We start from the raw sequence: 57,671 nt of genomic DNA on the forward strand, positions 1-57,671 counted from the left end.
TGGTACTGCACCCGGGAGGGTGTGGGAGAGTAGGACACCGCCGGACAACCATTAACAAGGGGGAGCCCCGACCACGACGGTCGGGGCTCCCCCCATTTAACACCCCAACAGCTCAGGTACTGTCGTGGGATGAATCTCACCCGGAACATCCCCTTTGACGCCGCCCACACCGCGGACGGGCGCGGGCCATTGACCTTGCGCCCGTTGGAGTTCCAGGATGCCGGCCCTTTGGCCGCTGCCTACACGCGGAACCGTGAGCACTTGGCCCCATGGGACCCCCAACGGAGCGAGGAGTTCTTCAGCGAAGTTGGTCAGGCCAGGGACGTGGAAGCCAAACTGAACCTGTTCGCTGCCGGCAGCGAGGTGCCCTGGGTCATTACCGCGGGCCAGCGGGTCATCGGCCGAATCACGCTCTCCGGCCTCGTCCGCGGACCGTTTCTCAGCGCGAACATGGGGTATTGGATTGACCAGGAGTTCACGGGCAGAGGCCTGGCATCTGCCTCCGTGGGTCATGTCCTGACCATGGCTGCGGATGAGTTGGGACTCCATCGCGTGCAAGCCGCGACCCTGGTCCACAACCTGGCCTCGCAGGCGGTACTCAAGCGCTCCGGGTTCGAGCGGATCGGGATGGCGCCAGAGTATCTTCAGATCGCCGGTAAGTGGCAGGATCACGTCCTCTTCCAACGCATCCTGTTCTGACAGGACCGGACGACGGCTCCCTGCCGACGGCGAAGGGTACGCCAAGGGCGTAAAGCGGTCCCAAAAACCCCTAAATTGCGGTGATTTTGGTCAAAAAGGCGCGGAAACACGCGGAATTTGCTGGCCATGGCTGCCCAAGCTGGTAAGTTTTCGAACAGTGGCTTGCTCGCATTCCGCTTGAAAGCTCAAAAACGTATGAGTCCAGGAGGACGTAAATGGCTAAGAACCGTAGTGAACTCGTTGCAGAGGTAGCAGGCAAGGCTGGCACCAGCCAGGCAGCAGTCAACTCCGTGCTCGATGCACTGTTCGAGGTTTTCGAGACTTCTGTCGCCGCTGGCGAAAAGATCACCATCCCGGGCTGGCTCGCAGTTGAGCGCACCGACCGTGCAGCTCGCACCGGCCGCAACCCGCAGACCGGCGAAACCATCCAGATCGCAGCCGGCCACAGCGTCAAGCTGACCGCTGGCTCCAAGCTGAAGGCAGCTGTCGCCAAGAAGAAGTAATTACTCTTCGGCGAACGCCTTGAAGGGACGGCAACCTGATGGTTGCCGTCCCTTTTGCTGTTAGTTAATGCACATAGCGCCCCTTACGATTCGCAGCCCGGGAGCGGGTAGCGGACAATGGATAGGTGCCGTCAGCAAGAAGCTCCGCAACTGCCCCTTCGCCCGTTCCCAAGCCGGGAACGCGTGGAGGTGACTCCGTCGCGGGAATTTCCATTCCATGGCAGCTGGCCGGCTTGGCGGTCTTGTTCCTGGTTCTGGCCGGGGCACTGATCTTCTCCGGAGCTGCCGCAGCCCGGCAGGTCTCCGATCCCGGCGCTCTGGTCCGATGGGGTCTTCCCATTGCAAAAGCCGTACACAACATTTCTGTGGCCACCGTCGTGGGTGGGCTGATCTTCGCCGTCGGCATCCTGCCCAGGAACCTCGGCGGCTCCCGATCACGGGAGAAGGACCTGGACGCTCCGGAGCATCCGGCGTTTACCCGGGCCCTTGGAGTTGCTGCGGCCGCCGGTGCCGCCTGGACGTTGTCGGCCGTAGCGGTTCTCGTTCTGACGTACGCGGATGTCGCTGGCCAGGGACTCTCCGGTGACGCCGAGTTCACTCGGGCGTTGGTGTATTTCATGACCGACATCGACACCGGTAAGGCGTGGCTCGCGGTCACCATTATCGCCGCAGTGGTCACCACGGCACTGTTCGGCGTCAGGTCATTGACGGGCCTGGCTTTCACTCTTCTTTTGGCCCTTATTGGTCTCGTTCCTACTGCCCTCATTGGGCACTCTTCAAGCTCCAGCGACCATGAAGGTGCCATCAACTCCCTGGGCCTTCACCTGGTGGGAGTCTCAACATGGGTGGGTGGCATCATCATGCTCGCCGTCCTGTCAGGACTCCTCACGGGTTCACGAAGCCAAGGGCGCCCGGACATCACGGAGCAAACCCTCCGGCGCTTCTCCGCCCTGGCAGGCTTCGCGTTCGTTCTTGTGTTCGCCTCGGGTGTCATCAACGCAGCCATCCGGGTCACCAACCCGGCGGACCTTTTCGGTTCGCCTTACGGCCAGCTGATCGTCGCCAAGGCGCTGGCCACCCTGGTCTTGGGCGGCATTGGTTTCATGCACCGTCAGTGGGTTATCCCCCAGCTCGGCAAGGGCGGTTCCATGTCCGCGCGCCGCGTGCTGTGGCAGTTGGTGCTGGTTGAACTGCTCGTGATGGGTGCGACGTCGGGCCTCGCCGTTGCGCTTGGGCGCTCGGCACCACCGCAGCCCACCACCTACGCGCCGGACGCGTCGCCGTCGTTCATCCTCTCCGGCTACGAGTTGCCACCCGAACTGACGCCCGAGCGGTGGCTCACTGAGTGGCGTTTCGACTGGCTGTGGGTAGGTGTAGCGCTCTTTGGCGCAGTCACGTACGTCATGGGCGTCGTGAAGGTCCGCAAGCGTGGAGACAAGTGGTCCTGGTTCCGGGCTGCGAACTGGACGATCGGCTTGGTGGTACTCACGTACATCACGTCAGGTCCGCCCGCTGTCTACGGCAGGGTGCTGTTCTCCGCGCACATGGTGGACCACATGGCCCTCACCATGGTGGCGCCGATCTTCCTGGTCCTCGGGGCGCCGGTAACCCTCGCCTTGCGCGCCCTCCCGGCCAGGGGCGAAGGAGCCCAGGGCTCCCGGGGACTGCGCGAGTGGTTGCTGTTGTTTGTCCACTCCAGGTTCTCGCAGATCGTTACCCACCCGCTGTTCGCCGCAGCGAACTTCGCAGGGTCGATCGTTTTGTTCTATTACTCGGATCTCTTCGGCCTGGCGATGCGCGAGCACGTTGGCCACGAGCTGATGAATGTCCACTTCCTGCTAACGGGCTACATTTTTGTGCTCAGCATGATCGGCAGCGATCCCCTGCCACGCCGTGCCCCTTATCCAATGCGCCTGCTTCTGCTGCTGGCCACGATGGGCTTCCACGCCTTCTTCGGCGTGGCCATCATGGGTGGTACGGGCCTGCTCGCCGCGGACTACTTCGGAAACCTCGGCCGTGCGTGGGGCCCGTCGGCCTTGGGAGACCAACAACTGGGTGGAGCCGTGGCCTGGGGCATCGGCGAGATACCCACGCTGCTGGTGGCGATCGGGGTGGCTGTCATGTGGTCCCGTTCCGATGAGCGCGAGACCCGCAGGGTGGACCGGGCGGCCGACAGGAATAACGACGCCGATCTCAGTGCTTACAACGATATGTTTGCCCGCCTGGCTGATCGTGACGCCAAGATGGCGGGCCGGAGCACGCAACCTGCCCGGACGGACCCCACCACGGACCCCGCCGGGCAGACTGAACCACAAACCAAGCTGGAAGGACGCTGATGAGCGAAACCGTACGCACCCAACTCCGGGTCCGGGCCTCCGAACTGGAGGGCCGCGGCTGGCTCAACACGGGCGGCAAGTCACTGGATCTCGAATCCCTGCGGGGAAAGATCGTGCTGCTCGACTTCTGGACGTTCTGCTGCATCAATTGCCTGCACGTCCTGGATGAGCTCCGCCCGCTCGAGGAAAAGTACTCGGACGTCCTGGTGACGGTAGGCGTGCACTCGCCCAAGTTCGAACATGAGGCCGATCCGGTGGCCCTGGCATCAGCCGTTGAACGCTACGAAATCCACCACCCGGTCCTTGACGACCCTGAGCTTGCCACCTGGAAGGCCTACACGGCCCGCGCGTGGCCAACGCTCGTCGTGGTCGATCCGGAGGGCTACATTGTTGCCCACCTGTCGGGCGAGGGCCACGCAGGCGGCCTTGCCGTGCTCCTGGAGGAGCTCGTAGCCGAGCACGAAGCCAAGGGAACCCTCCACCGCGGCAACGGTCCGTACGTGGCTCCAGAGCCGACGTCGGGCACGTTGCGCTTCCCCGGGAAGGCCACCCAACTGGCCAATGGCAACTACCTCGTGGTGGACTCCGGTCACCACCGGCTGGTGGAGCTCCGCCCGGACCTTGAGACCGTGGAGCGCGTTATTGGCTCGGGGACCAAAGGCTACTTGGACGGACAAGCTGAGATCGTTCAGTTCAACGAGCCGCAGGGCGTAGCTTTGCTCCCGTCTGAGCTCGCATGGAAGCTCGGATACGACGCCGTGGTGGCCGATACGGTCAACCACCGGCTGCGCGGAGTGACGCTCAGTTCCGGCTATGTGCAAACCGTTGCGGGCAACGGAGTGCAGCGCCTGCTGGACGCCGGTCCCGCCCGGGTCACCGACTCGGGTGCGGGTACGTGGTCCGAACACCACGACGACGGTCCGGCCGACTTTGCGGCGGACTCCGTGGACGTCGGAGCACTGGGACTTGGCACTGAAGTTTCCCTGTCCTCGCCCTGGGATGTGGTCTGGAGCCAGAAGCTGCAGAAGGTCGTCATTGCGATGGCCGGAACCCACCAGATTTTCGCTTTCGACCCCCTGACCAACGAGGTTTCGATCCTTGCCGGTTCCGGGCTTGAAGGCCTGTTGGACGGCAAAGCCGAGGAAGCCTGGTTCGCCCAGTCGTCCGGCCTTGCGATCGACGCGGACGACAACATCTGGGTTGCCGATTCTGAGACGTCCTCCCTGCGCCGCCTGGTTCTCAGCGACTCCGGCGTGACCGTCGAGACCGCCGTAGGCAAGGGCCTGTTCGACTTCGGGTTCCGGGACGGTGACTTCGCAGAGGCCCGTCTCCAGCACCCCTTGGGCGTCACGGTCCTCCCTGACGGTTCAGTGGCCATTGCCGATACATACAACGGCGCCGTTCGCCGGTACGACCCCGCCGCCAAGTCTGTCTCCACGTTGGCGAGGGGCCTCGCCGAGCCGAGCGACGTCGTCGTGGTTCAAGTGGAAGGCAGCGAGCCGTTGCTTGTCGTGGTGGAGTCGAACAAGCACCAGCTGGTCCTGGTTCCCATCCCGAAGGAAGCCCAGCAGGTGGACGAGGGTGCGTCGCAAACGCATCGCCCCAAGAGCCCTGTCACGCCGGGAAACCTTGAGCTTGCCGTGCGATTCAAGGCCCCCACAGGCCAGAAGCTTGACGATCGCTGGGGTGACCCGACGCAGTTGAAGATCTCCTCCACACCCCCTGAGCTGTTGGTTTCAGGTGGAGGGACGTCGGTGGGCTTGCTCCGTACCCTTGAACTGTCGGCCGACGTTCCCGAGGGCATCCTGCACATCACGGCACGTGCTGCCGCGTGTGATGGACCCGAGACCGAAGACGGCGAAATCCCGGACCACGCTGCATGCCACCTCTATCAGCAGGATTGGGGCATTCCCGTGGTCCTGCAGGCCGATGGCGAGTCCGAGTTGGTGCTGGACCTCCGCGGCATGGACTAAGAACCCACGGACAGGCCTCAGAACGTCAGCATGGGCGTCACCGTCACGGTGTCGCCGCTGACGTCCAACTGGGTGGTGAAGCTGAAGTCGTGCTCAACGCTGAGGTCTTTGCCTGCGCCCGTGAAGAGGTCGATTTCGCGGGCGGTCAGCGTTGCCTTGCCATTCAAGGGCGCTACGACCCACTTGCCGCCAAAGGGCTCAATGGTGACCTTGGGGTATTCCGTGATGGCCCATTTGATGGTTCCGTCCACTACCCGGGCATTGCTGACGTGGTAGAAGGGGCAGTCCGGCTGGAGGCGTTGCTGTTCCGTCGCCTGGACCGCGCACGTGTCCAGGAACTCCTTGACTTTGCCCGCGACGGCGTCATTCATGGCCTTCGTGGACCTCGTCAAGAGGTTCAGGGGGGCTGTTCCGCCGTCGCGCGTAGAAACGAGCGCCGACGCAGGAGGAGCCTCGAAATAGGTGCCGTTCAGGCTTGCTTCGTATTTGCCGGGGAAAAAGACGGCGAAGGTGTTGTGGCCGTTGGGCATGTTGACGGGGACACCGTTGAGCGTCGCTTCGCTGGCATTGACTACCGTGACGTCAATGGTGGGCAAGGTGGTGGGCACGAAGGCCCATTTGGTGAAGAACAGCCACTGGGTTCCGGTGCGCTCCATCAGGAATTCGGTGTGGAGGCGGTTGCCGTCCAGGGTGTATTCCACGGGCACGGCCATCCGGTTGCTGCCACGGGATTCGGGGTTCCCCACCTTGACGTCTGACATCTTGGAGGCGGCGGTTTGTAACGCGGTTCCGTCGAGCATTGCGGCGTTGGCGCTGGGAACTTTGGCCCTTAGCAGCCCCAGTGCTTGTGCGCCGTCACCCTTTTGCAGGGCTTGGAGGTATTCCTTGACGGGCTGTTGGGGACTGGCCACCGAGGAGCTCACCAGGTTGATGCATACTATGGCTCCGGCGGCAGCAAGCATCAGACCGAGCAGCCACCCGGCTGCGGTCCTGACCATCGCTTGACTCAACTGCACGCCCTTTACGTTACCTGCCGCAGCCGAAATCACTGTGCACGAAGGCGTCGGAGCGACTTATGTCCACCGTGTGGAGAAGGCACGACGGCGGGCGGCAGCTTATGGTGCCGCCGCCCGGGCCCGGCAAAGAGGGTTAGCGACGCCGGCGCGAGGAGGTGCCGAAGACACCCCGCATGAGGTCACGGCCAAGCTGGGTGCCCATGGACCGGACCATGCTCTTGAGGCCACCGCCCAACGCACCTCCCAAGGCGCCGGCGATGTCACCAAACATTCCGTCCTGTGGGTTGGGTGCCGGGGCAGGCGCGGGAGGGGCCGGCATGGGCGGGGCCGGGTAGGACTCGGGGGTGGAAGGCCGGGAGCTTGGACGGCCGAGGATTTCCTCCTCGATACGGCGGGCTTCGGCGTCGATGTCTGCCTGCGATGTTCCCGTGGAGGAAGCCGGCGCGGGCGGCAGGCCCGGTGCGGGATCGCCTGTGGAGGCGGCAACCTGGCCGTTCAGCTTCTCGTACGCGGAGACGTTGTCCACGGCGGTACCGTACTTCGACAACAGCGCGGACGCAGCCACCGTGCTCCGGATGAGCTCGTCAGTGCTGGGTCCCATGACGGACTCGGGCGCCCGGAGCCGGGTCAGGGCAACAGGCGTGGGAGCTCCTTTTTCGTTCATGACGGTGATGACAGCTTCGCCGATGCCGGCGGAAGTCAGTGTTTTCTCCAGGTCGTAGTCGCTGACCGGGAACGTGGACACCGTGGCTTTGAGCGCCTTGGCGTCCTCGGGGGTGAAGGCCCGCAGGGCGTGCTGCACCCTGTTGGCCAGCTGGCCCAGGATGTCGGCGGGAACGTCCTTGGGAGTTTGGGTGACGAAGAAGATGCCCACGCCTTTGGACCGGATGAGCCGGACCGTGGTGGTGATGGCTTCAAGGAACGCCTTGGAAGCGTCGTTGAAGAGCAGGTGGGCCTCGTCCAGGAAGAAGACCAGCTTGGGCTTGTCCAGGTCGCCGGCTTCGGGCAGGTCTTCGAAGAGGTCGGCGAGGAGCCACATCAGGAAGGTTGAAAACAGCAGGGGCTTGGTCTGCAGCGTCGGGAGTTCCAGGCAGCTGACCACTCCGCGGCCGTCCGGTGCTGTGCGGAGCAACTCGGCGGTATCGAACTCCGGTTCGCCGAAGAATTTCTCCATGCCCTGTGCTTCCAATCCCACCAGTTCGCGCAGGATCACGCCGGCCGTGGCTTTGGAGAGGCCGCCCAGGTTTTCGAGCTCCGCTTTGCCCTCGTCGGAGGTGAGGAACTGGATGACGGCACGGAGGTCCTTGAGGTCGATCAGTTCAAGGTTTTTCTGGTCTGCGAAGTGGAAGATCAGCTGGAGGCTGGACTCCTGGGTGTCGTTGAGGTCCATGATGCGCGAGAGCAGGATGGGCCCGAAAGAGGTAATGGTGGCGCGGACCGGGATGCCGTTGCCATCGCCACCGAGCGACAGGAACTCAACGGGGAAGTTCTTCGCGGACCAGTCCTGGCCCAGCGCAGAGGTACGGGCTGTCAGTTTCTCGCTCCCGGTTGCGGGCGTCGCCAGCCCGGACAGGTCGCCTTTGATGTCGGCGAGGAAAACCGGGACACCCGCCGTCGAAAGCTGTTCGGCGATCATGTGCAGCGTGACTGTCTTGCCGGTACCTGTGGCTCCGGCCACCAGACCGTGCCGGTTCATCATGGCCAGCGGGAGGCGGACCTGCGCCTCCTTGTGGACTTCGCCGTCCACGATCGCTGCACCAAGCTCAATGGTGGCACCTTCCAGGGTGTAGCCCTGCTGGATGGTGGCTAGTTTTTCGGCAGTGCTTTTGTTGGCCATGCGCATAGCTTAGCTGTGCGCGGCAAGATCCTTGCTGAAAGCCAAATGCTTGATTTCTTCGGGGTCTGCGGCGAGGTCGAACAGCGCCGTATACCCTGTGGCCAGGTACAGGTTTTTGGCCTCCGGCTGCCGGGGACCCGTGGTCAGGTAGAGCTTGGAGTAGCCGCGGCGCAGGGCCTCGGCTTCGAGCTCAAGGAGCACCCGCCGTGCCAGGCCGCGACGGCGATGCGCTGAGTGCGTCCAAATCCTCTTGAGTTCGGCGGTGTCCTGGTCATAACGGCGGAAGGCGCCGCCGGCCACTGATTCGCCGTTCTCCTGGAGGATGATGAGCGCACCGTGCGGAGCCGCGAACTCTTCGGCAGGGTAACGGTTGAGTTCCTCGGCCGCGCCCTCACTGCTGAACAGATTCCCGTAGCGCGTCTCATATTCGACGGCGAGCTCGTCCAGGAGCGGGCGGACGCGAGGATCGTCCATTGGCAGGCTCAGGACGGTGATGTCCGACGTCGAGAGGGTCGGCGAAGTGGTCATGTCATGCCTTTCGTGAACGGATACCAACCAGGTCACAGCTGCGAACTAGTTGGGTTGGAGCGCGGGGACGGCGGCAACCGCGGACAGGATCCTCCGCGCCAGGGCGTCATTTTCCCGGAACGGAGCTGCGTTGGTGTTGGGACGGGCAAAGGCGCCCGCGCCCCAACCGGAGGTCCATGGTCCCACCGCAAACAAGCCCTTCTGTGGAATACCAACAGGGGACAATACTTCGTGATTCCCGGAAACCAGGAGTTTCCCCGTTGAGTGGGTTCCTTCGGAGGTGAGCAGCCGCTGTTCGGTTCCCCATCCGGCGTCGTGCAGGTGCAGCAGGGCAGGGTTGGCGGACCGCTCCACCGACGCCGAGGGCAACCGCGCCTCGATATATGCGGACGAGTCAACCACCACGGGGGACTGGAAGGAGCCCGCGACGAACCGGCCAAGGGATTCATCAGCGCGAACCCACATGCCCGGGCCCAGGAATTTCAGGAGCCCGGCCCTGTGCAGTGCCAGCATTTCGCGGAGGCGGTGGGAAGGGGGCCCGGAGTCAACGAAGCTGAAGAAGCCGTGCCACCAGCCGTGGATAGCCTGCTGCGAGCGGGCGTTGAGCCGCTCCTGCGGGACAAGCCGGCCCAGATCCATGTACACAAACAACAACGCGGTGAACAGTGCGAGGGTTTCGGAGTGGTCGCTGCTGGTGCGGAGGTTGAGGTCGTTCTGGATGTACGCGGCCACCGAACGCTGCACGGCGTCATGGTCGGCGAAAGCGCAGCCGCTCAACGGGTGGTCGAGCTTCTCCAGATCCAGCCGGAGGGCCGGATCCGGCACGGATACGGCCACCAGCTCTTCCCGTGCCGAGCTGTACCACTGGACGGCGTCAAAGTGCGCTTCGAAGCTCTCCCACGTTCCCAACACCCGTGACGGGTACCCGGTGAACAGTTCCCGGTAGTAGGCGTAGCCGGCATCCTTCGCGATCAGGGGCCACAGTTGGGTGCGGAAATCGAGCTCCTGATGCTCGGCCAACAACGACTGGACAGCCTCTGCAGTGAAATACCGGGGGCGGGCAATCGGCTCGCCGCGCAGCTCCGAGGAGATCTTGGAGTGATACGGCACCCCGCGCCGCGACCCTGCCCAGACCCGGGGTTCGGCGCCGGATGGCACGTAGTCGAGTTCGCCGTCGGGCCTTTCCTCGAACCTTCCGCCGCGACCTTCGAACAACAACACCAGCAGGTCAACGAACGCGAGCCCCATTCCGGAGACAATCACGTCCTGGCCTGCTTCCACGGCGGAGTAGTCCACATCAGTGGTGTACGACGGCGGCGCATGGAACCCGCCGTGGGTGGCAGCGAAATCGCTGAGGCGGGCGGACTCGGGGTCCAGCAAGGAATCGGTGTGGCCGAGCGCGTAGACCACGACGTCGGCGGCCACCCCGGCACCGGAAGCCAGCTTCACGTGGTGGGAACCGTCGTCGGAAGCGCGTTCGACGGCGGTTGCCGTGTCCTGATGGACCGTGACCGTCACTTCTGTGCCGAGCGAAGAGACAGCCCGACGGAAGAACCATTCAAGGTACTTGCTCTGGAGTTGCCTGGTGGGAAAGGACGACGGCGTCAGCGAGCGGAGCTGTGCGAGCAGGTGCGGCTCCAGCGCTGGAACGTCGCGGATGGTGCCATCCAGTACCCCCGCGGCCCAGGTTGCGAGGCCCGGCCCATCGACGGAGGGTCCATCGCACGCCACCGACGCGTCAGTGAACATGGTGACGTCCGCTGCCGTTGAGTTGAGCAGGAGACCGGGGTCCTGGTCGTAGCGCCAGATCCTGCCCGAGCCCGGCTGATGCGGCTCGATGACGTGGATGTCCAGGGGGCCGTCGAACAACGCGGGGCGGTTGGCTGCCAGCCGTTCCAGGACGCCGGCCGTGCGCGGACCGCCGCCAATGAAGGCGAGGGCGGGAACTCGTGACGGCATGGGATCTCCTGGCAAACAGTGGTTGGTGCAGTCCAATCTAGGGACCTCGGAGCATGCCGGTCGAGGAGCGGGTAACGGCCGTTCACCACGCGTAACACCGCGTTAAGGCACGCAAAATCCCGACGCATATGGCGCTTGATGACGGTGATTGTGACGCCGTGCGAAGCCTTGCGAAGCCCCGCGAAGTCCAGTGAAGAAGTGCAAATTCCCGCCTTGCTGGCGGCTTCGGCGCGCCCATAGATTGGCAGCCATCCACTAGACAACAACCGATCTGAAATGAGGTGGCGCATGAGTGCAATAGCACCGCCTGCCACGGCGGACACCGCACCGCCCACCCCGGACTACTCCGAATACAAGCTGGTCCCGGCCCGTCACCCCTGGCGTTGGGTGGGCACCGTCCTGGTTGCCGCCGGAGTAGCCGCCATCGCCTGGTCGCTGGTGACCAACCCCCGTTGGGAGTGGGGCGTGGTGGCCCAATGGTTCACCGCGCAGTCCGTTGTCAACGGTTTGGTGGAGACCCTCAAGCTCACGGCCATCTCCGGTGTCCTGGGCTTTGTGCTCGGGTTCATCCTTGCCCTCATGCGCTTGTCTGCCTCGCCGTTGCTGGTTTCAGTGTCCTGGACGTTCTCCTGGATCTTCCGCTCCACACCGCTGCTGGTCCAACTCCTCCTTTGGTACAACCTGGGCTACCTGTACGAGAAGATCAGCCTGGGCATCCCCTTCACGGACGTCCGGTTCTTCGAGGCCCAGACCACCACGCTCATCAGCCAGTTCGCCGCTGCTGTGCTTGGCCTCACCCTGAACCAGGCGGCCTACTCCGCGGAGATCATCCGCGGCGGCATTCTCTCCGTGGACCAGGGCCAGTTGGAAGCAGCATCGGCTTTGGGCATCCCGGCGTGGAAGCGTTCCACCCGGATCGTGCTGCCGCAGGCCATGCGCGCCATCCTGCCCAACGCCTTCAACGAAATCATCGGCCTGGTTAAGGGCACCTCGATCGTTTACGTCCTGGCCTACTCCGAGCTCTTCTACACCGTCCAGGTCATCTACAACCGGACCCAGCAGGTGCTCCCGCTGCTCCTGGTTGCCACCCTCTGGTACGTGGTGATCACCTCCGTGCTGAGCGTCTTCCAGTACTACATTGAGCGCCACTTCTCCAAGGGCGCCCTCCGGACCTTGCCGCTCACGCCGCTGCAGAAGGCCCGGAAGTTTTTCGCCACCCACGTTGCCTCTTCCCCCACGAAGGACGCCCGATGAGCATCATCGCCGCACGCAAGCAGAAAACGACGGCGGCACAGGCTGCCGCTGAAACCGCAGCCGGGGAGGCTGCCGGCGAATCCCGCGAAACCGTGGGCGCTACCGGGTCAGCCCAGGCAGCCAACGACTCAGCCCAGGCCAAGGCCGGCACCCGCGGCCAGGTCGACATCGCCAACGTCCGGAAGTCCTTCGGCGCCACCGAGGTCCTCAAGGGAGTTTCCCTCACCGTGCAGCCTGGTGGCGTGGCTGTGATCGTCGGACCGTCCGGGTCCGGCAAATCCACGCTTCTGCGGACCATCAACCACCTCGAAAAAGTCGACGGCGGATACATCACCATCGACGGCGAACTGGTGGGCTACGAGGTGCGCGGCAACAAGCTCCACGAACTGCGCGAGAAGGACATCCTCAAGCAGCGCACCAACATTGGCATGGTGTTCCAGAGCTTCAACCTGTTCCCGCACCTCACAGCCCTGGAGAACGTCGTTGAGGCGCCGATCGTGGCGCAGAAACGCTCCAAGGCCGAAGCCCGGAAACGCGGGTTGGAACTCCTGGACCGGGTGGGCTTGAAGGACCGTGCCGACGCCTACCCCCGGCAGCTCTCCGGTGGCCAGCAGCAGCGCGTCGCCATTGCCCGTGCGCTGGCTTTGGACCCCAAAATCCTGCTGTTCGACGAGCCCACCTCCGCACTGGACCCTGAGCTGGTCAATGAGGTCCTGGACGTCATCCGGGAACTGGCCAAGTCCGGGACCACGCTGATCATTGTGACCCATGAGATGGGCTTTGCCCGGGACGTGGCAGACACCGTGGTCTTCATGGACGACGGGTTGATCATCGAATCCGGTTCACCCCAGGAGATCTTCGCCAACCCGCGCGAGGAACGCACCCGGAGCTTCTTCTCCAAAGTCATCGAACCAGCTTTCAACATCTAGGACACTCCATGCTTCGCACTACCTCCGCCGTCGCCGCGCATGAAACCAAGCTGCGCCCCACCAAACGCAGCCTTCTGGCACTCGCTGTACTTCCGGCCGTCGTGCTTCCCGTGCTGGCCGGTTGCTCCGATCCCGGAGCGTCGGCAGCCAAGCCGGAATCGGCGGCCGCCAAGAACGGCATTGTGTACAACACCTCTGTTGACCAGAACCGGGTCCGCGATGACAAGGACGCCGCATCGGCCGCCAAGGTACCTGCCGCCATCGCCAAGGACGGGAAGCTGACCGTGGCCACCACGGCGGGCTCCATCCCGCTGTCCTTCCACGCCACGGATGACAAGACCCCCATCGGCGTGGAGGTGGACATCGCCCAGCTCGTGGCCGACAAGCTCGGGCTGGAACTGGACCTCCAGGTGACCTCGTGGGAGAACTGGCCGCTGAAGACCCAGTCAGGCGACTTCGAGGCTGTGTTCTCCAACGTGGGCATCAACGCCGCCCGCGTGAAGCTGTTCGACTTCTCCACGTACCGCGCCGCCTACATGGGGTTTGAAGCGAAGAAGAGCTCCAGCTACGACATCAAGGGCTCGGACGACATTTCCGGGTTGAAGGTCTCCGTAGGGTCCGGCACCAACCAGGAGAAGATCCTGCTGGCGTGGAACAAGGAGCTTGAAGCGAAGGGCAAGGCGCCGGCCACGCTGCAGTACTACTCCTCCGACGCCGACACCATCCTGGCGCTGTCCTCCGGCCGTACCGACCTGAACCTGGCCCCGTACCCGTCTGTCACGTACCGCGAAAACACGCGCGACGACCTCAAGGTAGTGGGGAAGGTCAACGCCGGCTGGCCCGCTGAAACACTGGTTGCCGCCACCACGCTCAAGGGCAACGGACTGGCCCCGGCCATCACCGACGCATTGAACTCCACCATCAAGGACGGCTCCTATGCCAAGGTCCTGGAACGCTGGGGCCTCTCCGAAGAAGCCGTGACGGAATCGAAGACCGTCACAGAAGCGACGTTCGGTACCGGCAAATGAAGTTCCAGGTCCTTGACATCATTCCGCACCTGAAGAATCCGGTGACGGGGGACATCGTCTCCACTGCTGATCGGCTCAACCAGGTAGTGCAGACGGCCCGCCGGGCAGAGGAGCTCGGCTTCGACAGCTTCTCCGTGGGGGAACGCCACGCCGGCGAGTTCGTCTCGTCATCCCCGACGACGGTCCTCGCCGCGATCGCCGCCGTCACCAGCCGCATCCGCCTCCAGACCGGTGTCACAGTGCTCTCCGTGCTGGATCCCGTGCGGGTGGCCGAGGACTACGCCACGATCGACCAGCTGAGCCGTGGACGCCTGGAACTGGTGATTGGCAAGGGCAACGAGGTGCTGCAGTACCCGCTATTCGGCCTAAACCTGGACGACCAATGGGACCTGCTCGCCGAAAAGTATGCGCTGCTGCGCACGTTATGGCGCAAGGAAAGTGTCACTTGGTCCGGCCGCTTCAGGCCCGCACTCACCGAACCAACGACGACGACGCCACGCCCCTTCGCCGGATCACCCCGGATTTGGCACGGCTCGGCTACAACCCTGACGTCCGCCGCGCTCGCGGCCAAGTGGGGCGACCCGTTGTTCACGGCCAACGCCATCCAACCGCGGGAAAACTACAAGGTCCTGATCGACCACTACCGCGAAGAGTACGAACGCCACGGCCACGATCCACGGCACCAGTACCTTGGTTCGGGCAGCGGCGCAGGTGGAGTGTTCATCGCGGACACCACCCAGGAAGCCATCCGCCAGTACGGCCCTGTCTATGAGGGGCTGACTGCCGGACGGAACGTTCCGGGCAACAACTCGCCTTTCCGGGACATCCAGCACGCAGTCGCCGAGGGCCCGGCATTGGTGGGCAGCCCGGAGCAGGTGATCGACAAGGTCCTCAGCTACCACTCCTTGTACAGCCACGATCTCCAGTCAATTTCCTTGCCAACCACCCTGCCTTTCGAACAGCAGCTCGAGATCCTGGAACGCTTTGCCTCTGAGGTCGTCCCGGCCGTCCGGGCTGCGGCCCCCACCACGCTGTGGGAAGCAGGGGATCCTTTTGGTGGCCGCCCGGAGTTCGCCGGGGCCACCGAACCGGATGCCGCAGCAGCAGTCACCTCCGACCACGCATTGAACAGGAGCGACACCGCAAATGTCTACGCACACTGAAACTGCCCGTGAAACCTTTGAACAGGACTGGCAGGACTGGCACGACGCCCACGAACGACACCGCGCCCACCCGCACGGGTTCCTTGCCGTCACCCACCTGCACTGGCTCAGCAGCGAGGCGACCCGGCTGGAAGGTGCGCCTGGCATCTGGAGTGCGGAGGACGACGTCGTAAGTGTCGTCCTGGAACCGGGCGAAAGCCTGGAGCAGGACGGTGTCGCGCTCAGTGGCCGCATCGCCTTGGGACCCATCGCCGAACGCGGCGGGATCAACCTGGTCTCCGGCGATACCGTGATCGAGGTAGCCAAGCGTGGTGGCGAGTACATTGTGCGGCCGCGCAACCCGGAAAATGCCCTTCTGCAGCAGTATCAGGGCACGCCCACGTACACTCCCAATGCAGCTTTCGCGGTGGAGGGCACGTTTGTTCCCTTTGACCAGCCGCACGCCACCACTGTGGGCGCAGCGGTGGAAGGTATCCAGCATGTCTATGAAGCGCCGGGTCAGATCCGCTTCAAGCTTGCCGGCGAGGAGTTGGCGCTGACTGCGTTCAACGGCTACGCGCCGGGCTCCCTGTCCGTGCTGTTCACCGATCAGACTTCGGGTAAGACCACGTATGCCGCCAACCGCTCGCTGTCTGTCACCCCGGCAGCCGACGGAACCGTCCAGCTGGACTTCAACCGCGCAGTGAACCTTCCGTGCGCCTACACCGACCTCGCGACCTGCCCACTGCCGCCGGCCGAAAACCGGCTTCCGGTGGCCATCGAAGCCGGCGAAAAGATCCCCTACGAACGTCAGGACCAGAAGTGAGCAGCAACAACAACCAAGCCGGTTTCCTGGCCATTGAACTGGACGGGGCGGGCTACGCAAACCTGGCAGGTGCCGTGCTCGCCGCAGAATCAGCCGGGTTCCACGTGGCAACATTCAAGGACGCACCGGCGGCCGGCCGGGTCAACGCACTCCAGCGCGCAGCTTTCGCCGGGCCCATCACGCGCACCATCGCCGTCGTGCCGGAAGTGGACACCGTCTACACGGAGCCGTTCCACATCGCCACCCAGCTCGCGAGCCTGGACTACGTCTCCGGTGGCCGTGCCGGGTGGATCGCTACCGCCGCGGAATCACCCGAGTCAGCTGCCGCCGTCGGACGCGCCTTTGTTGAAGGTGCAGCCCTGACGCAGGAAGCTGCCGCCTCCATCGAGGTCGGCCGCCGCTTGTGGGATTCCTGGGAGGACGACGCCGTGATCCGCGACGTCGCCACCGGGCGCTACATCGACGTCGACAAGCTGCACTACGTCGACTTTGAAACTCCCGCGGACTTTGCCGGGACACCATATTCGGTGAAGGGTCCGTCCATCATCCCGAGGCCGCTGCAAGGACAGCTGCCTGTGCTCGCCGCCGCGTCGTTGGTGGGGGAGGGCCTGGTGCCGGCGGATGTCGTCGACGCAGTGCTCGTCTCAGCGCCAACCGCGGAGCTGCTGGCTGCCGAGATCCGGGACGTGCGGGCCCGGCTTGGTGCCGCTGTTGCGGTCGTTGCGGAGCTCGACGTCGTCCTGGACTCGCGCGGGCAGGACGCCGGCGCGCGTTTGGTGGCCTCCACTGACAGCGGACGGGCGCGGTTTGCCGGCTCCGCGGCCGGGCTGACCGAACTTCTGGACTCACTCCTGCGGGAGGCCGACGGCGTTCGCGTCCACCCCGCCGAGGTGGACGTGGACCTGGAGGAATTGGCACGTCTGGTCCTTCCGGAACTCAGGCGCCGTGGTTCGCTGCGGGCGCCCATCCAGGACGGAACGTTCCGGGATGTGCTGGGGCTGGGGCCCGCGCAGAACCGCTACTCGACATCTGCCGCGGCCGTCGCCGCCGGAAAGTAAGGGACCACCATGACTCGAGACATTTTCCAGCCGAGCGGCCAGATCCAGTTCGGCATCTTCTTCCAAGGCGTCAACTCTGGCACCATCTGGAAAGCGGAAGAATCGGGCTCACAAACGGACTTTGAGTCTTTCCGCCACATCGTCCAGACCGCCGAACGCGGAAAGTTTGCTGCCTTCTTCCTCGGCGAAGGACTGCGGCTGCGCGAGCACCTGGGGCGCCCCCATGCGCTGGACGTGGTGGGCCGGCCCGATGCGCAGACCATGCTCGCAGCGCTCGCCGCCGTGACCCGGAACATCGGCCTCGTTGCCACCCAAAACACCACGTACAACGATCCCGCCGATCTGGCCCACCGCTTGTCGTCGCTGGACCTGATCTCCGGGGGCCGGGCCGCGTGGAACGTGGTGACCACGGACAACGCCTGGACCGGGGCCAACTTCCGCCGGGGTGGGTACCTTGACCATGCCGACCGCTACAAGCACGCGGAAGCCTTTGTTGAAACGGCCAAGCGGATCTGGGACTCGTGGGAATCAGCCACTGGTCCCGCCCGTCACGTCAGGCACGAGGGCCAGCACTACACCGTGGACGTCACACCGCGTTTGCCGCGCAGCGCCCAGTACCGGCCGGTGCTCTTCCAAGCGGGCGACTCCCCGGAAGGCCGCGATTTCGCCGCCCGCCAAGCCGACGTGATCTTCTCGGCACACCCCAAGTTCGACGACGCCGTGGAGTTCCGTCGCGACATCGTGAGCCGCTCCGTCGCTGCCGGACGGGGTGCCAACGCCGTGCAGATCATGCCTGCCAGCGAGTTCATCCTCGCCGCGACCGATCAGGAAGCGCAGGAGAAAAAGGCCTGGGTCCGCAGCCTGCAGATCGGTCCGCAACAGGCCATCGCGTACCTGGAACAGTTCTGGGGGCGCGAGCTCTCCTCCTACGATCCTGACGGTCCCCTCCCGGAGATCGATCCCGTGGTCGAGGAAACGTCAGAGACCCGCGGCAGCGGTTTCCACGGCGCCAAGGCTCGGCAACTCGCCGATCAGTGGAGGGCCGAGGCCAAGGACAAGGGCCTGTCCATCCGCGGTTTCGTTACGTCCAAGACGGCGCGCATCGACTCAACGTTCACAGGTTCGTACTCAGCAGTGGCAGACCACCTTGCCGAGTACGCACGGGTGGGTGCCGTGGACGGGTTCAACATCTCGCCGTGGCTCATCCCCACAGGCCTGGACGACATCGTGAACCACCTGGTGCCCGAGCTGCAGGAACGCGGCGTGTACCCGACGGAATACCGCGGGACCACACTCCGGGAAAACCTGGGGCTTGAGACGCCGGTGCGGTCCGAAGAGTCGGTACGGGTCTCGTGAAAACGGGCCTCTTGCTGCAGCTTTGCCGTCGCTGGTTCGGTTTCACGCCGGACCAGCACGGCGCAGCGCCCGACGGCGGCGAAGCGGCTGCCGCCGTCGTCGACCCTTCGCGTGGGACCATCAGCCTGCAGTTGACGGTGCTGGGGCAGCCGCTCTAAAGCAGCTCCTTGAAGACGTTCCAGCCTCGGCCGATGGGCCCATACGGGCCGTACAACGCTCCGGTTGACGCGCCTGTGGTGTAGCCGAGAAGGTTGCCGTCGGCGTCAACGGCAGAGATCTCGTTGTATTTGGAGTGGCCGGAACTGCCCAGTCCGGCCACGACGGTGAACGACTCCCATCCGACGCCGACCTGCGAAGGCTGCTCCCAGCCGCCTTCGCCGTCGGAAGGATACTGGTACAACTGGCCATATTGATCGAGGCCGAAAACATCCACCGCACCGTCGGCGTTCATATCACCGCCTGTGATGATCTTGTTCATGATCTGCCAACCCCACCCCACCTGCTCGGGCGCAAGCCAGCCACCTTCGCCGTCGCCAGGGTAAAGGAACAGGCCGCCGCCGGTATCGCGTGCCAGCACATCGTTGGTGCCATCGCCGTTGAAGTCACCCGGTCCCACGATGGTATTGAAGACGCCCCAGCCCTGGCCCACCTGGCGGCGGGGCAACCAACCGCCCTCGCCGTCACCCGGGTAGAGGAAGAGCTTGCCCGCGGCGTCCCGGCCCAGAAGATCGTTGAAGCCGTCGCCGTCGAAGTCGCCCGGGGAGAACACGATGTCAAAGACGTTCCAACCCTGCCCCACCTGCTGGGGTTCGTCCCAGGAACCCCTGTACGCAGGGCATGGGCCTTCACACATGCCCTTGTAGTACGTGTAGGTCCGTGGGTAAAGGACGAGTCTGCCGTCGGTGGTCCGGGCCAAGGGCTCGAAATTGCCGCGCCCCGTCCATCCCATCGCCCGGCTGGAGGCTTTGACGGGCAGCGTTTCCGCGCTCAATTGCGTGCCTGTGGGACAACCGGCCTGGCCTGGGGTAAGCGGGTGCACCCGCAGCGATATCCGCCCGTCCCTGTCCTCCGGGAGGATTTTCAGGACGTCGCCCTGACGCTCCTGGGGAAGGGGAACACCGTCCCGCAACCATTCAAGCGTGATCCCGTCGCCGGATCCGTCAGGGTTCCGGCAACCGCTGTAGCTGTAGTCGTACTGACGGCGCATCTCGGCGCCCACGTACGGTACGCCGTCGATTGACGGTGTTGGCTGGGACGCTGCTTCGGAAAGGCCAGTGCCCAACAATCCCGCCGCCAACCCCAAGACCGCCGCCGATGCAAACCTGACAGTGCGCGCTCGAATAATCCCCATTGTTTCCCCCCGGAAGCCGGCATCGATGGTGCGTAGGTTTGTGCTGAGGCTACCGCACCGGGGGCGCTCCAGTCAGGGGGTTGCGGTAGAGACCATGAAAACGTCGATGGGATCCTCGGACTCCAGCACGAAGCCATGGCGTTCATAGAGTCGCCGCGCAGGGCTGCCCTGCAGGACGTCCAGCCGGAACGGCCGGTGGTCCGCCGAACCTTCCATGACGTGACGGAGCACGGAACCGCCCAGTCCTTTGCCCTGATGGGCCGGAGCCACGTAGAAGTGTTCGATCCACAGCGCATCCGCTTCCGGTCGGACCGCGATCACCCCGGCATCCACCCCATCGGAATGGATCACCGAAGTATGTTCCGGCTGGAATCCCTTCAGGAAACGCTCGCGGACCCGCACCGGATCGAATCTTCCAAGGCGCTCCAGGTCCGGGCGCATCACCACCGCACGAAGCTCGGCGATCCACGCCGCGTCGGAGGCTACGCAGGGACGAAGAATGAAATCAGCCATGCGAACCAGCCTATGCGCTCGCTGCCCGTGGCAGCGCCGTCACCTTGGCGACCTTAGGATGAAACGGACGAAAGGTGCCTCCCACATGGTCACACGCGAAGAAGTCGAAGCCGCATATTCCCGGACGTCAGGCTGGGTCCGCCACACACCTGTGGCCGAAAGCGGGAGCGCCGAGCCTTACCACCTGTGGTTCAAATGCGAATACATGCAACACACAGGCTCCTTCAAGGCCCGCGGTGCGTTCAACCGGCTGCTGACGGCGAAGGAAAACGGCGAACTGGATCCGGACGTTGGGATCGTGGTTGCCTCAGGAGGTAACGCCGGGCTGGCCAACGCCTACGCCGCAGCCAAGCTGGGCGTGCCAGCAACGGTGTTCGTCCCCGAATCCGCGCCGGCCAACAAGGTGCACAAGCTGTATGCCATCGGCGCCACCGTGGTCCAGGGTGGCGCGGAGTACGCGGAAGCCTACGCGGCGGCCGTTCGTTTCGCGGAAGAGAAGGGCGCCGTCTATTGCCACGCCTACGACCAGCCCGAGATTGTGGCCGGCGCCGGCGGTGTGGGGCTTGAGCTGCTGGACGAACTGCCCGACGTCGACACCATCCTGGTCGCTGTGGGCGGCGGTGGGTTGATAGGCGGGATCGCCGCCGCCACCGAGGGCAGGGCACGCGTGGTTGGTGTGGAACCGGAGACGGTCCCCACCCTGCACACAGCGCTCGCACAAGGCCAACCCGTGGACGTGCCGGTTTCCGGAATCGCCGCTGATTCCTTGGGCGCCCGGCGCATCGGGGAGATCGGCTTCGGGGTTGCCCGGCGGACCGGCGTGCACAGCGTGCTTGTCAGTGACGAGGACATCATCCAGGCCCGGCGCAGCCTGTGGGAGAACCACAGGATCGTCGTGGAGCACGGTGCCGCCGCGGCTTACGCGGCGCTGCTCTCCGGAGCATATAAACCGCACGACGGCGAAACGGTGGCGGTCATTCTCTGCGGCGCCAACACTGATCCCGCGCACTTCTGACAAGGGCAGCCCTGCCAGGGCCAGCGCGCAAGAATCCCCGCCGGTTGGTGTCCGGCGGGGATTCGGCGTCGGCAGGTCTGCCCTGCCACAGCTGGCGTCCTACTTCTTGGGCAGACCCGCCGGGTTCAGTTCGGATGCCGGGATAGCCTCGGATGACAGCCCCCAACGGTCCAGGATCTTGCCGTAATCGCCGTCCTTGATGAGGGTGTTCAGCGCAGCCTGGGCCGCGACCGCCAAGCCGTTGCCCTTCTGGGTGGTGAACGCGATCTCGGCCTTCAACGGCCAGCCGCCTTCCAAGGTGCCTACTTGCTTGGTCTTTCCGTCCTTGGCTGCCTTGTATGCTGCCGAAGCATTGGGGCCAAACGTCAGGTCCGCGCGGCCGGACTGAAGGGCGAGCTGGGAGGCGGAGTCGTCGTCGTAATACTGGAAGGCGACCGGCTGCAGGCCGTTCTTCTTGTTCTCCTCGTCCCAACGCACCAGGATGGCCTCCTGGTTGGTGCCCGAGCCGACGATGATGCGCTTCCCGGCAACGTCCTTGGCTTCCTTGATCTCGCCGATGTCCGAGTCGCTCTTGGCGTAGAAGCCCAGGAGGTCGTTGCGGTACGTGGCGAAGTCGAACTTTTCCTTGCGGGCCTCAGTGACGGTGACGTTGGAGAGAACGGCCTCATACTTGCCGGATTCAACGCCCAACGGCCAGTCCGCCCACGCAACGGGCAGGACTTCGACCTGAAGGCCCAGGGTCTCACCCACGGCGTATGCGATATCCACCTCGCTGCCGATGAGCGTCTTGTTGTCCGTGGCGAACGTGCTCAGGGGCGGGGTGCCTCCCGTGGTCACCACCGTCAACTTGCCATCGGCCTTGATGGCATCGGGGACCAGGGCGGCGGCAGCCGAGTCGACGGCGACTTTGATGCGGTCCTGCTGCGGCGTCAGGTTGAACTCTTTGGTCGTGGAGCCGGACGAAGCGTTCGACGACGGGGCAGTTGCGTTGGTGGCCGCCGTCGCGCCCGGGTCCGAGCAGGCCGCGAGCCCTAACAGGGCGGTAGCGGCCAGCGCCGCAGTGACGCCGGTCTTGACTGCAAAACGTGCCATGGTTACTCCTCGTGTTCCCTCATTGGGAGGTCTGATGCGTGCTGTTGGCTGCAACTATCCGGTAGCTGCGAGAGCCGGGTCAAAGCGCTCTGAAACGCAGGGATACAGGCGTTCATGGCGCTTAATCGGGCGTCGAACGGGGTCACAAAACAGGCCAAGCAAGGCGGAAAAAAGGGGCGCGACGCAACTCACAGAAATAAGGCGGCCATTGTGGTGGTTGTCGCTAGAGTGCCGGCAATCAACCGTGCCGGCACCGCGAAACGTACCGAAAGGCTTTTCTTGTGACTGTTCCTCTTTCCATCCTCGACCTGGCGACCATCGGGAAGGGCCAGACGGTGGCGGAAAGCCTCGCGGGCAGTGTTGCCATGGCGCAGAAAGCCGAAGAACTCGGCTACCGCCGTGTTTGGTACGCCGAGCACCACAACATGTCGGCCATTGCTTCCTCCGCTACGAGCGTGTTGATCGCACACGTCGCAGCGCACACCAACACCATCCGCCTCGGTGCCGGCGGCGTCATGCTGCCGAACCACTCGCCGCTGACCATAGCCGAGCAGTTTGGAACCTTGGAGACCCTCCACCCGGGCCGGATCGACCTCGGTCTGGGACGCGCCCCCGGCAGCGACCAGAACACCATGCGGGCCCTCCGCCGGGATCACACGTCCTCGGACAGGTTCCCGCAGGACGTCCTGGAACTGCAGGGCTACCTGACAGGACCCACCCGGATCCAAGGCGTGGAAGCCACCCCGGGCAAGGGCACCAACGTTCCCCTGTACATCCTTGGGTCATCCCTTTTTGGTGCCCAGTTGGCGGCCCAGCTCGGCCTGCCCTACGCGTTCGCCTCGCACTTTGCGCCTGCCGCCTTGCAGGACGCCGTAGCCATTTACCGGCGCGAGTTTAAGCCGTCGGAGCAGTTGTCCGAGCCACATGTGATCGCCGGCGTGAACGTCACTGCTGCGGACAGCAACGCCGAAGCGCAGGCCATCCATCTCGCAGTTAAGCGTGCCCGCGTTTCGCTGTTCTTTGGCGGCGGCCGAGAGTTCACGGACGACGAAGCGGACATGGTCCTCGACTCCCCACAGGGGCAGCACATTGCCCAAATGATGAAGTTCTCCGCCGTGGGCACCCCTGACGTGGTGCACGACTACCTTGACGAGTTCGCGGCGTTCGCCGATGCCGATGAACTGATCGTGGCGCACCAGAGCATCGGTACCGAGGAACGCCTTCGCTCGGTTGAACTGGTGGCCGAGGTTGCAGGGCTCATTCCCGCCTAGGCTTTCAGGGCTGTTGGCCCCTCCGCTACGTTGAAAGCCCGGCCAACTCAGGCGCCATGGGGTGGCGATCAGCCCAGGGAAGCACGGATTCCACGGCCGCCCCGACGTTGAACACCGTTGCATCCTCGAAGGGATGCCCCACGATCTGCACTCCTGTGGGGATGCCGCAGTCCGCCATGCCACTGGGCACAGCCAGGACCGGGCACCGGTTGGCGATGTTGAACGGCGCGGTCATATGCGCCTGCCAGTAATGGCTGAAATGTTGGCCGCGGGCGTCGATTCCGTCCAGGTAATCGCCGTCCGCCTCCAAGGCCGGGACGGCCGACGCCGGGCACAGCAAGGCGCTGAACCCGGTCATGGCCTCTGCGAGCTGTGCTTGCAGGAGGGTCTCGGCCCGAAGTCCGTCGATGTATCGGTTAGCCCGTGCTGCTGCGCGGGCGTCAGCCATGAAGCGCCTTGTGTACGTGGCAAGCTGAGCCTCGCTGCCAGCCGTTTCGTCCTCCATTGCCGGGCCCAACAGATACCCGAAGTGCGTGAACATGGTTTGGCTGATCTCCTCGACGGTCCAAGGCAGGGTGATCTCCTCGACCACCGCGCCAGCCGCTTTGAGGGCTTCTGCCACTCGCCGGGTGTTGATCTCGATGTCGGGAGCCACAGGATAATTGCCCAGGCGTATACAAAGTGCTACCCGCAAACCCGCCACCGATCCCGGATCGGGAGTAATCCACGACCCGTCGGCCACTGTGGTGTGATCACCGGGGTGCCGCCCGGACATAATGTTCGCCAGTAGTGCCGTGTCTGCCACGGTACGTGCCATGGGTCCGTCACCACGGTAGTGGTCCGCTGACAATGGGGCCAGCCCCGGGATCCTTCCGTAAGGTGCTTTGTAACCCACCGTCCCTGTGAACGATGCCGGCAACCGCGTTGATCCTGCGATGTCGGACGCGGTTGCCAGTGGCGCGAATCCTGCAGCCAATGCCGCTCCCGACCCCCCGGACGACCCACCGGGTGAGAACTTCGGATTCCAGGGGTTTCGGGTGACGCCCCATAGCGGGCTGTGCGTGACCGTTGCGCAGCTCAATTCTGGTGTAGTGGTTCGCGCATGAATTATGCCGCCTGCTCTGCGGATCCGGGCAATGACGGGGTGGTCGGCCGCTGCGACGGAGTCCTTCCTCGCGACCAGTCCCTGGGAGAGTGTTCGGCCGTGGATCCCATGCTTTTCCTTCGCGGCCACTGGCAATCCGAGCAGTGGACTGATGTCACGTCCGCGGGCATATTGGTTGGCTGCCTTTCGCGCCGCTGGCAAGGCTTCCTCAAAGAGTGTCTCCGTCAGCGCATTGATGCCGCCGTTTACCTCTTCGATGCGTCCGATCGTGGCCTCCAACAGTTCAACCGGAGAGAGCTCACGGCGCCGGAACAGGCCCAAGGCAGTGGTGGCGTCGAGGTAGTGCAACCCGGTCATGCCAGCGCTCCCTGCAATAGCTCACGGGCAACACCCGTCAGCATCTCCACGCCCGTCACCATGTCCTGATCGGTGGTGAACTCGCGCTCGCAGTGCGATACGCCGTCCACACTCGGGACAAACAGCATCACAGACGGAACTGCGGTGTTCATGGCCACGGAGTCATGCCCGGCCATCGTCTGGATGCGGCGGGAAGACAGCCCAAGGTTGGCGGCGATCTTGGCTGACAGTTCCAGTCCGGCTTCCGGGAATCGCCTGATGGGGCGGATGTCAAAGTCCTTGACGTTGATTTTGATGTCATGGTCAGCGGCCAGCGTCTCGATATCGCCCAGCAAAGTGGCCCGGGCCGCATTGACGATCTCGGGGTCGCCTGACCTCAGATCAGCGACCAGGTGCACCCGGCGTGCTACGACGATGGGGGAGTTGGGCTCCAGGGTTAGCTGCCCCACGGAAGAGACCAACGCTTCCTCTTCAAAGTCCTTGGTGACCTCATGGACCATGAGGATGATTTTCGATGCCGCCACCAGCGCGTCGTGCCTGTCTGCCATGGCGGTTGCACCAGTGTGGGACTGCTCGCCGAGCACTTCGATATCCAGCTTCTGCGTGTACCAGCTGCTGTCCACCAAACCTATGCTGATGCCTTCACGTTCCAGGATGCGTCCCTGCTCTATATGGATTTCCGCGTAGCCGGCGGCCTCCGGACCCGCATCTGTGCCCAGGTATCCGATGCCGTGCAGGGCGTCACGGACCGAGACGCCCTGCAGATCCCGGACGGAAAGCATCTGTTCAAGGTCAAACAGTCCTGTAAAGACGGAACTCCCCATGACGGACGGCGCGAACCGGCCCCCCTCCTCGTTGAACCAGTTAACGACGGCCAGATTGAACCGGGGTGCACTGCCGGTGGCGGTGACTTCCAGGTCGATGGCGTGGGCAGCGTGCAGGGCCGCAACCACACCGTACGCTCCGTCGAACCGGCCACCGAGTGGCTGGCTGTCCAGATGAGAACCGATCAGGATAAAAGGGGCCCCGGGTGTCCACTCAAGCAGCCCGAACATATTGCCAATGCCGTCCACTTGAAGCTGCCATCCGGCGTCGTGAATCCATTGGCCGAACCAGTCACGGGTCCTGGCATCATCCGGCGTCGCGGCTTGGCGATCAACGCCGTGGTTGGCTGTCGCGCCAATAGTGGCCACATGGTGGAAGTCCTGGAGAAAAGTTGAGGAAGTCATTGAAGTCCTTAGGATGCTATGAAGTGCGGCGGGCTCGGCGGGTTTCAGCCCATACGGCCGCGGGTCTCCGGCACTTTGGTGAAGAGAATCAGCAGAAGTACGACGCCGGCGGCTGCCGCCATGTACAGGCCCGGCGCGTGTGGCACACCCGTCGCGCCTACGAGTGCGGTGCCGATCAGCGGGGCGGTGCCTCCAAAGATCGCATATGCCCCGTTGTAGCTGACTGCTGCAGAGGTGAAGCGGGTATTGGTTGTGAAGATCTCGACGAAGAACGTATAGCAGCCGCCACCGTAGACGCAGAGTGCCACCACGAAGATCGACTGGCCGAGCAGTGCAAGGGGCAGGCTGCCGCTGGTCACGAGCATGAAGCTCGGGATGGACAGCAAAGCCAAGGAAGCGGAACCGGCGATCAGCATGGGCTTGCGGCCGAATCGATCCCCGAGCCGCCCGCCGATGGGCAGGAGGATCGCATAGAGCGCCAGTGCTGCAGCGTTGACCATGAGTGACTGTTCGCGGCTCAGTTTCCCTGTCGTCTGAACGTAGGAGACGAAGTAGGCGGACAGGAAATAGAAGCCCATGGCTGTCAGGCCCATGACAAAGATGACTTGCAACATTCGGAGCTTGTTTTCACGGAATGCCTCACGAATGGGGCTGAATTCCTTGGTCTGGCCGGACTGTGCCTTCTTGAAGGCTTCGCTTTCTTCTGTGCGGCTGCGGATCCAGACTCCGAACAAAGCCAAGGGGAGCGCCAGCAGGAACGGGAGGCGCCACCCCCATTCCATGAAGGCTGAGTTGGGCATGGATTGACTGAGGATCAGGATCATGGACCCTGCAACCACCGAGGGCAGAGCTGTCGCTGCGATGGTGATGTTGAGCCAGAAACCCCGTTTGTTGACCGGCGCGTGCTCAAACACGAAAGACGGGGCGCCAACGGATTCGCCACCCGCCGAGAAGCCTTGAATCAGTCGGCAGAGAACCAGGAGGGTCGGGGCCCAGGCCCCAATTTGGGCGTATGTGGGGAGCAACCCCATGAGGGCTGTAGCTCCGCCGATTGCGATGAGGGTGATGGTGAGAACGCGGCGCCGGCCGATCCGGTCGCCCAAAGCGCCGAAGAAGAGGCCGCCGAGGGGTCGGACCACGAAAGCCACGCCAAAGGTGGCGAACGTTGCCAGCATCGCTGTCAGCGGGTTGCTGCCCGGGAAGAAAAGTTGGGAGAACACCACGGCGGTGAGGCCGTAAAGGGTGAAGTCGTAGAACTCGATGAACTGGCCGACGCTGCCGCCAGCCAAAACACGCCGCTGCATTCTCGAGGACGTGGTTTTGTCTCCAGCTGTGGCCGCTGAAGGCGTGGGCACCTGGGCGGGATCTTGTTCGGCGATCTTGTTGAGGGTCATGACTGCCACGCTAGGTTGTCCATGTTTCCTGTAGCCGAAGCAGTGTTGCGGCCGTGGGAAATGATTTCGTCAATTATTGCTTCACTGTTGCTGGTAGGTCCGTGCGGGGAAACCGCCCAGACATTTTCGACGCTGTTCTGTACCATCGAATCTCCTCTGATCAAGATGGCAAACCGGGGTCCGGCCGAGGTCGCTTTCCTGCAATTGCGGGCTTTCGAGGGGCTCCTCGGACCCTGCAGGTGCCGGACCTGTTCAACCATCGGTGATCCACGTCACACATGTCCAATTGATTGTTTTTGATTCTGCAATCGTTTTTTTCGATGGTTTCGTAGTCGGATCTAGCCGCGCGGCGCTCCGTACAACGTCAAGCACGTCTCCTCGAACGCCAACACCCGCCTGGTGGCTTGGACCCCCTGGGGCCGGACCAGCATCACTTCGATAGGTGGGAAGTTGTTTGTCAGCGCCAACAGCACCACCCTGCCGCCCGAGTAGGTGACGTCGCTGTGCAGCCGCTGGTTGAGGATCGCATAACCATGGCCCTTCGCGACGAAGGAACGAACTGTCTCGTAGCCTGCGAACCTATGCCTGACGTTCTGGACCACCCCAGCCATGGCGTACAGCTGCTCGTAGTACTCCCGGCTGTGGGGAAGGTCCAACACAACTGAAGGCTCGCCGTCGAGCTCCTTCAGCGAAATTTCGCGCTCCGGGCGAGCTGCGGCGGGATGTCCCTCATGGACCAGGACGTGTGGCGGGACGCGCTCCACCACCTTGTACGTGAATCCCTTGCCGAGGCCCAGTCCGTAGGTGAGGGCCACATCGCAACGGCCATCCATGAGCGCCTCCTGCAACGTTGCCAGGTCCGCTTCCAGAATGGAGACTTCGACGCCGGGATGCCGGGTTTCGAAGGTTTGTAGGATCGCTGGAAGGCGGAACGGGGCAAGGGGGGCGAAAACGCCAACCTTCAACTCGCCCACAAGCGTTGCTGACATGCCGCGTGCGGACTCGTACAGCGAATCTGCCTGCTCAAGGAATGACGCAATATCCTTGGCGAATTGCCGGCCGCTCTGCGTCAACCGCAGACCCCGGGACTTGTGGCGAACGAACAGCTGTGTTGCGAGGCTCGTCTCCAACTGTGCCATGGCCGCGGATAGTGCTGACTGCGTCACCATCAGCCGCTGAGCCGCTGCTGTCATGTTCTCGAGTTCGGCCACAACAGCGAAGTACCGCAGTTGCGTGAGGGTGAAGGGCTTGGCCATCCGTCAATGGTCGCATTACTGCCGGCCCCTTACTGTCCCCGGGTCAGGTAGGCCAGGAGTGCTACGTGCAGTGAGGTGCGCGATTCGGGGTCGTCTAGGTCTACAGCCAACAGTTCCTCCAGCTTGGCGAGCCGGGCATAAAGGGTAGGCCGGCTCAGGTAGCCGCTGCGCGCCATGGCGGCTTTGTTGCCGCCGGATCCGAGGTAAAGCCCCAACAGCTCCAGGTATTCGCCCTTGCCCTCGGCGTCAGCCCGGAGGACTGCGGACAACTCCGATTCCACGAATTGCTGGACGCGGGGATCCTTGCGCAACAGGGCCAGCAGCCCGCGAAGGCGCACGTCCGTGGCGCGATAGTAGGGCTTGCCTGTTTCCCGCAGCGTGGCAGCACTTTCAGCTATATGGGCGGCTTCGTCAATGCCCGCAGCGGCTTCCAGCAGCGTGGCTTTCATGCGGCCCACTCCGATGATCCAGGCCGGAGGAACCGCGGGGGTGGGGCGGACTCCGGAGCCGGCCACAACCACTGGGCCTGCGGCGGCTTCGGCCAATATCTGCAGCGTCGGTTCCTCCTGCTGCCGGGCCGGGAGGGCAAGGATCATTCCGACTGAACCGGACTGGATACTTGCCACCAAGGCTGTTCCGGCGGTGGACTTCAAGGCTTTCGCCAGTCGCTCCAGAAGTTCGCGTTCGTCCTGCTGCCCTGCGAAGGGGTCGGTGGGCAGCACAGGGAGACCCCACGCTGGGAAGGCGGTCCTGAAAACGAGCGGCACGTAATAAGAGGAGCGTTTCAAACCCAAGGAACCAGCACGTGCCAGGGCCTCCGCCTCACTGAGCCCACGGGGTTGGCGCAGTGAGTTAAGGAGTCCGGCCTGGGCGTGATGGCTAAGCTCGCGCTGGTCGCGGTCCGCCAGTCGGTTGATCGCCAGGGTCTGGGCGGCCCGCTCAAGAACCATGACGGCCATGTCCTCATCGGCGTCCAGGGCGGCCGGAGGCATTGGCACCACCAGCCTGCCCCATACTTGTTGCCTCACTCCCACCGCTGCCTGCAGCCACAGCTCCGGCCCGGACCGGCCGATAGGCAACGGAAACGGCGTGGTCCTGGAGCGTCGCTCCCAATCGTCCAGAAGGTCGGTGGTGGTGACGTGCCGGCCCGCATAGGCGAGCACCAAGTGCGAGAGGTCCTCCAATACGACAGGGGCGCCGATCATCGTGGCCGCCTGCTCCACGACGCGTTGGGTGTCTGCGCTTTCCAGGCTCAGCACAGTGAATGCCTCATGGACGTCCCGGGCCCGTTCGACGCGCTCAAGTTGGTCCGCGACGATCATCCTGTGGACGATCTCGGTGACCTGGACGAACCGCACCCGGCGTTCCACGATGACCACGGGAATCGAGGCTGTACGGGCTGCTTCCTCCAGGGCTTTCCGGCTGCGTTGCCGCTGGCCGACGAGTTCCACGATGAGGCCGGCCGCTCCGGCGGCCTCCAGGGAGTCAATGAACGACGCCGATGCTTCCGGTGATTTTTCCAGCTCCAGTCCGGTGGTGAGCACCAGCTCCCCGCCCGACAGCAGCCCGCCGACGTCGAGTATTTCGCTGACGTGCACCCAGCGCACCGGTGCGTCCAAACCGTTTGCGCTGCCGAGCACGAGGGGATCCGCGGCGCGCAGCACGGGGAGTTCGAGGACGGCGCCGACGGTAGGAAGCATTTACACAGTGTAAGGGTGCAGTCCAATAACCTTACAGACGTCTCCTTATATAAGCGGGGGTGCCCGGCAAGACTTGTCCCAGGCCACCTACCAAGGAGAACTCTTGAACACCATCGAGCACTGGATCAACGGCAGCTACGTCCCGGCGGGCGACCGCACCGCTTCTGTCACCAACCCTGCCACCGGGAAGGTGACCGGACAGGTCGCCTTGGCCAGCGTCGAGGACGGCAACGCCGCCGTCGCTGCCGCGAAAGCCGCTTTCCCGGCTTGGCGCGAAACCTCCCTGGCGCGCCGCACCCAGATCCTTTTCGCTTTCCGCGAGCTCCTCAACTCCCGCAAGGACGAGCTTGCTGCGATCATCACCTCCGAGCATGGAAAGGTCCTGGACGATGCTCTGGGCGAGGTAACCCGCGGACAGGAAGTCGTAGAGTTCGCGTGCGGTATCCCGCACCTGCTCAAAGGCAGCTACACCGAAAACGCCTCCACCAAAGTGGACGTCCACTCCATTCGGCAGGCCCTGGGGCCCGTGGCTATCATCAGCCCGTTCAACTTCCCTGCGATGGTCCCCATGTGGTTTTTCCCGATCGCGATCGCCGCAGGAAACACGGTCATCACCAAGCCGAGCGAAAAGGACCCCTCGGCCGTCAACTGGATCGCCGAGCTGTGGAAGGAAGCCGGTCTGCCCGACGGCGTATTCAACGTCCTGCATGGCGACAAGGTGGCGGTTGATACCCTGCTGACGCATCCGGACGTTAAGGCCGTTTCCTTCGTGGGCTCCACCCCGATCGCCAAGTATGTCTACGAGACCGCCACCGCCCACGGCAAGCGGGTCCAGGCTTTGGGCGGGGCGAAGAACCACATGATCGTCCTTCCCGACGCCGACCTGGACCTCGCTGCCGACGCCGCAATCAACGCCGGCTTTGGTTCTGCAGGCGAACGGTGCATGGCTGTCTCGGCGCTCCTGGCCGTAGGCGACATCGCGGACGCACTGGTGGACAGGATCGCTGACCGCGCCCGGAGCCTGCGCACCGGCGATGGGCTGCGCGGTTGCGACATGGGCCCCTTGGTCACCTCCCAGCACAAGGACAAGGTATCGGGTTACGTCGACGCCGGTGAAGCCGCCGGCGCCACGCTGGTGGTCGACGGCCGCGGCATCGTTCCCGACGCTGAAGGCGATGGCTTCTTCGTGGGCCCAACGCTGTTCGATCACGTCACTACCGATATGTCCATCTACCAGGACGAGATCTTCGGGCCGGTGCTCTCGGTGGTCCGGGTGGACAGCTACGACGAGGCGCTCGCCACCATCAATGCCAACCCGTACGGCAACGGTACAGCGATTTTCACCAACGACGGCGGTGCCGCCCGCCGCTTCGAGAACGAGGTTGAGGTGGGAATGGTGGGCATCAACGTTCCCGTCCCGGTACCCATGGCCTACTACTCGTTCGGCGGTTGGAAGAACTCCTTGTTCGGCGACACGCACGCCCACGGCTCGGAGGGCGTCGGCTTCTTCACCCGCGGCAAGGCAGTTACCACCCGCTGGCTGGATCCCAGCCACGGCGGGATCAACCTCGGTTTCCCGCAGAACTCCTAAACGCCAGAAAAAATTGTCAGTGCCAACGTCAGGACAATCACTATGACCGCCATCCTTGAACCATCACTCACGGACCCTGGGGCAGCCCAACGCGCCTACGAGCTGGACCGCAAGCACGTCTTTCACTCCTGGTCCGCGCAGGACACCCTGGATCCCATGGTCATCAGCGCAGCGGAGGGGTCGCACGTCTGGGACGGTGAGGGCAACAAGTACCTGGACTTCTCTTCCCAGCTGGTGAATACGAACATCGGGCACCAGCACCCGGCCGTTGTGGCGGCGATCGCGGCGCAAGCAGCCAAGCTGTGCACGATTGCTCCCAGCTATGTCAACGACGCCCGATCAGAGGCCGCGCGGCTGATCGCGGAGCGAACCCCGGGAGAGCTGGACCGGATCTTCTTCACCAACGGTGGGGCCGACGCCAACGAACATGCTGTCCGGATGGCCAGGCTGCATACGGGCCGGCACAAGGTCCTTTCCGCCTACCGCTCGTACCACGGCGGAACACACCTGGCAGTCAACATCACTGGCGACCCCCGGAGGTGGGCCAGCGACCACGCCTCCACCGGCACCATCCACTTCTTCCCGCCCTACCTCTACCGCACGGCCTTCCACTCGGCCACGGAGGCAGAGGAATCCCAGCGGGCATTGGAGCACCTGGAACAGCTCATCGAGTTCGAAGGTCCGTCCAGCATCGCTGCGATCATGATGGAAAGCATCCCAGGAACGGCAGGGATCTACGTCCCGCCGCCAGGCTACATGCAGGGGGTCCGGGAGCTGTGCACCAAGCACGGGATCGTCTTCATTGCTGACGAGGTCATGGCCGGTTTTGGACGCACAGGGAAGTGGTTCGCCGTCGAGCATTTTGACGTCGTCCCGGACCTGCTCACCTTTGCGAAGGGCGTGAACTCCGGATACGTACCGCTCGGTGGCGTGGCCATCAACCCGGAGATCGCGGCCACCTTTGGTACCAGGGCCTATCCTGGCGGATTGACCTACTCCGGTCATCCACTGGCCACGGCGGCAGCAGTCGCCACCATCAACGCCATGGAACGTGAAGGCATTGTGCAGCACGCGGAACGCGTCGGCACCGACGTGATCGGTCCGGCGCTGGCTGGATTCGTCGAACGTCACCGTTCTGTAGGAGAAGTGCGGGGTCTCGGCGTTTTTTGGGCCATCGAGCTGGTCAGGAACCGTGACACGCGGGAGCCGCTGGCGCCGTACGGTTCCTCCAGCCCCGAGATGAACCAACTGGTGGCGGCGTGCAAGTCGCGGGGCCTCATCCCGTTCGCGAACTTCAACCGTATCCATGTGGTTCCGCCGTGCAACATCACTGTCGAGGATGCCCGGGCCGGCTTGGCCATTGTGGATGAGGTCCTGGATGTAGCGGACACGTTCGCGGAGTAGCCCGTTCCAAATGTTTTACGCATTTGCAACGAATAAAGCATGACGGCGAAACCGTACGGGCGGAAACTGGATCTATCCGCTTCGGAAGGATTCCCCATGCCTACGCCCTTGAACCAGTCGGTTGCCGATTCGGCCCTGCTGATGAAGTCGCTTCCGCTCGGCCTGCTCCGGACAGCCCTTCAGTCCGACTCGCCCAACGGCATCACGCCGCAGCTGTTCTCGGAGCTCCGGGTCCTGGCCCGGGTTCCGGGCCTGCTGGTGGCCTGCAACTATGGCGGGACTCTCTGCGCGGCCGAAGGCGTGTCCACGGAAACACTGCCTTTGGACAGCGCCGCCGTGGCTTTACGGGCGCTCGCAGCGTTGCCGAACACGCACACCGCCATCATTTCCGGCCGCTCACTCAGGGACCTGGCAGCAGTATCAAGGCTGCCGGCGGAGGTGCATTTGGTGGGTTCGCATGGCGTGGAGTTCGACATGGGTTACGCCTACACCCTGTCCCTCGCCACGGAACAACTGCTCCAGCAGGTGGCCACGGCGTTGACCGAAGCCGTCGGGTTCGAAAAGGGCATCAGCGTGGTCCGGAAGCCCGTGGGCGTGGCCGTGCACACCCGGCCCGCGACACCGGAAGTCGTGGACCGGGTGGTCTTCGCCTCGCAAAAGATCGCCATTGAGTTTGGTTTGTACTTCATCGTCGACGGCACCGTCCTGGACCTTACCGTCGAGGAGCCCGCCAAGGGTCAGGCCCTGGAGCAGCTCCGGGCACGGCTGGGCGTCAGTGCCGCACTCTTCGCAGGGGATGCCGAGAGTGACGAAAAGGCGCTGGCGACCCTGCGCGGCCCGGACCTTGGTTTGCATGTTGGTCCGGGCGATACGACGGCGGCACACACCATCCCGGACCCGGAAGCCTTCGCGAAGGTGCTGGCCTTGTTGTTCGAATTGCGCCGCGCCTGGCTCTTCGGTGAGGACGCCGTGGGGCTGGAACGACATTCGATGATTGGCAACGGCAGCTCCACCGCCTTGCTCACGCCCGACGCGAAAGTCTGTTGGATGAGCCACCCCCTGCCGGACTCGGGATCACTGTTCGCCCACATCCTTGGCGGGGATCCTGCAGGCCACTTCAGCGTAGAGCCAGTTAAGCCCTCGCAGGTGCTGGCCCAACGCTATGTGGATAACACCATGATTGTTGAAACCCGCTGGGCCGACGTCACAGTGACCGACTATCTGGAACCGGCACCGGAAGGCATCACCAGCCTGGTTCGCGTGCTTTCGGGAACAGGCACGGCCCGGGTGGTTTTCGCGCCGAGGCCCGACTACGCCAATGCGCCGTTCGACATGGAGATCCGTGGCGATGACGTCCACATCATCGGCACCTCGGACCCCATCATCCTCTCTGCCCCGGGAGTTGCTTTCCAGGTCGCCAGCGACGGCAGGTTCGCAACGGCAACAGCAGAAGTGGCGCTCAACAATGGGCCCGTGGTGCTGAACATGCGGTGCGGTGACACCGAGCCGCCACCTGCGGACCCGGTGGGTGAGCCCCACCGGCGTGCCGCCGTCGGGCTCGTCACGCGCGAGTGGGTCAAAACGCTGCAGCTGCCCACTATGAAGCCGTCGCTGGTGCGGCGCTCGGCGCTGGTGTTGAAGTCATTGGTCCACGAGCCGACAGGTGCTGTCCTCGCCGCGCCCACAACATCGCTGCCTGAGGGGATCGGCGGCACCCGGAACTGGGACTACCGGTATTGCTGGCTCCGGGATGGTTCCATGACGGTCAACGCCTTGGTCAGCCTGGGTTCAACCGCGGAGGCTGAGGGGTTCCTCAGCTGGCTGGGCCGGATACTGGAGAACGCGCCGGGGCCGGAATGGTTGCACCCGCTCTACTCGGTGACGGGGGCTCCACTGTCAACGGAGGCGATCGTGGAGAGCTTGCCGGGATACGCGGGTTCCCGGCCCGTGCGGATCGGCAATGCGGCAGACCACCAGGTCCAGTTGGACGTGTTCGGCCCGATTGCGGAGTTGATCCACGATCTCGCTGAGCGAGGGGGCTTCCTTCCGGACGACCATTGGTTCCTTCTGGAGCAAATGGCCCACGCCGTCCTGGCCCGCTGGCACGAGCCCGACCACGGTATTTGGGAGGCCCGCCGCGCGCCCAGGCACCATGTATACACGAAGGTCATGTGCTGGGTGACGTTGGACCGGGCCCTCCGCACTGCGGCGCTGCACGGCCGCGAACCCCACCCTGACTGGGCGCCTGAGGCACGGACCATCCGTGCGGAAGTCCTCCGTGAGGGCTGGGACGATTCGGCCGCGTCATACACCGTTGCCTACGACAGCCCTGACCTGGATGCCGCTGTCCTGCACGTGGGACTTTCGGGCCTTCTCGACGTCCAGGACCAGCGTTTCCTGGACACGGTCGCCGCTGTGGAGCGGGAGCTGCGCGTCGGACCTACGGTCTTCCGGTACAGGTACGACGACGGCCTGCCGGGCTTGGAGGGCGGCTTCCACATCTGCACCACCTGGCTGATCGAGGCCTACTTGGCCGTGGGGCGCCTGGATGATGCGCTGGAGCTGTTCAACCAGTTGGTGGCACTGTTCGGGCCCACAGGCCTGTTGCCCGAAGAGTACGACCCCGGCACCGAAACACACCTGGGAAACCACCCGCAGGCGTACTCACACCTGGGCTTCATCCGGTGCGCACAGCTCCTGGACCACTACCTGGCAAGCGCGGATGTGGAGTAAAACGGGCTAGGCGAGCAGCAACGCCACGGCGATCATGGCGGGCACGGCCACGATCGTGGTGATGAGCACGGTGTCCTTGGCCACGGTGATTCCGGCCTGGTAGCGGTTGGCTGCGACGAACACGTTCTGGGCTGTGGGAAGTGCGGACGTCACCACCACGGCAAACAATGCGTGGCCGTCCATTCCCAGGGCAAAGCGGGCAAACAGGTACGCGACCAGGGGATGCACGATCAGCTTGAACCCGCTGGCCAGTAACGTATCGAGCCGCCGTCCGGCGTCCTTTTGCAGTGGCCGGGACCCGTTGAGGCTCATGCCGAACGCCATCAGCATGGCCGGAATCGCTGCGCCGCCAATGAGGTGGACCGGTTCCAGGATGAGCGCCGGCACCTGGAATTCGGTACCTGCCACCAGCAGACCCAATGCCGAGCCCACGATCATGGGGTTCTTCACGATCATCAGCACGAAGCGCAGGGGAGTGGTGCGGTGCGAACTGGTGCTGGCATCCAGTGCCATCAAGTACATCGGGGTGAAGAACGCCAACTGGAAGATCAACAGCGGAGCCACATAGCTGGCATCGCCGAGGACAAAAACGGCGATGGGGATGCCCAGGTTCGCGGAGTTCGCCAAGGACGCACTCATGGAGGACATGAGGGCTTCGGGCATCGAACGCCTCAGCCAGAACTTCACGATCAGGAAGAACAGCAGCCCGGTGATCACAGCGCCCACGGCCGTGACTAGAAGCGGTGCGGCGAACACGTCGTGCAGCTTGGCCTTGCTCAGTGTTTCAAAGAGCAGCGCAGGGCTCGCCACGAAGAATGTCAGCGAACTCAGGACGGACCGGGCGTTCTCGCCCAGAATGTTGCGGCGTCCAACAAACATGCCCACCAGGATGATGGCCCAGACAACGAAAAACCCCGACAGGACGCCGATCATGGCAGCGTGCGGGCGGGGGCTCTTTGGGTCACGGACTACAGCCTAGCCAGAACCGCCCGGCGAGTAAGCGTTTTCTGCCGGGTGTTCCGTCATATGGACGCCCATAACGCGCTCGACGTCGGCACCCAGACGGGTACCGACGTCGAGCGCTGCTGAGGCTTAGCTGAGGTGCGCCGCATTGTTCAACGCGTGCGGAGGGCGCATGAGCCCGGGAGTGTGCGCCTCTGCGGGGTCGTTACCCAACTGGAGGATGTGGTTGTCCTCTCCCACGTGGACCACCTTGGGCTGGTACGACCTGGCCTCTTCGGTAGTCATCTGCGCGTAGGTGATGAGGATGACCAGATCTCCTACGTGGACCTGGTGGGCGGCGGCACCGTTGATCCCGATCACGCCGGAACCGCGCTCGCCGGCGATGGTGTACGTCTCCAGACGGGCACCGTTGGTGATGTCCACAATGGAGACGAGCTCGCCGGGAAGGATGTCCGCGGCGTCCAGGAGGTCCAGGTCGACAGTGACCGAACCGACGTAGTGGAGGTCGGCGTGGGTCACCGTTGCGCGGTGAATCTTGGACTTGAACATTGTGCGGATCATAATGCGACCAGTTTAGCGCGGCACCCTCGTCCGGCGCTGTGACGTACCAGACTCCTGGGCCTTAGGGGAGGACGCCCATGGGGTAACGTCTTTTGCGGTGAAGTGACCCCGATCGAAAGGCCCAAAGCGTGCTGGAGTCTTACGCGCAGGGGAGACCGCTGGAGTATTGGCTCTCGGCCGATCTGGCCAAGGTCAGTCCTCCCCAAGCCCCTTCCCGTCTGCGCCAACTTGCCGATGCGCAGGGTGCCTTGGCGGCGGCCTGGAGCGGTGCGATCGGCGGTGGCCCCTTGATGCTCCTTATCGGCACCGTTGTTTCCACGCTGACCGGTAATCCCGCGTGGGTACTGTCTTTGGGCCTGCCGGGAATTGCCCTGGGCTTGCTTGGTTGGCGGGGCTGGAAGAAGGTCCGGAGCAGACTGCCGGACACCAACAAGCTGCTCATTAATCGCGGACCGGGATCTGCCAAGGGCGGCGTGTGGGCGACCCTTGGGATGGCGGGCCTGCTGGCTGCTGCTTTCACTTTGGCGGTCCCTTCGGCACTTGAACGAGGATCACTCGCCACCCTGTTGGGGGTCTACTTCATGATGGTGCTCCTGTTGGTGGTAGCTATCCTCATACCTTCCGTAGTCATGGGCAGGGCGCGTGAGTCGTTCCGGGAGAGATTGCTGGTGGATCCGGCCCTCCGCCAGGCTGTGGAGGCGGACATGGCCACTTGGAGGGACCCGCACGGCGGAAGTGCGGCGTACGGGCCACTCTGAGGTTCGACTTTAGACCGGGTTGCTCATCAACGCAGGCTGGTACTTTTCCAGCGCAACCCCGGAAGCAACCAGCGACCTCAGTTCGGCCAGGCCGCCTTCCACCACGCCGCCGGCGCGTGCCTGCACCAGGACGTTGCCCAATGCAGTGGCCTCTACGGGACCGGCAATGACGGGTTTTCCGGTGGCGTTCGCGGTCAGTTGGCACAGGAGCCGGTTTTGCGAGCCACCGCCCACGATGTGCACCACTGTGGTGTTGCGGCCGGTGAGCCGTTCGGCGTCGGCCAGCGTACGTGCGTAACCGGCCGCGAGGCTGTCCATAATGCAACGCACGACGGCGGCAGGACGGTCCGGAAGGACCTCGCCGTTGTGCCGCACGGCTGCGCGGATACGGTCCGGCATGTTGTCCGGTGCGGTGAAGGCGGGATCATCGGCGTTGATCTGCGGCCCGCCCTCGGGGAGTGCCGCAGCTGAGCCCAGCAGTGCCGGGAGCGTTTGGCTGAATCCTTGTGCGGCCCAGGAACGCTGGCACTCGCTCAACAACCACAGGCCGCCGACGTTGCGCAGGTACCGGATGGTGCCGTCCACTCCGCGCTCGTTGGTGAAGTTGGCCTGGCGGCTTGCCTCGGAGAGGACGGGCGAGGGGAGTTCGACGCCCACCAAGGACCACGTCCCGGAGGAGATGTACGCAAAATCCTGGCTGTCAGCGGGGACGGCGGCCACGGCGGAGGCGGTGTCGTGGGAGCCAACAGCCACTACCTTGGTGTCAGCTGAAAGGCCGGTCCGCTCAACAATGGCGGGCAGCAAGGTACCAATGGTCTCGCCGGGCTGAATCAGCGGCGGGAAGATATCCCGAGGCAAGCCCAATGCATCAAGGAACCCCAATGCCCACTGGCCCGCTAGGGCGTCGAAAAGCCCGGTGGTGGAAGCGTTCGTGGCCTCGGTCCGCCGTTCGCCGGTGAGCAGGAAAGCGATGAGGTCCGGAATCAGCAGGGCCTGGAGTCCATCCACGTCCTTTTCCGTGGCTAGTTGATACAAGGTGTTGAACTGCAAGTACTGCAAGCCGGTGGTGGCGTAGAGCTTCTCGGGCGGGATCACTGCGTGTACCCGCTCCACAGCGGCCCGGCTGCGTTCGTCGCGGTAGCTGTAGGGCTGCGCCGTCAGTTCGCCGGCGTCGTTCACCAAGCCGTAGTCAACCGCCCACGTGTCGATGCCGATGCTCGCGATGCGCTCGCCGCTGCCCGCCGCCACGGAAGCAGCGGTAGCGAGTCCCTTGAGCACCTCCGCGAAGAGGGCGTCGAAATCCCAGTGGAGGCCGCCGTCGAGCTCTATGACGCCGTTGGGAAAGCGGTGGATCGTTTCCAGTGCGACGCCGGACGTCGGCGAGACGCGGCCCAGCATGACGCGGCCGGACGAGGCGCCGATGTCGATGGCTACGAAAACCTGGTTTGTTTGCGGAGAGGACACCGCCCCGGCGTGGGCCGGGGCGGTGTCCGTGGTGGTTCCGTTGGTCACTGCCTGTCCTAGCGGAGGAACGCTGCTGCCACGCCCGCGTCCACGGGGATGTGGAGGCCGGTGGTGTGGGAGAGCTCGTTGCTGGTGAGCACGGACGCGGCGTTGGCCACGTGTTCCGGGAGGACTTCGCGCTTGAGGAGCGTGCGCTGGGCGTAGTACTTGCCCAGCTCCTGCTCGTCCACGCCGTAGACCGCGGCGCGCTTGGCGCCCCAGCCGCCAGCGAAGATACCGGAGCCGCGGACCACGCCGTCGGGGTTGATGCCGTTGACGCGGATGCCGTGATCGCCCAGCTCAGCGGCGAGCAGACGGACCTGGTGCGCTTGGTCTGCCTTGGTGGCGGAGTAGGCGATGTTGTTGGGGCCGGCGAACACGGAATTCTTGGAGGAGATGTAGATGATGTCTCCGCCCAGGCCCTGGTCGATCATCACCTTCGCCGCGGCCTTGGACACCAGGAACGAGCCTTTGGCCATGACGTTGTGCTGCAGGTCCCAGTCCTTCTCCGTGGTTTCCAGCAGCGGCTTGGAGATGGACAGGCCGGCGTTGTTGACCACCAGGTCCAGGCCGCCGAACGCGAGCACTGCCTCCTGGATCGCGGCTGCGATCTGGGCTTCGTCGGTCACGTCCGCCTGGACGCCGATGGCGACGTCGGAACCGCCCAGTTCCTCGGCTACCTTTTGGGCGTTCTCAAGATTCAGGTCGGCAATGACCACGCACGCGCCGTCGGACGCCAAACGCGTGGCGATCGCCTTGCCGATGCCCGACGCCGCGCCCGTCACCAGCGCAATGCGCGTGGCGTGGGACTTGGGCTTGGGCATCCGGGCGAGCTTGGCTTCTTCCAGCGCCCAGTATTCGATGCGGAATTTCTCGGATTCCTCGATCGGCGCGTACGTGGAGATGGCCTCTGCGCCGCGCATCACGTTGATGGCGTTGATATAGAACTCGCCGGCCACGCGAGCGGTCTGCTTGTCCTTGCCGAAGGAGAACATGCCAACGCCAGGGACCAGCACAATGGCCGGGTCCGCGCCGCGGAGGGCCGGGCTGTTTTCGTCTGCATGACGGTCGTAGTACGCCTGGTAGTCCTCGCGGTACGCGGCGTGCAGTTCCTTGAGGCGGTTGGTTGATTCCTCGATGGTGGCGTCGGCCGGCAGGTCCAGGACCAGCGGTTTGACCTTGGTACGCAGGAAGTGGTCCGGGCAGGAGGTGCCCAGCGCACCGAGGCGTGGGTGCTCGGTGGCGGCGAGGAATTCAAGGACGACGGCGTCATCGCTGAAGTGCCCCAGCTGCGGTTTGTCGGTGGAAGCCAAGCCGCGGATCACCGGGGCGAGGGCTGCTGCTTTTGCTTTCCGCTCCGCCTCGGGGAGTGCGGCATAGCCGGGGAGTGCCGGGCCGAAAGGCTGGGACTTGCCGTTGGCTTTGATGTAATTCTCGGCCTGGTCAATGATCCACAGCGAGTTCGCTTCGGCCTCTTCGGATGTGGCACCCCAGGCAGTGATTCCGTGGCCGCCAAGGATGGTGCCGATGGCCTGGGGGTTGGCTTCCTTGATCGCGGCGATGTCCAAGCCGAGCTGGAACCCGGGCCGGCGCCAGGGAACCCAAACAACCTTGTCGCCGAAGACCTTGGACGTCAGCGCTTCGCCATCCACCGCCGTGGCAATGGCGATGCCGGAATCGGGGTGCAGGTGGTCAACGTGGGCAGCGTCCACCAGCCCGTGCATTGCTGTATCGATCGACGGCGCCGCGCCGCCCTTGCCGTGGAGGCAGTAATCGAAGGCGGCCACCATTTCGTCCTCACGTTCGACGCCGGGGTAAACATCCTTGAGTGCCTGGAGCCGGTCGAGTCGGAGTACAGCGAGGTTTTCGGCTTTCAAGGTGCCGAGGTCGCCGCCGGAGCCCTTGACCCAGAGAAGCTGGACGTCCTGGCCGGTGACGGGGTCCTTCTCGGTGCCCTTCGCTGACGTGTTGCCGCCAGCGAAGTTGGTGTTCCGCTTGTCCGCACCCAGGCGGTTGGAACGGTTGATCAGCTCTTCAACAGTGGTGTTGTCTGTGTTCTGCATGTTCATGCCTTTACGCGCCCCATCCGGCTTGCTGGCCGCCTGCGCGGTCCTCGTTGATCTTCTTCTGGTAGCCGCTGGCCTTGTAGGCGGCGATCGGGTCGGCGGGCAGGCCGCGGGACTCGCGCCACTGCGCCAGGATCGGGCGGACATCGGTGTAGAAGGCATCGTTGAAGATGCCGTTGGCGGCCAGGACGTCGCCTGCACGCTGTGCTTCGTTCAGTGCAGCGGAATCCACCAGGAGGGCGCGGGCCGTCATTTCCTGAACGTTGAGCACCGAACGGATCTGTCCCGGGATCTTCTCCTCCAGGTTGTGGCACTGGTCCAGCATGAGGGCAACGCCTGACTCCTTGCCGAAGCCACCGCCGCGGATCACCTCGTGCATGATGCGGAACAACTGGAACGGGTCGGCCGCGCCAACAATCAGATCATCGTCGGCGTAGAAGCGGGAGTTGAAGTCGAAGGACCCCAGCTTGCCCAGGCGCAGGAGCTGCATGACGATGAACTCGATGTTGGTGCCGGGGGCGTGGTGGCCGGTGTCCAGGCAAACGAAAGCCTTCTCGCCCAGCGCAATGGTCTGCGCGTACGAGGTACCCCAGTCAGGAACATCGGTGTGATAGAAAGCGGGCTCGAAGAACTTGTATTCAAGGACCAGGCGCTGCTGGTCACCGAGGCCTGCGTAGATCTCTTGCAAGGATTCGGCGAGGCGGTCCTGCCGGCCGCGAATATCGTCCTGGCCCGGGTAGTTGGTGCCGTCAGCCAGCCAGATCTTCAAATCCTTGGACCCGGTGGCGTGCATGATGTCGATGCACTCCAGGTGGTGATCGATGGCCCGGCGACGTACGGATTCGTTGGACGAGGTCAGGGAGCCGAACTTGTACTCGTCGTCCTGAAAGGTGTTGGAGTTGATGGTGCCCAGCCCAACGCCCAGTCCTTCGGCATACTCGCGAAGCGCGGAGTAGTCATCTACTTTGTCCCACGGAATGTGCAGGGCCACGGTGGGAGCCAGCCCCGTGAGTTCGTGGACCTTGGCGGCGTCGGCGATCTTTTCCTGGACGGTGCGCGGAGTACCCGGGGTGCCGAACACCTTGAACCGGGTGCCGGAGTTGCCGTAGGCCCAGGACGGCACTTCAATGGCCAGTTCCCCGAGGCGGCCAAGGGCCGATTCTGTGGTGTTCATGCTTGTTCCTTTGGGTGTTCGTGGGCTGGGTCTATGTCTTTGTGTGCGGTGCCGGTGGGGTCTGTGGCGATCCCCGCAGCGGCCAGTTGATCGTCCAGGTTGAAAACTTCCTCGATGATTTCGAAGCCCTGGTCGGGTGGGAGGTCGCTGCCTGCGAAGAGGGTCGCCATCTCGGCCTGCCAACGGGCATTGACGTCGGTCAGGGCCATGCGTGCCTGCGCTGCCCGGTAGTCTTCGCATTCCAGGTAGCCGATCAGCTGGCCATCAGGGGCGAGGAACAGGGAGTAGTTGTTCCAGCCCGCACTCTTCAGCGCTGACAGCATCTCCGGCCAGACGGCCGCGTGGCGCTCCTTGTACTCGTCCATCAGCTCCGGCTGAACGGAGGAGCGGAAACAAACCCTCATATGGGATCTCCGGGTTACTCGTCTTTGAATCGTTTCATTTGTTACGATTCAAATTACCCTCGGAAACGGGAGGGTGTCAAGGCGTTTCCAGCACTTTGACTTCGGCCCACGGAGATCGGAAAGCATGTCCACGACAGCCAGCATCAAAGACGTTGCCACCCATGCACAGGTAGCCGTGGGAACTGTTTCCAACGTGCTGAATTATCCGGACCGCGTTTCCCAGCGGACCAAGGAACGGGTCCTCAAATCCATCGCTGAGCTGGGTTTCGTACGCAACGACGCCGCCCGCCAACTCCGGGCAGGACAAAGCCGGACCATCGGCCTGATTGTGCTCGATGTCGGAAACCCCTTCTTCTCCTCCGTGGCCCGTGCGGCTGAGGACGCAGCTACGGCCCTGGGAAGCGTGGTGCTGGTGGGGGACAGCGGCCAGGACGCTTCCCGCGAAGCGCACTACATGGACTTGTTCCAGGAACAACGGGTCCAGGGCCTGCTGATCTCGCCCGTCGGCGATGTGGGCCAGCGGATCGATACGCTTCGCGAACGCGGAGTGCCTACCGTCCTGGTGGATGAACTGGCCGACACCGGGCGGTGCAGCTCAGTATCCGTTGATGACCAGGAAGGCGGATATTTGGCCGCCAAGCATCTGCTGGACATTGGCCGCCGTCGTTTGGCCTTTGTCGGAACGCCGACCATCCGCCAGGTGGCCAGCCGACTCAAGGGCGCGCAGCGCGCCGTCGCCGAAGTATCCGGAGCCAGCATCGAGGTGCTCGACTCCGAGGGGCAGACCGTCCTGACAGGCCGCAAAGTGGGCAACAGCCTGGTGGAACGTTCTCCGGAAAAGCGCCCGGAAGCTGTCTTCTGCTCGAACGATCTCCTGGCCCTGGGCGTCATGCAGTCACTGACCATGCTGCGGACAGTCCGGATTCCGGAGGATATTGCTTTGATCGGCTATGACGACATCGATTTCGCCATCTCCGCCGTGGTGCCGCTGTCCTCGATCCGGCAGCCCACGGAAGCGCTCGGCCGCACGGCCATCGAACTCCTGGCAGAGGAGCACGACAACGGCGGAACCAAGCATCGGGCCGTGGTGTTCACGCCCGAGCTGGTGGTCCGCCAAAGCACTGCGGGCGCAGGAAGCTAATGCCCGGCCCGTTGAGTGCTACAGAGCGTAGATGCTCCACGCTGCTGTGTGTTCAGCCCCGGGCTCAAGCCGGATCAGGTCCGTTCCGCTGTTGAAAGCGTCGGGCGGGCACGTCATGGGCTCCACTGCGAGGCCGATCCGGTTGGGGATGGGTGCAGGCTTGTCGGCTGTGTGGATCTGCAGCCATGGGCAGCTTTCGTCCCATGACATCCCGACGCCGGTGCCCGCCGGGTCCCGCACGGACAACCGCGCCAGCCCGCCGTCGAACGTTATGCCCGTAAAGGCGTGATCGATCTCGGTGCTGCCGATGGCGCGCGGAGCGCGGAAATCGAACTCATGACCTGCCACGGGTGCCAATGAAAGCGGTAGCAGCCTGTCCGGCGTGACCTCCAGGAAGGAATCCGCGGCAAACTCGAGGACCCACTCATCCAGCGGCGACGAACCGGCCACAAGGTATGGGTGCGGGCAGACTCCGTAGGGTGCTGCCACGTCCGCGGCATTCACAGCCGTTACGGAAGCGTGCAGCCCGGAATCGTCCAGCACGTACCGGGCCGAAAGTTCCAGGGCGAACGGGTAACCCGCGGTCGGACCTACCGTACACGTCAAGGTGACCGAACCGGCGTCGGACTCCTTCATTGTCCAGTCGAGCGGGAAGGCGAGGCCGTGCAAAGCCGTGCCGCGCTCCGGTTCGTTGACCGGCAACTGGTGCGTGACGCCGTCAAAGCTGTACCTGCCATCCGCGATCCGGTTGGGCCACGGTGCAGCGATGATGCCACGATAGTCGGGGATGGGGCCGCCGGCCGGGAACGGGACAATAAGGTCACGCCCATCGAACCGGAGGACGCGCAGGGCAGCCGCGCGGGCGGTCACAACAGCCGTGTAACCGCCCGCGGTCAGCGTGAATTCAGTGCTCACAGGCCGCCGGCCAACTTGTAATAGGCGGCGTTCCAGGCGAGTTCCTTCTTGAACTGTTTGATGGTGGTGTCCTGGTCGATGGTCAGGAGTTCGGTCTTGGCGATTTCGGCGAAGTCCTCGAACACTTCCAGGCCCACCTGCGTGGACAATACCGTGTGGTGCGCGGCGCCGGCGGTGAGCCACGCGGCGGCCGAGGTAGCGAAGTTGGGCTTGGGCTCCCAGAGTGCGCGCGCCACGGGCAGGTTGGGCAGCGGTTGGTCGAGGTCGACGACGTCCACCACGTTCGCCACCAAGCGGAAGCGATCGCGCATATCAGACAAGGCGACGACGATGCCCGGGCCGGCGTCGGTGTCGAAGACCATGCGGACGGGATCTTCCTTGCCGCCAATCCCCAGCGGGTGGATCTCCACGCGCGGCTTTTTGGCGGTTAGTGACGGGCACACTTCCAGCATGTGAGCGCCCAGGATCTTCTCGCTGCCCGGTTCCAGGTGATACGTGTAGTCCTCCATCAGCGATGCGCCGCCGGGCAGATCCCCACCCATGACCTTGGCCGCGCGGACCAGGATGGCGGTCTTCCAGTCACCCTCGGCACCGAACCCGTAGCCATCGGCCATAAGACGCTGGACGGCCATGCCGGGGAGCTGGCGCAGTTCGCCCAGGTCTTCGAAGGACGTGGTGAAGGCCGCGGAGCCGTTGGCTTCCAGGAAGCTGCGCAGTCCCAGTTCAATGCGTGCGCTGTAGCGCAGGGACTCGTGGCGGTCGCCCCCTGCCTTGAGTTCGTCAACCACCTCGTAAAGGCGCTCGTACTCCGCAACCAGGGCGTCGACGTCGGACTCCGCGGCGCCGTGGACAGCCTCGGCGAGCTCATTCACGGACCAGGTGTTCACCGAGACGCCGAAGCGCAGCTCGGCCTCGGTCTTATCGCCTTCGGTGACTGCGACGTTGCGCATGTTGTCACCGAAGCGGGTGAGCTTCAGCGTGCGGACGGCGGCCCACCCGGCGGAGGCGCGCTGCCAGGCACCCACCTGGCGGGCTACCTCGGGGTTGCTGACATGCCCGACGACGGTCTTCCGCGGCACGCCCAGGCGGGACTGGATGTACCCGAACTCGCGGTCGCCGTGAGCTGCCTGGTTGAGGTTCATGAAGTCGAAGTCGATGTCAGCCCACGGCAGGTCCCGGTTGGCCTGGGTGTGCAGGTGCAGCAAGGGCTTGCGCAGTGCGTCCAGGCCCTGGATCCACATCTTGGCGGGGCTGAACGTGTGCATCCATGCGGTCACGCCGATCACGGAATCGTTGGAGTTCGCTTCCAGTGCGGTGCGGCGGATGGCGTCCGAGTCGGTGAGGACCGGCTTCCAGACGAGTTTGACCGGGACATCGTTGCTGGCGTTGAGGGCGTTGGCAATCTCCTGCGACTGCGCTGCGACCTGCTTGAGGACGTCCTCGCCGTAGAGGTGCTGGCTGCCGGTGAGGAACCAGACCTCGTACTGCTCAAGTGACGTGTTGTTGGCCTTTGCCATGGGGGTGCTCCTGGGGTTGTGTTCTTGTCCGGGCTGGCTGCTGAGGGCTTAGCGGCCGTAAACGTTTTGGTAGCGGTCGTACAGCGATTCGATCTTGGCCCGGTCAATGGGAAGGGGTTCTCCCAGCTGTCGGGATATGTGTACGGTCCGGGCCACTTCCTCGCACATGACAGCGGCCTTGACCGCGGACCGGGCGTCCTTGCCGATGGTGAACGGCCCGTGGTTCTGCATCAGCACCGCTGGTGAATTGGAGTTTTTGAGCGTCTCGACAATGCCTTGGCCGATCGAATCGTCTCCGATCAGTGCGAACGGCCCCACCGGGATGGGGCCACCGAATTCGTCGCCCATCATGGTCAGGACGCAAGGGATTTCCTCGCCGCGGGCAGCCCACGCCGTGGCGTAGGTGGAATGCGTGTGCACCACGCCCCCAACCTCGGGCATGTGGCGGTAGACGTAGGCGTGCGCGGCTGTGTCTGAGGACGGCGAAAGATCCGGATTCCCCCAGTCGACGGTGCCCGCGCTGCCGGTGTTCATGCCCCGAACCGGTGTGCCGTACAGGTCGGTGACCACCATGAGCTCCGGCGTGAGGTCATCATAGGAAACCCCGGATGGCTTGATGACCATGAGGTCGTGGCCCGGAATGCGGCCCGAGACGTTGCCCGCGGTCCACACCACCAGTTCATACCTGGTGAGTTCAGCATGGAGCTCACACACTTCCTTGCGAACCCTCGCGATGGTGTCCAGGAGCGCGCTCATGCGGACACCCGCTCAGCTTCGTCAGTGGAAGGGTTCGACGCCGGTTCGGTCACCGTCGCGGCGCCCTGCGCCTCGCGCTGGATCGCCTTGAGTCGGTGCATGACATTGTTGGTTCCCCGGCCGAAGTAGTCGTGCAAGGTCCGGTATTCCTGGAAGAGGACGTCATATGCGGCGACGTTTTCAGGAATGGGCGTGTACACAGCGCCGGGAGCTGCGGCCATGGATGCGGCGGCGTCGCGGATGTCCTTGTACTTCCCGGCAGCGACGGCAGCGTGGATGGCCGAACCGAGCGCGGGTCCTTGTTCAGAGCCGATAGTGGAGAGTTGCAAGCCCGTGATGTCTGCATAGATTTGCATCAGGAAGGTGTTCTTCAGCAGGCCGCCGGCAACGATGAACTCCTTGACCGGGACACCGGAATCGCGGAAGGCATCCACGATGGTGCGGGTGCCGAACGCCGTGGCCTCCAGCAGGGCCCGGTAAGTGTCCTCAGGCTTGGTGGCCAGGGTTTGGCCCACCACAATGCCTGAAAGTTCGTGGTCAACCAGCACCGAACGGTTGCCCGAGTGCCAGTCCAAGGCGATGAGGCCATGCTCGCCAATGGCCTGCTTCTCTGCGAGTCCGGTCAGGTACTCGTGGATGCTTCTACCCTGGGCTGCGGCGGCCTGGTGGTATTCCGGCGGGACACCGTTCTTAGTGAACCAACCGAAGATGTCGCCTACACCGGACTGGCCGGCTTCGTAGCCCCACAGGCCGTCAACGATTCCGCCGTCAACGACGCCACACATGCCCGGGACCTCGCGCAGGACGTCGCCGTTCATGACATGGCACGTGGAAGTACCCATGATGGCAACAAGCTGCCCAGGCTCCACGGCATTGGCTGCCGGTGCGCTCACGTGCGCGTCAACGTTTCCCACGGCTACGGCAATCCCTGCCGGAAGCCCCGTCCATGCGGCGGCTTCTTCCGTGAGCTGTCCGGCGGCCTCGCCCAAACGGCCGATGGTGTGCTCGAGTTTGCTGCTGACGAAGTCCTTGAAGTCAGGATTAAGCGCTGCCAGGAAATCTTCCGACGGGTACTTTCCATCCTGGTAAATGCCCTTGTATCCGGCGGTGCAGGCGTTCCGGACGTAGCTTCCGCACAGCTGCCAGACGATCCAGTCGGCGGCTTCAACCCAGTGGTCCATGGCGCCGTAGACTTCGGGGTCCTCTTCCAGGAGCTGCAAACCCTTGGCGAATTCCCACTCGGAGGAGATCAGGCCGCCGTAGCGGGGGAGCCAGGATTCGCCGCGCTTTTCAGCAAGCTGGTTGATGCGGTCCGCTTGGGGCTGGGCGGCGTGGTGGCGCCACAGCTTCACGAACGCGTGGGGTCGGTCAGCGAAGCGTTCCAGTTCGTTCAGCGGCGTGCCGTCCGCCGTCGTCGGAACCATGGTGCAGGCGGTGAAGTCAGTGGCGATGCCCACCACGTTCTTCGGGTCGATGCCGGCATCGGCGACGGCGGCCGGTACAGCATTGCGAAGGACGTCGCGGTAGTCGTTGGGGACCTGGAGCGCCCAGTCGGCGGGCAAGCGCTGGCCGCTGACGGGAAGCTTTTCCGTGACCACGGCATGCGGGTATTCGAACACGCCACTGCCGAGCTCGGCGCCGTCCGAGACACGAACGACGACGGCGCGGCCGGACAGGGTGCCGTAGTCCACGCCGATGACGAATTGCTCATCGAGTGGGGAATTTTCTGAGGTATTCATGAGGTCTCCATCCGGCTGGCCAGGGCCTCATTGCCGGGGTTCGGGGTGGAAAAGTGAAGAAGGTCTGATGCAATTGTTAGCGCTCACAACTTTGATGTCAAGAGCGGTTCGCCGCTGTGTCCAAGTCCGCTCCCGGGTAGGCTGGCAAGACAAACTGTTTGGGGGAACATTGAGATACCGCGAGATGAAGTCCGCTGCCGCCGCTGTGGCGCTCCTGCTGCTCGCCGGGTTGCTTGCCGGGTGCTCCGGCTACTCCGGGATTGCGGCCGTACAACGGCCCGCCGAGGCAAAAGATGCACTCCCCGCCGGTATTCGGAGCGAAAAGCCTGACTTGCCTTCAGACTTCCGGCTTTTGGCCGAGGACAACCGGGTTAAGTACTTCGCAGCAGAGAGCCCCGAGCGCACGACGGCCTGCATCGCTGCCTACCCCGTCGACAAGCCGGACCAATGGATGCTGGCTTGTTCCGATGGGATTACAGGTGAACGGGAAATCGTAACCACCAGCCACATGGGGCAGCCCACTGTGAAGCTGGTGACAACCGGCTTCGACACCAAGGCCCTCGAAGCAGAGGGCTGGCGTAAAGTTCACGACAACGTCTGGGTGGGGGCCATAGCCAACCCCTAAGCCTGCCCCTCGGCAGGGTCCGGGCTAGGCGGTTCGGGCCTGGGCGGTGGTGGAGCGGACAACCAGGCGCGGTGTGACCGTCGCCGGCGCCTGCGATGTGCCCTTATCCAAGTGCTCGAGCAGCAGATCGATGCAGCGCTGGCCCAACTCTTCGAAGTCCTGGGCAACGGTGGTCAGGGGCGGAATGAAATACGCGGATTCCGGCTGGTCATCGAATCCCACCACGCTGATGTCGGTGGGAACCTGGACGCCGGTCTCATTGAAGGCCCGCAGGACCCCCAGGGCCATCTGGTCGTTGGCAACAAAAAGAGCCGTCATTGAGCGCTCCGCCGCGATCTTCAGGCCTTCGCGATAACCGCATTCAGCACTCCAGTCGCCCTCGATCAGTGTGGCTGGCTCAAGCCCCTCTTCAGCCAAAGTGTCCCGCCAGCCGTCGATGCGTGCCGCCGCGTCGATCCAATCGGCGGGCCCGGACAAGTGGCCGATCTGCGTGTGGCCAAGGTCCACAAGGTGTTGGACGGCCAACCGGGCGCCCTGCCGTTGGTCGACTGTGGCGCCGCTGAGGTTCTCGTCGCCCACCGACCCGACGGCTACCAGCGGAACCTGGGCTGTAATGTCCCTCAGGACGTCGAAAGTTCCAGGGTGTGGCACCGTCACCACAATGCCGTCCACGCCCTGGTCCATGAAGTGCGCGATGGCGTCCTTGATGGTTTCCGGGGTGACCTCGCGCAGGCCTGCAACGCTGACGAAATAGCCGGCATCCCTCGCAGCCTGCTGAACGCCCAGCAGTGTGTGGGATGGTCCGTACTGCGCCAGCTCACTGCCGAGCACTCCAATGGTTTGGGAGCGCCGCGTCACCAGGCTGCGGGCGGCTACGTTGCGGCGGTAACCCAGATCGGTGATGGCCTGTTCGACGCGCTCGCGGGTCTTGGAACTCACGTTGGGGTGGTTGTTGAGCACCCGTGAAACGGTCTGATGGGACACCCCGGCAACGCGGGCGACGTCCTCCATGACCGGCGGGCGGGTTGGTGCAGTTCGTTCAGAGCTCACCCTGTCACGATAGAGCACTGGCCACGATGATCAGCCGATGGCCGCCCTTGCGGCGTAATGCCGGTACCTCGTAAGAAAGGCAGCGGGCGCGTCGCCGTTCCGTGCGCTCACGTTCACGCCTTCCACCGGCCAGTCAGGCAACGTGCCCGCCAGGACACCCGCTGCCTGTCGCGCCGCACCGTCCGCAACGTACTCACCCGGCTTTGGCACGAACACCGGAACATCGAATGCAGCGGCGGCCACTTGCTGGACGGCTTCTGATTGTGCGCCCCCGCCCACCAGGATGATGCGCTGGGCTTCGACACCCTGGGCCTGGAGGGCGGCCAGGCCATCGGCGAGTGAGCACACCACGCCCTCGACTGCGGCCCGGGCCAGGTTGGCAGGGGTGTAGTTGGCGAGGGTAAGTCCGTGGAGCGAGCCGGTGGCGTTCGGCAGGTTGGGTGTCCGCTCGCCCTCGAAATACGGCACCATGGTCAGTCCGCCGGATCCTTCCGGCGCGGTCAACGCCAGCTCCCCGAGTTCCTGGAGCGTTACTCCCAGCAAAGCGGCGGTGGAGTCAAAAATCCGTGTGGCGTTGAGCGTGCACGCCAGCGGAAGGTAATTCCCGGTGGCATCAGCGAAACCAGCCACCAGCCCGCTGGCGTCGCGTGAGGAAACATCCGAGACGGCGGATACTGTCCCTGATGTCCCAATGGATATGACTACATCGCCGACTCCGGCATTGACGCCCAGGCCCGCGGCAGCGTTATCGCCGGCACCCGGCCCGATCAAGGCACCGTCCGGAGTCTTGCCTGCCACTTCCAAAGGCCCCACGACGGTAGGCAGCACCGGCACGTGCCCCAGCGTTCTTCGAAGTACTTCGGGAAGATACTCCCCGGCGGTGGCCGAAAAGTAGCCGGTGCCGGAGGCGTCGGATCTGTCGGTGCGGAGGAGGTCCAGCGACGCAGGCCCTGTTCCGGGACCATGGCCTGCCAGGCGCCAGGACAACCAATCATGGGGAAGGCATACTGCGGCCGTGCGGGCGGCATTGTCTGGTTCGTTACGGGCCAGCCAACGCAGCTTGGTGGCCGTCAATGAAGCGACCGGCACGGTTCCTGTGCTGCTTGCCCACTGGGCGGCACCGGCCACTGAATCGCCATCACCGGCCTCGCGGATGAGATCCTCGGCATCCGGTGCTGAACGTGTGTCGTTCCACAGCAGGGCCGGGCGAACAACGTCTCCGGATTCGTCCAGGCACACCATGCCATGCTGCTGCCCACCGATGGAGACGGCGTCCACATCATCGAAACCGCCCGCGTCCGTGATCGCTTCCTGCAACGCAGTCCACCAGTGCTCAGGGTGAACCTCGCTTCCCTCCGGATGGGAAGCCCGGCCTTGTCGCACCAAGGCGCCTGTGGCTGAGTCCCGGATGATCACCTTGCAGGACTGGGTGGAGCTGTCTATCCCGGCTACGAGTGGCATGGGTAAATCCTTTTGGAGGACATACCGGACCCGCCCTCAAAACAAGGGCACGTCCGGCATGGATGGTGGTGGACGGGAGTGGCTTAGCGGGCGCCGAGGAGGTGCTCGATGGCCAACTGGTTGAGGCGGACGAAGGCGAACGAGCGCTCCGCGGCCTGGTCGGCGTCGAACGTTTCGAAAGCGCTGGCATCAGCCAGCAGGTCCGCGGTGGTCTCGCCGGCGCCAAGAGTCGGCTCGCCCAGCTCGAACACGCCTGAGGTGGCCAGTGCTTCCTGGACCTCGGGATCCGCGCGGAACGCAAGCGCACGCTCCTTGAGCAGGAGGTACATGGACATGTTGGACTTCGCGGATTCCCAGACGCCGTCGTAACCGTCAGTGCGGGACGGCTTGTAGTCGAAGTGGCGTGGGCCGTCATACTTCGGTCCGCCGTTCGGGAAGCCGTTCTCCAGGAGATCCACGGTAAAGAAGGCGCTGGTGAGGTCGCCGTGGCCGAAAACAAGGTCTTGGTCGTACTTGATTCCACGCTGGCCGTTAAGGTCGATGTGGAAAAGCTTTCCGGCCCACAGGGCCTGTGCGATGCCGTGGGTGAAGTTCAGGCCCGCCATCTGCTCGTGGCCCGTCTCGGGGTTGAGGCCCACGATGTCACCGTGTTCCAGCTGCGCGATGAACGCGAGGCCGTGGCCGACCGTGGGAAGGAAGATGTCGCCGCGGGGTTCGTTCGGCTTGGGCTCCAGGGCGATCCGGAGGCCGTAACCCTTCTCCTTGATATAGCCGGCCGCTGTGTCAACGCCTTCCTTCATGCGGTCCAGTGCGGCGGAGAGGTCCTTCGAGCCATCATATTCGCTGCCTTCGCGGCCGCCCCACATCACGAACGTCTCGGCGCCAAGCTCGGCGGCGAGATCGATGTTGCGGAGGATCTTGCTCAGGGCGAAGCGACGGATGGAGCGGTCGTTCGACGTGAAGCCGCCGTCCTTGAAGACGGGGTGGCTGAAGAGGTTGGTGGTCACCATGGGTGTCTTCATGCCGGTTTCGGCCAGTGCGGCCTTGAAGTTCTTCAGGATCAGTTCGCGTTCGGAGGCTGTGGCATCGAAGGGGATCAGGTCATTGTCGTGAAAAGTGATGCCGTAGGCGCCGAGCTCGCTGAGCTTGTGCACGGCTTCTACCGGGTCCAGGGCCGGGCGGGTTGCGACGCCGAATGGGTCCGCGCCAGTCCAGCCAACGGTCCAAAGGCCAAAGGTGAAACGGTCCTGGGGGGTGGGCTGCAGGGTCATTTTGCTCCTTTGCAAAGCACTGGGAAGGGACGGAAGTGATGCCCTCCAATTAGTTTTCAATCTGAACTATATGGGGGATGATGGATTATGGTCAATGGAAGCCGGCAAAAAGTTTTTCGAATCCGCAGGGAGGTCCCATACCCGTGATTGACGCAACCGCGCCGGGGCGCGTAGGTGATGTCCGCCGTCGTAATCTTTCGCTCGTGCTGGACTCCATTGCCAAGACGGGCGATGCCAAGCCCAGCCGCGCGCAGCTTGCCGCAGGGACCGGGCTCACCAAGGCCGCGGTGTCCAGCCTTGTCGCCGATCTCGTGGAGTCGGGGCTGGTCGCCGAGGTGGGCCTGTACCGCGACGGCGAGCGGGGGAGGCCTGGCCAGGGCCTGGAGCTCAGTTCCCGGCGCGGCGTGATCGGCATGGAAATCAACGTGGATTACCTGGCCGTAGGCGTGGTGGACCTCGGTGGCAACCTGCGCTTCCATTCAAGTGTTGAGTCGCCCAACCGGGGCTTGGGGCCGGCGACGGTGATGGAGCGTCTCGGCGCCTTGGCGGCCGAGGCGAAGGCTGCTGCGGCCGCCGAAGGCATAGCCATCCTCGGTGGCGGCCTGGCTGTCCCCGGGCTGGTGGACGAGCAGCGAAGCGTCGTCCTGTCCGCCCCCAACCTGCATTGGGAAAATGAGCCGTTGAATCCACGGGCCCTCCTGGAGGGGGCCCCGCTTGGAGTGCGGTTGTCCAATGAAGCCAACAGTGCGGCGCTGGGCGAACTTTGGTATGGCGGCGGCCCCGCTGACTTCCTCTACGTATCCGGAGAAGTGGGTGTAGGCGGCGGCGTCATCATCGCGTCCGAGCTGTACACGGGGCCGGGTGGCTCCGCGGGAGAGTTGGGGCATATCGTAGTGAACCCGGTTGGACCGTCCTGTTCGTGTGGCGGGGCGGGGTGCCTGGAAACCTTCGCTGGCCAAGAGGCGATATTCGAGGCGGCGGGCATTCCGCCCGGCGCGTTGGAGGAGCGCGCTGAGTTGCTGCTCGCGGCTCTTCGGCAGCGGGATCCGCAGGCCAGGAAGGCAGTCGACGACGCCGGACGGTACCTGGGCGTCGCCCTCGCCTCCTCTGCCCGGTTGATGGATATCGAAGCAGTAGTGCTCGGCGGACATTTTGCCACGCTGGGAGAGTGGCTGCGCCCGGCCCTGTTGGCTAGTCTGGAGCGCCATGCGCCGGGGCTTTTGGATCCGAGGAACCTGACCTTGTCCAGCCTGGAGCATTCCGGAACCCTTCTGGGAGCTGCCGGCCAGGTGATCCGCTCCGTGATTGAGTCGCCCTTCGAGTTCCTGCTGGCGGCGAAGCTGGCATAGATTCCGGGTTGAAAGTCGGCGTGGGTTCTTCCTAAAGAATCATCAGCATGCTTAGTATTGATAGGTCAGTTGTTCGCGCAACCTACCCCCACGGACGAGTGCCCCATGACTACACAAGATTCAGCCCACACAAGCACTGCGAAGGCGCAGACCGCACCTTCCCCGGAAGACTCGCGCAAGCCGGACAGTCCCAACGACCTCGTCAAGCCCACTTGGATGTACATCGCCAAGAGGACCCTGAGGGAGTTCACCAAGGACCAGTGCCCGGACGCTGCGGCAGGCTTGACGTACTACGGTGTGCTCGCGCTCTTCCCCGCCCTCCTTGCCTTGGTTTCGCTTCTCGGCATATTTGGCGATGCAGGCAAGACCACGTCGGCATTGCTGGACATCGTCCAGCAATTTGCTCCCGGACCGGGCGTTGACACCCTCCGAAAGCCCATCGAGGAACTGACCCAGTCCAATGCGGCCGGCTTCGCCCTGTTCTTTGGAATCGTGGTGGCCCTATGGTCGGCCTCCGGCTATGTTTCCGCTTTCAGCCGCGCAATGAACCGCGTCTATGAAGTGGACGAAGGGCGCGGTTTCATCAAGCTCCGTGGCACGATGCTGGCAGTGACGGTGGTTGCCGTAGTTGGCGCCGCCCTGGTCGCTGGCATGCTGGTCCTCAGTGGGCCAGTGGCAGAAGCGATCGGCGGTGCCATTGGATTGTCCCAGGCGTTCCTGACGGTCTGGAACATCGCCAAATGGCCGGTGCTCATCGTCATTGTGGTGGCCATCATCGCCGTCCTTTATTACTTCACCCCTAACGTCAAACAGCCCAAGTTCCGCTGGATGAGCATGGGCTCCCTTATCGCCCTGGTCATTTTCGCCCTTGCTTCGCTGGGCTTCGGCTTCTACGTCGCCAACTTCAGCAACTACAACAAGACCTACGGCGCCCTGGCCGGCGTCATCATCATGTTGCTGTGGCTCTGGATTCTGAACATGTCCTTGCTGTTCGGCGCCGAATTCGATGCTGAAATGGAGCGTGGCCGCCAGCTGCAGGGTGGCATTGAGGCTGAAGAGAGCATCCAGCTTCCGCCCCGCGACACCAAGAAGAGCGACAAGATGCAGGAAAAGGAAGATGAAATTGTCAGGACCGGAGAGGAAATCCGTGAAAATCATGGCCGGGAACCGCGGACAGACAAGTAGCCGGAACCCTGCCGCCGACGCCGTCACAACCAAGCTCAAAGCGATCAAGCACGGGGATAGCGTGAAGATCCGGAGCGAGGTATTCCGGGTCCGTTCGGTGCAGTCCACGGGAGACTCCTCGAACATCACCCTGGAACTGCAAGGGCCCGACGGCGGTTCGGTCACCTTTATCGGTCTGCCGAAGGCCCGGCTGGAGCTGGCAGGAAGCGGGCCCCTGCCGTGACCGTGGCAGGGACCCGCTGGTCTTTGGAGCGATCCTCCCGCGGAGCTTAGGGCATCCGCGGGAGGATCACGTTCTTAGGCGAACGGGAGGACGAGCTCCGCGTAGCGCTGCTTCATGGTTTCCAGGACGCTGTCCTCATCGGCATCCCAGATCTCCTGGTTAAAGATTTCAACCTCAATGTCGCCCCTGTACCCGGCGTCCCTGACCCAGGCACCGATGGTCGCGAAGTCGATGACGCCGTCGCCCATCATGCCGCGGGACAACAGCGCGTCAGCGGCGATCGGCAGGTTGAAATCGCACACTTGGTAGGACGCGATGCGGTTCTCCCGGCCAGCACGTTCAATCTGGGCCTTGAGTTCCGGATCCCACCAGACGTGGAAGGTGTCGACGGCGACGCCAACAGCCCTTGCGTCGTAAGGCGCCGCGAGATCGAGTGCCTGGCCCAAAGTGGAGATCAGGGCGCGGTCAGCGGCGTACATCGGGTGCAGGGGTTCAAGAACCAAGCGGACGCCGTTCTCGGAAGCAAACGGAATCAGCTCTTCCAGGCGATCGGCC

Annotated in this window: 49 protein-coding genes (1 of these 49 running past the window's edge); 23 read left to right on the forward strand and 26 right to left on the reverse strand. The window is 64.0% G+C overall.

Translation table 11 applies throughout. The annotated features are described in order from the left end of the window. The first annotated feature begins 129 nt into the window (after positions 1-129). The 4 genes from QRM57_RS20160 to QRM57_RS20175 all read left to right on the forward strand — a co-directional run bounded on the left by QRM57_RS20160 (position 130) and on the right by QRM57_RS20175 (position 5,511). Positions 130-699: a GNAT family N-acetyltransferase gene (locus QRM57_RS20160; protein WP_284987949.1), complete on the forward strand. Its 570-nt coding sequence runs from the start codon at positions 130-132 to the stop codon at positions 697-699. A gap of 215 nt (positions 700-914) precedes the next feature. Next, entirely contained in the window at positions 915-1,202 is a 288-nt protein-coding gene (locus QRM57_RS20165; protein WP_011776355.1) for an HU family DNA-binding protein, read from the forward strand. Between the two features lie 125 nt (positions 1,203-1,327). Continuing rightward, positions 1,328-3,538, forward strand: a complete 2,211-nt coding sequence (locus QRM57_RS20170) for a bifunctional copper resistance protein CopD/cytochrome c oxidase assembly protein (RefSeq protein ID WP_502868673.1) — start codon at positions 1,328-1,330, stop codon at positions 3,536-3,538. Beyond that, positions 3,538-5,511, forward strand: a complete 1,974-nt coding sequence (locus tag QRM57_RS20175) for an NHL domain-containing thioredoxin family protein (RefSeq protein ID WP_284987956.1) — start codon at positions 3,538-3,540, stop codon at positions 5,509-5,511. Before QRM57_RS20170 ends, QRM57_RS20175 begins: the two co-directional genes overlap by 1 nt. Before the next feature lie 17 nt (positions 5,512-5,528). Here QRM57_RS20175 and QRM57_RS20180 read toward each other — a convergent pair whose 3' ends face one another. From QRM57_RS20180 to QRM57_RS20195, 4 genes are all read right to left on the reverse strand, one after another. Beyond that, positions 5,529-6,509, reverse strand: coding sequence for a hypothetical protein (locus QRM57_RS20180; protein ID WP_257369715.1), 981 nt, complete (start codon positions 6,507-6,509; stop codon positions 5,529-5,531). A gap of 151 nt (positions 6,510-6,660) precedes the next feature. Then, positions 6,661-8,364: a helicase HerA-like domain-containing protein gene (locus QRM57_RS20185; RefSeq protein ID WP_284987958.1), complete on the reverse strand. Its 1,704-nt coding sequence runs from the start codon at positions 8,362-8,364 to the stop codon at positions 6,661-6,663. A gap of 9 nt (positions 8,365-8,373) precedes the next feature. Further along, positions 8,374-8,892 (reverse strand): GNAT family N-acetyltransferase, encoded by a 519-nt coding sequence (locus QRM57_RS20190; RefSeq protein ID WP_284987959.1) that lies wholly within the window; start codon positions 8,890-8,892, stop codon positions 8,374-8,376. Between the two features lie 45 nt (positions 8,893-8,937). Then, a complete protein-coding gene (locus QRM57_RS20195; protein ID WP_284987960.1) occupies positions 8,938-10,851 on the reverse strand; it encodes an FAD/NAD(P)-binding protein in 1,914 nt (637 codons plus the stop codon). Between the two features lie 288 nt (positions 10,852-11,139). Between QRM57_RS20195 and QRM57_RS20200 the strand changes: the two genes are divergently transcribed. The 8 genes from QRM57_RS20200 to QRM57_RS20235 are packed head-to-tail and all read left to right on the forward strand — an operon-like array spanning position 11,140 to position 18,602. Then, on the forward strand, positions 11,140-12,105 hold the full coding sequence (locus tag QRM57_RS20200) for an amino acid ABC transporter permease (RefSeq protein ID WP_257369305.1): 966 nt from the start codon (positions 11,140-11,142) through the stop codon (positions 12,103-12,105). Beyond that, the gene (locus QRM57_RS20205) at positions 12,102-13,034 is read left to right on the forward strand and encodes an amino acid ABC transporter ATP-binding protein (RefSeq protein WP_235517943.1); all 933 of its coding nucleotides are present in this window, start codon (positions 12,102-12,104) and stop codon (positions 13,032-13,034) included. The genes QRM57_RS20200 and QRM57_RS20205 overlap by 4 nt, the downstream gene beginning before the upstream one ends. 8 nt (positions 13,035-13,042) lie before the next feature. Next, positions 13,043-14,062: an ABC transporter substrate-binding protein gene (locus tag QRM57_RS20210; protein WP_284987961.1), complete on the forward strand. Its 1,020-nt coding sequence runs from the start codon at positions 13,043-13,045 to the stop codon at positions 14,060-14,062. Beyond that, positions 14,059-15,225: an LLM class flavin-dependent oxidoreductase gene (locus tag QRM57_RS20215; protein ID WP_284987962.1), complete on the forward strand. Its 1,167-nt coding sequence runs from the start codon at positions 14,059-14,061 to the stop codon at positions 15,223-15,225. Before QRM57_RS20210 ends, QRM57_RS20215 begins: the two co-directional genes overlap by 4 nt. After that, positions 15,209-16,030 carry a DUF1684 domain-containing protein gene (locus tag QRM57_RS20220; RefSeq protein WP_284987964.1) on the forward strand — a complete coding sequence of 274 codons (822 nt, stop codon included), beginning with the start codon at positions 15,209-15,211 and terminating at the stop codon, positions 16,028-16,030. The genes QRM57_RS20215 and QRM57_RS20220 overlap by 17 nt, the downstream gene beginning before the upstream one ends. Beyond that, positions 16,027-17,088: an LLM class flavin-dependent oxidoreductase gene (locus tag QRM57_RS20225; protein WP_284987965.1), complete on the forward strand. Its 1,062-nt coding sequence runs from the start codon at positions 16,027-16,029 to the stop codon at positions 17,086-17,088. The genes QRM57_RS20220 and QRM57_RS20225 overlap by 4 nt, the downstream gene beginning before the upstream one ends. A gap of 9 nt (positions 17,089-17,097) precedes the next feature. Beyond that, a complete protein-coding gene (locus tag QRM57_RS20230; RefSeq protein WP_284987966.1) occupies positions 17,098-18,444 on the forward strand; it encodes an NtaA/DmoA family FMN-dependent monooxygenase in 1,347 nt (448 codons plus the stop codon). Next, positions 18,441-18,602 carry a hypothetical protein gene (locus QRM57_RS20235; RefSeq protein WP_284987967.1) on the forward strand — a complete coding sequence of 54 codons (162 nt, stop codon included), beginning with the start codon at positions 18,441-18,443 and terminating at the stop codon, positions 18,600-18,602. Before QRM57_RS20230 ends, QRM57_RS20235 begins: the two co-directional genes overlap by 4 nt. Here the strand turns inward: QRM57_RS20235 and QRM57_RS20240 are convergent. After that, positions 18,599-19,795 (reverse strand): FG-GAP repeat domain-containing protein, encoded by a 1,197-nt coding sequence (locus QRM57_RS20240; protein WP_284987968.1) that lies wholly within the window; start codon positions 19,793-19,795, stop codon positions 18,599-18,601. The genes QRM57_RS20235 and QRM57_RS20240 overlap by 4 nt on opposite strands. A gap of 72 nt (positions 19,796-19,867) precedes the next feature. After that, a complete protein-coding gene (locus tag QRM57_RS20245; RefSeq protein WP_257369314.1) occupies positions 19,868-20,308 on the reverse strand; it encodes a GNAT family N-acetyltransferase in 441 nt (146 codons plus the stop codon). 85 nt (positions 20,309-20,393) lie between these two features. Here QRM57_RS20245 and QRM57_RS20250 point away from each other — a divergent pair, with 85 nt between their 5' ends. Then, positions 20,394-21,323 (forward strand): threonine/serine dehydratase, encoded by a 930-nt coding sequence (locus QRM57_RS20250; RefSeq protein ID WP_257369315.1) that lies wholly within the window; start codon positions 20,394-20,396, stop codon positions 21,321-21,323. Between the two features lie 99 nt (positions 21,324-21,422). Here QRM57_RS20250 and QRM57_RS20255 read toward each other — a convergent pair whose 3' ends face one another. Beyond that, positions 21,423-22,415 carry an ABC transporter substrate-binding protein gene (locus QRM57_RS20255; protein ID WP_257369316.1) on the reverse strand — a complete coding sequence of 331 codons (993 nt, stop codon included), beginning with the start codon at positions 22,413-22,415 and terminating at the stop codon, positions 21,423-21,425. A gap of 281 nt (positions 22,416-22,696) precedes the next feature. Here QRM57_RS20255 and QRM57_RS20260 point away from each other — a divergent pair, with 281 nt between their 5' ends. Further along, positions 22,697-23,686, forward strand: a complete 990-nt coding sequence (locus QRM57_RS20260) for an LLM class flavin-dependent oxidoreductase (RefSeq protein WP_284987969.1) — start codon at positions 22,697-22,699, stop codon at positions 23,684-23,686. Positions 23,687-23,711: 25 nt separating this feature from the next. On the opposite strand, the gene QRM57_RS20265 is transcribed toward QRM57_RS20260, so the two are convergent. The 5 genes from QRM57_RS20265 to QRM57_RS20285 all read right to left on the reverse strand — a co-directional run bounded on the left by QRM57_RS20265 (position 23,712) and on the right by QRM57_RS20285 (position 30,727). Continuing rightward, complete coding sequence (locus QRM57_RS20265; protein WP_284987970.1) at positions 23,712-25,148, reverse strand: amidase; 1,437 nt, start codon at positions 25,146-25,148, stop codon at positions 23,712-23,714. Further along, positions 25,145-26,377, reverse strand: coding sequence for a M20 family metallo-hydrolase (locus QRM57_RS20270; RefSeq protein ID WP_284987971.1), 1,233 nt, complete (start codon positions 26,375-26,377; stop codon positions 25,145-25,147). The genes QRM57_RS20265 and QRM57_RS20270 overlap by 4 nt, the downstream gene beginning before the upstream one ends. A gap of 44 nt (positions 26,378-26,421) precedes the next feature. After that, complete coding sequence (locus tag QRM57_RS20275) at positions 26,422-27,771, reverse strand: MFS transporter (protein WP_284987972.1); 1,350 nt, start codon at positions 27,769-27,771, stop codon at positions 26,422-26,424. 338 nt (positions 27,772-28,109) lie between these two features. Beyond that, positions 28,110-29,027 carry a LysR family transcriptional regulator gene (locus tag QRM57_RS20280; protein WP_284987973.1) on the reverse strand — a complete coding sequence of 306 codons (918 nt, stop codon included), beginning with the start codon at positions 29,025-29,027 and terminating at the stop codon, positions 28,110-28,112. A 29-nt stretch (positions 29,028-29,056) separates the two neighbouring features. Continuing rightward, a complete protein-coding gene (locus tag QRM57_RS20285) occupies positions 29,057-30,727 on the reverse strand; it encodes a PucR family transcriptional regulator (RefSeq protein WP_284987974.1) in 1,671 nt (556 codons plus the stop codon). A 103-nt stretch (positions 30,728-30,830) separates the two neighbouring features. On the opposite strand from QRM57_RS20285, the gene QRM57_RS20290 reads away from it, so the two are divergent. The 3 genes from QRM57_RS20290 to QRM57_RS20300 all read left to right on the forward strand — a co-directional run bounded on the left by QRM57_RS20290 (position 30,831) and on the right by QRM57_RS20300 (position 36,455). Continuing rightward, positions 30,831-32,318 (forward strand): CoA-acylating methylmalonate-semialdehyde dehydrogenase, encoded by a 1,488-nt coding sequence (locus tag QRM57_RS20290; RefSeq protein ID WP_284987975.1) that lies wholly within the window; start codon positions 30,831-30,833, stop codon positions 32,316-32,318. A gap of 42 nt (positions 32,319-32,360) precedes the next feature. After that, entirely contained in the window at positions 32,361-33,722 is a 1,362-nt protein-coding gene (locus QRM57_RS20295) for an aspartate aminotransferase family protein (RefSeq protein ID WP_284987976.1), read from the forward strand. A gap of 96 nt (positions 33,723-33,818) precedes the next feature. Beyond that, a complete protein-coding gene (locus QRM57_RS20300; RefSeq protein WP_284987977.1) occupies positions 33,819-36,455 on the forward strand; it encodes a trehalase-like domain-containing protein in 2,637 nt (878 codons plus the stop codon). A gap of 6 nt (positions 36,456-36,461) precedes the next feature. Here the strand turns inward: QRM57_RS20300 and QRM57_RS20305 are convergent, their stop codons facing one another. Both QRM57_RS20305 and panD read right to left on the reverse strand, forming a co-directional pair. Further along, positions 36,462-37,388 carry an AEC family transporter gene (locus QRM57_RS20305; RefSeq protein ID WP_284987979.1) on the reverse strand — a complete coding sequence of 309 codons (927 nt, stop codon included), beginning with the start codon at positions 37,386-37,388 and terminating at the stop codon, positions 36,462-36,464. Between the two features lie 159 nt (positions 37,389-37,547). Further along, entirely contained in the window at positions 37,548-37,979 is a 432-nt protein-coding gene (panD, locus tag QRM57_RS20310; RefSeq protein WP_235517917.1) for an aspartate 1-decarboxylase, read from the reverse strand. Between the two features lie 128 nt (positions 37,980-38,107). On the opposite strand from panD, the gene QRM57_RS20315 reads away from it, so the two are divergent. Next, complete coding sequence (locus QRM57_RS20315) at positions 38,108-38,737, forward strand: hypothetical protein (protein ID WP_284987980.1); 630 nt, start codon at positions 38,108-38,110, stop codon at positions 38,735-38,737. Positions 38,738-38,746: 9 nt separating this feature from the next. Here the strand turns inward: QRM57_RS20315 and QRM57_RS20320 are convergent, their stop codons facing one another. The 4 genes from QRM57_RS20320 to QRM57_RS20335 are packed head-to-tail and all read right to left on the reverse strand — an operon-like array spanning position 38,747 to position 43,884. Continuing rightward, on the reverse strand, positions 38,747-40,249 hold the full coding sequence (locus QRM57_RS20320) for a rhamnulokinase (protein ID WP_284987982.1): 1,503 nt from the start codon (positions 40,247-40,249) through the stop codon (positions 38,747-38,749). Between the two features lie 8 nt (positions 40,250-40,257). Continuing rightward, positions 40,258-42,309: a bifunctional aldolase/short-chain dehydrogenase gene (locus QRM57_RS20325; RefSeq protein WP_284987984.1), complete on the reverse strand. Its 2,052-nt coding sequence runs from the start codon at positions 42,307-42,309 to the stop codon at positions 40,258-40,260. 4 nt (positions 42,310-42,313) lie between these two features. Then, positions 42,314-43,480, reverse strand: a complete 1,167-nt coding sequence (gene rhaI / locus QRM57_RS20330; protein WP_284987986.1) for an L-rhamnose isomerase — start codon at positions 43,478-43,480, stop codon at positions 42,314-42,316. After that, positions 43,477-43,884 carry an L-rhamnose mutarotase gene (locus tag QRM57_RS20335; RefSeq protein ID WP_284987988.1) on the reverse strand — a complete coding sequence of 136 codons (408 nt, stop codon included), beginning with the start codon at positions 43,882-43,884 and terminating at the stop codon, positions 43,477-43,479. Before QRM57_RS20335 ends, rhaI begins: the two co-directional genes overlap by 4 nt. A gap of 124 nt (positions 43,885-44,008) precedes the next feature. Between QRM57_RS20335 and QRM57_RS20340 the strand changes: the two genes are divergently transcribed. Beyond that, the gene (locus QRM57_RS20340; RefSeq protein ID WP_284987990.1) at positions 44,009-45,025 is read left to right on the forward strand and encodes a LacI family DNA-binding transcriptional regulator; all 1,017 of its coding nucleotides are present in this window, start codon (positions 44,009-44,011) and stop codon (positions 45,023-45,025) included. 18 nt (positions 45,026-45,043) lie between these two features. On the opposite strand, the gene QRM57_RS20345 is transcribed toward QRM57_RS20340, so the two are convergent. Genes QRM57_RS20345 through araB form a run of 4 tightly spaced genes read right to left on the reverse strand, consistent with a single transcriptional unit; the run spans position 45,044 to position 49,952 of the window. After that, positions 45,044-45,940 carry an aldose 1-epimerase family protein gene (locus tag QRM57_RS20345; RefSeq protein WP_284987992.1) on the reverse strand — a complete coding sequence of 299 codons (897 nt, stop codon included), beginning with the start codon at positions 45,938-45,940 and terminating at the stop codon, positions 45,044-45,046. Next, a complete protein-coding gene (gene araA / locus QRM57_RS20350; protein ID WP_284987994.1) occupies positions 45,937-47,457 on the reverse strand; it encodes an L-arabinose isomerase in 1,521 nt (506 codons plus the stop codon). The genes QRM57_RS20345 and araA overlap by 4 nt, the downstream gene beginning before the upstream one ends. A 48-nt stretch (positions 47,458-47,505) precedes the next feature. Further along, positions 47,506-48,213 (reverse strand): L-ribulose-5-phosphate 4-epimerase, encoded by a 708-nt coding sequence (locus tag QRM57_RS20355; protein ID WP_284987995.1) that lies wholly within the window; start codon positions 48,211-48,213, stop codon positions 47,506-47,508. Beyond that, a complete protein-coding gene (araB, locus tag QRM57_RS20360) occupies positions 48,210-49,952 on the reverse strand; it encodes a ribulokinase (RefSeq protein WP_284987996.1) in 1,743 nt (580 codons plus the stop codon). Before araB ends, QRM57_RS20355 begins: the two co-directional genes overlap by 4 nt. A gap of 184 nt (positions 49,953-50,136) precedes the next feature. On the opposite strand from araB, the gene QRM57_RS20365 reads away from it, so the two are divergent. Beyond that, the gene (locus tag QRM57_RS20365; protein WP_284987997.1) at positions 50,137-50,577 is read left to right on the forward strand and encodes a hypothetical protein; all 441 of its coding nucleotides are present in this window, start codon (positions 50,137-50,139) and stop codon (positions 50,575-50,577) included. Between the two features lie 24 nt (positions 50,578-50,601). Here the strand turns inward: QRM57_RS20365 and QRM57_RS20370 are convergent, their stop codons facing one another. The 3 genes from QRM57_RS20370 to xylA form a co-directional block, all read right to left on the reverse strand. Beyond that, the gene (locus QRM57_RS20370; protein ID WP_284988011.1) at positions 50,602-51,588 is read right to left on the reverse strand and encodes a LacI family DNA-binding transcriptional regulator; all 987 of its coding nucleotides are present in this window, start codon (positions 51,586-51,588) and stop codon (positions 50,602-50,604) included. 69 nt (positions 51,589-51,657) lie between these two features. Further along, positions 51,658-53,088, reverse strand: coding sequence for a xylulokinase (gene xylB / locus QRM57_RS20375; RefSeq protein WP_284987998.1), 1,431 nt, complete (start codon positions 53,086-53,088; stop codon positions 51,658-51,660). A gap of 83 nt (positions 53,089-53,171) precedes the next feature. Beyond that, complete coding sequence (gene xylA / locus QRM57_RS20380) at positions 53,172-54,359, reverse strand: xylose isomerase (protein ID WP_284987999.1); 1,188 nt, start codon at positions 54,357-54,359, stop codon at positions 53,172-53,174. An 80-nt stretch (positions 54,360-54,439) separates the two neighbouring features. Between xylA and QRM57_RS20385 the strand changes: the two genes are divergently transcribed. From QRM57_RS20385 to QRM57_RS20395, 3 genes are all read left to right on the forward strand, one after another. Then, positions 54,440-55,708 (forward strand): ROK family transcriptional regulator, encoded by a 1,269-nt coding sequence (locus QRM57_RS20385; RefSeq protein WP_284988012.1) that lies wholly within the window; start codon positions 54,440-54,442, stop codon positions 55,706-55,708. 105 nt (positions 55,709-55,813) lie between these two features. Then, entirely contained in the window at positions 55,814-56,893 is a 1,080-nt protein-coding gene (locus QRM57_RS20390) for a YihY/virulence factor BrkB family protein (protein ID WP_284988000.1), read from the forward strand. Next, on the forward strand, positions 56,865-57,116 hold the full coding sequence (locus tag QRM57_RS20395) for a hypothetical protein (protein ID WP_284988017.1): 252 nt from the start codon (positions 56,865-56,867) through the stop codon (positions 57,114-57,116). The genes QRM57_RS20390 and QRM57_RS20395 overlap by 29 nt, the downstream gene beginning before the upstream one ends. A gap of 74 nt (positions 57,117-57,190) precedes the next feature. Here the strand turns inward: QRM57_RS20395 and QRM57_RS20400 are convergent, their stop codons facing one another. Further along, on the reverse strand, positions 57,191-57,671 hold the 3' portion of the coding sequence (locus QRM57_RS20400) for a sugar phosphate isomerase/epimerase family protein (RefSeq protein ID WP_284988001.1). 362 nt of this gene lie beyond the right edge of the window; the window shows 481 of its 843 coding nt (coding positions 363-843); the start codon falls outside the window, past its right edge; the stop codon is at positions 57,191-57,193.

It is taken from the genome of Arthrobacter sp. fls2-241-R2A-172, assembly GCF_030208885.1.
GTDB lineage: Bacteria > Actinomycetota > Actinomycetes > Actinomycetales > Micrococcaceae > Arthrobacter.

Coding starts and splice junctions, on each gene's coding strand:
- QRM57_RS20160 (WP_284987949.1), top strand. CDS start 130: ATGAATCTCACCCGGAACATCCCCTTTGACGCCGCCCACACCGCGGAC.
- QRM57_RS20165 (WP_011776355.1), top strand. CDS start 915: ATGGCTAAGAACCGTAGTGAACTCGTTGCAGAGGTAGCAGGCAAGGCT.
- QRM57_RS20175 (WP_284987956.1), top strand. CDS start 3,538: ATGAGCGAAACCGTACGCACCCAACTCCGGGTCCGGGCCTCCGAACTG.
- QRM57_RS20180 (WP_257369715.1), bottom strand. CDS start 6,509: ATGGTCAGGACCGCAGCCGGGTGGCTGCTCGGTCTGATGCTTGCTGCC.
- QRM57_RS20185 (WP_284987958.1), bottom strand. CDS start 8,364: ATGGCCAACAAAAGCACTGCCGAAAAACTAGCCACCATCCAGCAGGGC.
- QRM57_RS20190 (WP_284987959.1), bottom strand. CDS start 8,892: ATGACCACTTCGCCGACCCTCTCGACGTCGGACATCACCGTCCTGAGC.
- QRM57_RS20195 (WP_284987960.1), bottom strand. CDS start 10,851: ATGCCGTCACGAGTTCCCGCCCTCGCCTTCATTGGCGGCGGTCCGCGC.
- QRM57_RS20200 (WP_257369305.1), top strand. CDS start 11,140: ATGAGTGCAATAGCACCGCCTGCCACGGCGGACACCGCACCGCCCACC.
- QRM57_RS20205 (WP_235517943.1), top strand. CDS start 12,102: ATGAGCATCATCGCCGCACGCAAGCAGAAAACGACGGCGGCACAGGCT.
- QRM57_RS20210 (WP_284987961.1), top strand. CDS start 13,043: ATGCTTCGCACTACCTCCGCCGTCGCCGCGCATGAAACCAAGCTGCGC.
- QRM57_RS20215 (WP_284987962.1), top strand. CDS start 14,059: ATGAAGTTCCAGGTCCTTGACATCATTCCGCACCTGAAGAATCCGGTG.
- QRM57_RS20220 (WP_284987964.1), top strand. CDS start 15,209: ATGTCTACGCACACTGAAACTGCCCGTGAAACCTTTGAACAGGACTGG.
- QRM57_RS20230 (WP_284987966.1), top strand. CDS start 17,098: ATGACTCGAGACATTTTCCAGCCGAGCGGCCAGATCCAGTTCGGCATC.
- QRM57_RS20240 (WP_284987968.1), bottom strand. CDS start 19,795: ATGGGGATTATTCGAGCGCGCACTGTCAGGTTTGCATCGGCGGCGGTC.
- QRM57_RS20245 (WP_257369314.1), bottom strand. CDS start 20,308: ATGGCTGATTTCATTCTTCGTCCCTGCGTAGCCTCCGACGCGGCGTGG.
- QRM57_RS20250 (WP_257369315.1), top strand. CDS start 20,394: ATGGTCACACGCGAAGAAGTCGAAGCCGCATATTCCCGGACGTCAGGC.
- QRM57_RS20255 (WP_257369316.1), bottom strand. CDS start 22,415: ATGGCACGTTTTGCAGTCAAGACCGGCGTCACTGCGGCGCTGGCCGCT.
- QRM57_RS20265 (WP_284987970.1), bottom strand. CDS start 25,148: ATGACCGGGTTGCACTACCTCGACGCCACCACTGCCTTGGGCCTGTTC.
- QRM57_RS20270 (WP_284987971.1), bottom strand. CDS start 26,377: ATGACTTCCTCAACTTTTCTCCAGGACTTCCACCATGTGGCCACTATT.
- QRM57_RS20275 (WP_284987972.1), bottom strand. CDS start 27,771: ATGACCCTCAACAAGATCGCCGAACAAGATCCCGCCCAGGTGCCCACG.
- QRM57_RS20280 (WP_284987973.1), bottom strand. CDS start 29,027: ATGGCCAAGCCCTTCACCCTCACGCAACTGCGGTACTTCGCTGTTGTG.
- QRM57_RS20285 (WP_284987974.1), bottom strand. CDS start 30,727: ATGCTTCCTACCGTCGGCGCCGTCCTCGAACTCCCCGTGCTGCGCGCC.
- QRM57_RS20295 (WP_284987976.1), top strand. CDS start 32,361: ATGACCGCCATCCTTGAACCATCACTCACGGACCCTGGGGCAGCCCAA.
- QRM57_RS20300 (WP_284987977.1), top strand. CDS start 33,819: ATGCCTACGCCCTTGAACCAGTCGGTTGCCGATTCGGCCCTGCTGATG.
- QRM57_RS20305 (WP_284987979.1), bottom strand. CDS start 37,388: ATGATCGGCGTCCTGTCGGGGTTTTTCGTTGTCTGGGCCATCATCCTG.
- panD (WP_235517917.1), bottom strand. CDS start 37,979: ATGATCCGCACAATGTTCAAGTCCAAGATTCACCGCGCAACGGTGACC.
- QRM57_RS20325 (WP_284987984.1), bottom strand. CDS start 42,309: ATGAACATGCAGAACACAGACAACACCACTGTTGAAGAGCTGATCAAC.
- rhaI (WP_284987986.1), bottom strand. CDS start 43,480: ATGAACACCACAGAATCGGCCCTTGGCCGCCTCGGGGAACTGGCCATT.
- QRM57_RS20335 (WP_284987988.1), bottom strand. CDS start 43,884: ATGAGGGTTTGTTTCCGCTCCTCCGTTCAGCCGGAGCTGATGGACGAG.
- QRM57_RS20340 (WP_284987990.1), top strand. CDS start 44,009: ATGTCCACGACAGCCAGCATCAAAGACGTTGCCACCCATGCACAGGTA.
- araA (WP_284987994.1), bottom strand. CDS start 47,457: ATGGCAAAGGCCAACAACACGTCACTTGAGCAGTACGAGGTCTGGTTC.
- QRM57_RS20355 (WP_284987995.1), bottom strand. CDS start 48,213: ATGAGCGCGCTCCTGGACACCATCGCGAGGGTTCGCAAGGAAGTGTGT.
- araB (WP_284987996.1), bottom strand. CDS start 49,952: ATGAATACCTCAGAAAATTCCCCACTCGATGAGCAATTCGTCATCGGC.
- QRM57_RS20365 (WP_284987997.1), top strand. CDS start 50,137: ATGAAGTCCGCTGCCGCCGCTGTGGCGCTCCTGCTGCTCGCCGGGTTG.
- QRM57_RS20370 (WP_284988011.1), bottom strand. CDS start 51,588: ATGGAGGACGTCGCCCGCGTTGCCGGGGTGTCCCATCAGACCGTTTCA.
- xylB (WP_284987998.1), bottom strand. CDS start 53,088: ATGCCACTCGTAGCCGGGATAGACAGCTCCACCCAGTCCTGCAAGGTG.
- xylA (WP_284987999.1), bottom strand. CDS start 54,359: ATGACCCTGCAGCCCACCCCCCAGGACCGTTTCACCTTTGGCCTTTGG.
- QRM57_RS20385 (WP_284988012.1), top strand. CDS start 54,440: ATGGATTATGGTCAATGGAAGCCGGCAAAAAGTTTTTCGAATCCGCAG.
- QRM57_RS20390 (WP_284988000.1), top strand. CDS start 55,814: ATGACTACACAAGATTCAGCCCACACAAGCACTGCGAAGGCGCAGACC.
- QRM57_RS20395 (WP_284988017.1), top strand. CDS start 56,865: ATGGCCGGGAACCGCGGACAGACAAGTAGCCGGAACCCTGCCGCCGAC.